The 40,921-nt window shown below is 69.4% G+C and carries 41 protein-coding genes (1 of these 41 running past the window's edge); 33 read left to right on the top strand and 8 right to left on the bottom strand.

Annotated features, from left to right (window positions below; translation table 11 throughout):
- A partial coding sequence (locus ASF65_RS05945) for a dihydroxyacetone kinase subunit L (protein WP_055886553.1) occupies positions 1-433 on the top strand: 433 nt, incomplete at its 5' end.
- Positions 434-889: 456 nt separating this feature from the next.
- Positions 890-1,540, top strand: a complete 651-nt coding sequence (locus tag ASF65_RS05940; protein WP_055886550.1) for a hypothetical protein — start codon at positions 890-892, stop codon at positions 1,538-1,540.
- Here ASF65_RS05940 and ggt read toward each other — a convergent pair.
- Positions 1,534-3,279, bottom strand: a complete 1,746-nt coding sequence (gene ggt / locus ASF65_RS05935; RefSeq protein ID WP_055886547.1) for a gamma-glutamyltransferase — start codon at positions 3,277-3,279, stop codon at positions 1,534-1,536. The genes ASF65_RS05940 and ggt overlap by 7 nt on opposite strands.
- Positions 3,280-3,416: 137 nt before the next feature.
- Between ggt and ASF65_RS20755 the strand changes: the two genes are divergently transcribed.
- Positions 3,417-3,572 carry a DUF1127 domain-containing protein gene (locus ASF65_RS20755; protein ID WP_082505213.1) on the top strand — a complete coding sequence of 52 codons (156 nt, stop codon included), beginning with the start codon at positions 3,417-3,419 and terminating at the stop codon, positions 3,570-3,572.
- A 4-nt stretch (positions 3,573-3,576) separates the two neighbouring features.
- Here the strand turns inward: ASF65_RS20755 and ASF65_RS05930 are convergent, their stop codons facing one another.
- On the bottom strand, positions 3,577-4,581 hold the full coding sequence (locus tag ASF65_RS05930) for a M23 family metallopeptidase (RefSeq protein ID WP_055886545.1): 1,005 nt from the start codon (positions 4,579-4,581) through the stop codon (positions 3,577-3,579).
- A gap of 180 nt (positions 4,582-4,761) precedes the next feature.
- On the opposite strand from ASF65_RS05930, the gene pncB reads away from it, so the two are divergent.
- The 8 genes from pncB to ASF65_RS05890 all read left to right on the top strand — a co-directional run bounded on the left by pncB (position 4,762) and on the right by ASF65_RS05890 (position 11,011).
- Positions 4,762-6,066, top strand: coding sequence for a nicotinate phosphoribosyltransferase (gene pncB, locus ASF65_RS05925; RefSeq protein ID WP_055886542.1), 1,305 nt, complete (start codon positions 4,762-4,764; stop codon positions 6,064-6,066).
- A 132-nt stretch (positions 6,067-6,198) separates the two neighbouring features.
- Positions 6,199-7,026 carry a ferredoxin--NADP reductase gene (locus ASF65_RS05920; RefSeq protein WP_055886587.1) on the top strand — a complete coding sequence of 276 codons (828 nt, stop codon included), beginning with the start codon at positions 6,199-6,201 and terminating at the stop codon, positions 7,024-7,026.
- 34 nt (positions 7,027-7,060) lie between these two features.
- Entirely contained in the window at positions 7,061-7,906 is an 846-nt protein-coding gene (locus tag ASF65_RS05915; protein WP_055886539.1) for an alpha/beta hydrolase, read from the top strand.
- Between the two features lie 23 nt (positions 7,907-7,929).
- Positions 7,930-8,178 carry an Lrp/AsnC ligand binding domain-containing protein gene (locus ASF65_RS05910; protein WP_055886538.1) on the top strand — a complete coding sequence of 83 codons (249 nt, stop codon included), beginning with the start codon at positions 7,930-7,932 and terminating at the stop codon, positions 8,176-8,178.
- Positions 8,179-8,181: 3 nt separating this feature from the next.
- Positions 8,182-9,045, top strand: a complete 864-nt coding sequence (locus ASF65_RS05905) for a dihydroneopterin aldolase (RefSeq protein WP_055886535.1) — start codon at positions 8,182-8,184, stop codon at positions 9,043-9,045.
- 127 nt (positions 9,046-9,172) lie between these two features.
- Positions 9,173-9,817, top strand: a complete 645-nt coding sequence (locus ASF65_RS05900) for an amino acid kinase (RefSeq protein WP_055886532.1) — start codon at positions 9,173-9,175, stop codon at positions 9,815-9,817.
- Positions 9,814-10,680, top strand: coding sequence for an urease accessory protein UreD (locus ASF65_RS05895; RefSeq protein WP_244486571.1), 867 nt, complete (start codon positions 9,814-9,816; stop codon positions 10,678-10,680). Before ASF65_RS05900 ends, ASF65_RS05895 begins: the two co-directional genes overlap by 4 nt.
- A 28-nt stretch (positions 10,681-10,708) precedes the next feature.
- Complete coding sequence (locus ASF65_RS05890; protein WP_055886529.1) at positions 10,709-11,011, top strand: urease subunit gamma; 303 nt, start codon at positions 10,709-10,711, stop codon at positions 11,009-11,011.
- Here the strand turns inward: ASF65_RS05890 and ASF65_RS05885 are convergent.
- The gene (locus tag ASF65_RS05885) at positions 10,986-11,231 is read right to left on the bottom strand and encodes a hypothetical protein (protein WP_055886527.1); all 246 of its coding nucleotides are present in this window, start codon (positions 11,229-11,231) and stop codon (positions 10,986-10,988) included. The two genes, ASF65_RS05890 and ASF65_RS05885, sit on opposite strands and share 26 nt — an antisense overlap.
- Positions 11,232-11,452: 221 nt before the next feature.
- On the opposite strand from ASF65_RS05885, the gene ASF65_RS05880 reads away from it, so the two are divergent.
- The gene (locus ASF65_RS05880; RefSeq protein ID WP_055886582.1) at positions 11,453-11,764 is read left to right on the top strand and encodes an urease subunit beta; all 312 of its coding nucleotides are present in this window, start codon (positions 11,453-11,455) and stop codon (positions 11,762-11,764) included.
- Between the two features lie 14 nt (positions 11,765-11,778).
- Here the strand turns inward: ASF65_RS05880 and ASF65_RS05875 are convergent, their stop codons facing one another.
- Positions 11,779-12,285, bottom strand: a complete 507-nt coding sequence (locus ASF65_RS05875) for a hypothetical protein (protein WP_055886524.1) — start codon at positions 12,283-12,285, stop codon at positions 11,779-11,781.
- A 127-nt stretch (positions 12,286-12,412) separates the two neighbouring features.
- Positions 12,413-12,829, bottom strand: coding sequence for a hypothetical protein (locus tag ASF65_RS05870; RefSeq protein ID WP_055886522.1), 417 nt, complete (start codon positions 12,827-12,829; stop codon positions 12,413-12,415).
- A gap of 132 nt (positions 12,830-12,961) precedes the next feature.
- Between ASF65_RS05870 and ureC the strand changes: the two genes are divergently transcribed.
- The 8 genes from ureC to ASF65_RS05835 are packed head-to-tail and all read left to right on the top strand — an operon-like array spanning position 12,962 to position 18,973.
- Positions 12,962-14,674, top strand: a complete 1,713-nt coding sequence (gene ureC / locus ASF65_RS05865; protein WP_082505212.1) for an urease subunit alpha — start codon at positions 12,962-12,964, stop codon at positions 14,672-14,674.
- A gap of 9 nt (positions 14,675-14,683) precedes the next feature.
- Positions 14,684-15,142, top strand: coding sequence for a DUF29 domain-containing protein (locus ASF65_RS05860; protein WP_055886516.1), 459 nt, complete (start codon positions 14,684-14,686; stop codon positions 15,140-15,142).
- A complete protein-coding gene (locus ASF65_RS05855) occupies positions 15,139-15,498 on the top strand; it encodes an MliC family protein (protein WP_055886515.1) in 360 nt (119 codons plus the stop codon). Before ASF65_RS05860 ends, ASF65_RS05855 begins: the two co-directional genes overlap by 4 nt.
- Positions 15,495-15,962: an urease accessory protein UreE gene (locus ASF65_RS05850; RefSeq protein WP_055886512.1), complete on the top strand. Its 468-nt coding sequence runs from the start codon at positions 15,495-15,497 to the stop codon at positions 15,960-15,962. Before ASF65_RS05855 ends, ASF65_RS05850 begins: the two co-directional genes overlap by 4 nt.
- Positions 15,955-16,626: an urease accessory protein UreF gene (locus ASF65_RS05845; RefSeq protein ID WP_055886579.1), complete on the top strand. Its 672-nt coding sequence runs from the start codon at positions 15,955-15,957 to the stop codon at positions 16,624-16,626. Before ASF65_RS05850 ends, ASF65_RS05845 begins: the two co-directional genes overlap by 8 nt.
- A complete protein-coding gene (locus tag ASF65_RS21250) occupies positions 16,623-17,003 on the top strand; it encodes a hypothetical protein (RefSeq protein WP_156369183.1) in 381 nt (126 codons plus the stop codon). The genes ASF65_RS05845 and ASF65_RS21250 overlap by 4 nt, the downstream gene beginning before the upstream one ends.
- Positions 17,000-17,632 (top strand): urease accessory protein UreG, encoded by a 633-nt coding sequence (gene ureG, locus ASF65_RS05840; protein ID WP_055886577.1) that lies wholly within the window; start codon positions 17,000-17,002, stop codon positions 17,630-17,632. The genes ASF65_RS21250 and ureG overlap by 4 nt, the downstream gene beginning before the upstream one ends.
- Positions 17,633-17,635: 3 nt before the next feature.
- On the top strand, positions 17,636-18,973 hold the full coding sequence (locus tag ASF65_RS05835) for an 8-oxoguanine deaminase (protein ID WP_055886510.1): 1,338 nt from the start codon (positions 17,636-17,638) through the stop codon (positions 18,971-18,973).
- 7 nt (positions 18,974-18,980) lie between these two features.
- Here the strand turns inward: ASF65_RS05835 and ASF65_RS05830 are convergent, their stop codons facing one another.
- The 3 genes from ASF65_RS05830 to puuE form a co-directional block, all read right to left on the bottom strand.
- Positions 18,981-21,587, bottom strand: a complete 2,607-nt coding sequence (locus ASF65_RS05830; RefSeq protein ID WP_055886508.1) for a membrane-bound PQQ-dependent dehydrogenase, glucose/quinate/shikimate family — start codon at positions 21,585-21,587, stop codon at positions 18,981-18,983.
- 107 nt (positions 21,588-21,694) lie between these two features.
- The gene (locus ASF65_RS05825) at positions 21,695-22,192 is read right to left on the bottom strand and encodes an ureidoglycolate lyase (protein WP_055886505.1); all 498 of its coding nucleotides are present in this window, start codon (positions 22,190-22,192) and stop codon (positions 21,695-21,697) included.
- Positions 22,189-23,628, bottom strand: a complete 1,440-nt coding sequence (gene puuE / locus ASF65_RS05820; RefSeq protein WP_055886501.1) for an allantoinase PuuE — start codon at positions 23,626-23,628, stop codon at positions 22,189-22,191. Before puuE ends, ASF65_RS05825 begins: the two co-directional genes overlap by 4 nt.
- A 170-nt stretch (positions 23,629-23,798) precedes the next feature.
- Here puuE and uraH point away from each other — a divergent pair, with 170 nt between their 5' ends.
- The 13 genes from uraH to ASF65_RS05755 form a co-directional block, all read left to right on the top strand.
- Positions 23,799-24,170 carry a hydroxyisourate hydrolase gene (gene uraH / locus ASF65_RS05815; RefSeq protein WP_055886496.1) on the top strand — a complete coding sequence of 124 codons (372 nt, stop codon included), beginning with the start codon at positions 23,799-23,801 and terminating at the stop codon, positions 24,168-24,170.
- Entirely contained in the window at positions 24,170-25,612 is a 1,443-nt protein-coding gene (gene xdhA / locus ASF65_RS05810; RefSeq protein ID WP_055886494.1) for a xanthine dehydrogenase small subunit, read from the top strand. The genes uraH and xdhA overlap by 1 nt, the downstream gene beginning before the upstream one ends.
- Positions 25,612-28,014 (top strand): xanthine dehydrogenase molybdopterin binding subunit, encoded by a 2,403-nt coding sequence (gene xdhB / locus ASF65_RS05805; protein WP_082505209.1) that lies wholly within the window; start codon positions 25,612-25,614, stop codon positions 28,012-28,014. The genes xdhA and xdhB overlap by 1 nt, the downstream gene beginning before the upstream one ends.
- 5 nt (positions 28,015-28,019) lie before the next feature.
- Positions 28,020-28,847 (top strand): xanthine dehydrogenase accessory protein XdhC, encoded by an 828-nt coding sequence (gene xdhC, locus ASF65_RS05800; protein ID WP_055886571.1) that lies wholly within the window; start codon positions 28,020-28,022, stop codon positions 28,845-28,847.
- Between the two features lie 45 nt (positions 28,848-28,892).
- Entirely contained in the window at positions 28,893-30,422 is a 1,530-nt protein-coding gene (locus ASF65_RS05795; protein WP_055886492.1) for an ABC transporter ATP-binding protein, read from the top strand.
- Complete coding sequence (locus ASF65_RS05790; protein ID WP_055886489.1) at positions 30,422-31,561, top strand: ABC transporter permease; 1,140 nt, start codon at positions 30,422-30,424, stop codon at positions 31,559-31,561. The genes ASF65_RS05795 and ASF65_RS05790 overlap by 1 nt, the downstream gene beginning before the upstream one ends.
- Positions 31,558-32,481, top strand: a complete 924-nt coding sequence (locus tag ASF65_RS05785) for an ABC transporter permease (RefSeq protein ID WP_055886486.1) — start codon at positions 31,558-31,560, stop codon at positions 32,479-32,481. The genes ASF65_RS05790 and ASF65_RS05785 overlap by 4 nt, the downstream gene beginning before the upstream one ends.
- Positions 32,482-32,512: 31 nt before the next feature.
- Positions 32,513-33,598 (top strand): BMP family ABC transporter substrate-binding protein, encoded by a 1,086-nt coding sequence (locus ASF65_RS05780; protein WP_055886484.1) that lies wholly within the window; start codon positions 32,513-32,515, stop codon positions 33,596-33,598.
- Positions 33,599-33,899: 301 nt separating this feature from the next.
- Positions 33,900-35,159, top strand: a complete 1,260-nt coding sequence (locus ASF65_RS05775) for a urate hydroxylase PuuD (RefSeq protein ID WP_055886481.1) — start codon at positions 33,900-33,902, stop codon at positions 35,157-35,159.
- Between the two features lie 11 nt (positions 35,160-35,170).
- Entirely contained in the window at positions 35,171-36,580 is a 1,410-nt protein-coding gene (gene guaD / locus ASF65_RS05770) for a guanine deaminase (RefSeq protein WP_082505208.1), read from the top strand.
- 127 nt (positions 36,581-36,707) lie between these two features.
- Positions 36,708-37,553 (top strand): fumarylacetoacetate hydrolase family protein, encoded by an 846-nt coding sequence (locus ASF65_RS05765; RefSeq protein WP_055886478.1) that lies wholly within the window; start codon positions 36,708-36,710, stop codon positions 37,551-37,553.
- 145 nt (positions 37,554-37,698) lie between these two features.
- Positions 37,699-39,750 carry an alpha-1,4-glucan--maltose-1-phosphate maltosyltransferase gene (locus ASF65_RS05760; RefSeq protein WP_082505207.1) on the top strand — a complete coding sequence of 684 codons (2,052 nt, stop codon included), beginning with the start codon at positions 37,699-37,701 and terminating at the stop codon, positions 39,748-39,750.
- 48 nt (positions 39,751-39,798) lie between these two features.
- Positions 39,799-40,921: the 5' portion of a phosphotransferase gene (locus ASF65_RS05755; protein WP_055886475.1), read on the top strand. The gene runs 365 nt beyond the window's last position; the window shows 1,123 of its 1,488 coding nt (coding positions 1-1,123); the start codon lies at positions 39,799-39,801; its stop codon lies beyond the right edge, outside the window.

The following is a 40,921-nucleotide window of genomic DNA, read 5'->3' as shown; positions in this document are numbered from 1 at the left end:
GGTGCTGATGGGCGAGATCGGCGGCTCGATGGGCCCGCTCTACGGCATGACCTTCACCGAGTTCGCGGAAGCCATCGAGGGCCGGGAGGCGATCGACGCCGCCCTGTTCTCGACCATGCTCCACAAGGGTCTCGAGGGCGTGCAGTCGATCGGCTCGGCCAAGGTCGGCGACAAGACCCTCCTCGACACGTTCGTGCCGGCGGTCGAGGCGTTCGATGCGGCGACGGCCAAGGGCAAGTCGTTTGCCGAGGCGCTGGATGCGCTTACAAGCGCGGCCGACACGGGGCGCGACTCCACGATCGACCTCATGGCGAAGATCGGCCGGGCGAGCCGCCTCGGCGAGCGCTCGCGCGGCGTGCTCGACGCGGGCGCGACGTCCTGCGCGATGATCCTCGGCACCCTGGCGGACGGCGCGAAGGCCCGGCTCGGCTGACACGGGCTTCGCGCAACGCGGACGAGTTGCCTGAGGGGGAGGGGCTGCGGCGCCTCCCCTTTTTCGTGTCCGGTTTTCGCGTGCCAGCGTGTCCCCAACGAAAAAACGCCCTGCCGGGGGAGGACCGGCAGGGCGTCATGGGTAAAGCCAGCGTGGGAGGAACGCGGGCTTCGATCCGCTTCGGTCGTTGGGAGGAGGATGACCGATGCGAAACTCTCGAGCGGTGCAGCCAGGTCCCGAAGGATTGTCCGTGCCGCTCTGTTGAGCTGAATATAAGAGCCCCTCGCGGAATGCTGTAGTGCAAAAAGCGCATAGCTGCATTGCGGCATAAGTCTGCGGATTTCCGATCTGGGGCGAAGTTGCCACAGGAGTGTAGGCGGCTCTTCATCATTCCGTCATACGGGATGACAGGCACCCTTATGGATTCTAGCGTGTCGCCCAGACTAAGGGGACACGATGCCACATCTGGAATTTCGAGACGGCTTCGCCAGGCTTCTGGCGGGCGCGGTGGGACTCACGCTGGCGGGCGCGCTCGTCGCGGCCTGGCTTCTCGGCTTGCCGCTGGCGGGACATGAGAACGGCCCGCTGGAATGGACGCAGGAGGCCGCGCTCCTTGCCGCCGCCGTTTTCTCGGGCGCGGCGGCGCTGGGCCTGCGGGGCGCCGAGCGTCTGGCCGCCTATCTCGCGACGCTCCTCTATCTCGTGTTCCTGTTACGCGAACTGGAGCTGCCGCCGACCGGGCCGGTGACGACCTATCTCGCGTCCGACGCCTTCCGCTGGCACGAGGCGCTGGCGCTGGCGGTCCTCGTGCTCCCCTGCCTCGTCGTCGGATGGCGTCACTGGCGCACCGTCCGTGCCTACGGGCTCAGCTTGCAGGGCTGGCCTTTCGCGGTGGCGGCCGGTCTTGTCGGCCTCGGTGCCGTGTTCGACGGTGCGCCGCATTTTGGCGGCGTCGCCTGGCTCGGCACGTTCCTGGAGGAAACGGCCGAGCTTCTCGGCTATGTCGTGCTGGCGACCGCGGCCGGCTGGGTTCTCGCCGGCATCCGCAGCGAGGCGACGACGGGTGCCGTCGCCCTGCGAGCCGGCGAGCCGGTCGTCTCTCAGTAGCCGATCGCGGCGCCCGCGGTCGCACGGCTGTCGATCGCGCCGAAGAAGCGCTCCTTCGACGACGGGTCGCGCGCGGCAAGGCTCGGGCCGCCGATCAGGATGCCCGCCGCCTCGCCCCAGACCGGCCAGTCCGGGTCCTCGGCGACCTCGTGGCCCTTGGCGGCCAGAAGCGCGATCGTGTCGGGCGACAGGGCGTGCGGCTCGATCGTGATGCGGTCCGGCTGCCACTGGTGGTGGATGCGCGGTGCGTCGATCGCCTCCTGGATGTCCATCCCGTGCTCGATGACGTTGAGGATCGCTTCCAGCGTGATCGTGATGATGCGCGAGCCGCCGGGGCTGCCGATTACCATCAGCGGCTCGCCGTCCTTCGAGACGACCGTCGGGCTCATCGAGGAGAGCGGCGACTTGCCCGGCTCGATCGCGTTGGCCTCGCCCTGCACGAGACCGTAGAGGTTGGGTACGCCGGGCTTCTGGGTGAAGTCGTCCATCTCGTTGTTGAGGAGGACGCCCGTACCGGGTGCCACGACCCGCGCGCCGAACGAGCCGTTCAGCGTGTAGGTGACGGCCACCGCGTTGCCGTCCTTGTCGACGATCGAATAGTGCGTCGTCTCGTGGCTTTCGCCCATGCCGGCCGGCTTGAGGTCGGCGGAGACGCCCGCGCGGTTCGGGTCGATCTTGGCGCGGATCTCGGCCGCGTGCTCCTCGGACAGGAGCTTGTCGACCGGGTTCTTGACGAAGTCCGGGTCGCCGAGCGCCGAGTTCCGGTCGACATAGGCGTGGCGCATCGCCTCGGCCATCAGGTGGACGGTCTCGGCCGAGCCGAAGCCGGTATAGGCGATCGGGTAGGCCTTCAGGATGTTGAGGATCTCGCAGATGATGACGCCGCCCGAGCTCGGCGGCGGCGAGGAGACGATCTCGTAGCCCTTGTAGTCGCAGCGGATGGGCGCAAGTTCGCGAACCTTGTAGCCCTCGAAGTCCGCGGTCTCGAGAATGCCGCCGTGGGCCCGCGAGGCATCGACGATCGCCTGCGCGGCCGGCCCGCGGTAGAAGCCGTCGGGTCCGCGTTCCGAGATCGTCCGCAGGACGCCGGCGAGATCGCCCTGCACCAGCCGCTCGCCGACCGCATAGGGCGTCCCGCCGCTCTTGAGAAAGATCGCGGCGGCCGCCGGGTCCTTGGCAAGGTCCGCGTTGCCCTCCCGGAAGCTCGCGACGTCGCCGGGCGAGAGCGCGAAGCCGTCGCTCGCGAGCCGGATCGCCGGGGCGAGGAGGTCGGGGCGCTCGCGCGTGCCGTAGCGCTCGCGCGCATACTCGAAGCCCGCGACCGAGCCGGGCACGCCGACCGCCAGATACCCGTCGGTGGACAGGCCCTCGACCGGGTTGCCGTCCCGGTCGAGATACATGTCGCGCGTCGCCCGGCCGGGCGCGCGCTCGCGGAAATCGATGAAGGTCGAGCGCCCGTCCTTCAGGCGGATCGTCATGAAGCCGCCGCCGCCGAGATTGCCGGCGGTCGGATAGGTGACGGCGAGCGCGTAGCCGACGGCGACCGCGGCATCCACCGCGTTGCCGCCCGCCTTCAGGACCTCGACGCCGACCTCGCTCGCCAGCCGCTGGGCGGTGACGACCATGCCGTTCTCGCCGGCGACCGGCGCGGGCGAGGCGGCAAAGGCGGCAGCGGTCTGCAGGAGGCAGAGCGTCAGGACGCCGGCTCGGCCGGCGCGCGCAAGGCGATGGATGGACATCAGAGGCTCCCCGATCTCTTCGACCCGAAGGAGGATGACCCAAGTCGGCGGCGCTGTCGAAACGAAAGCGACACGGGAGCTGTCGTTCGCATGAAACCGATTGTGGGCAGAGCGAGGCCGATCCGAAGGAGGACGCCATGCTCGCCCGCTTCAGCCGCTTCGTCACCGCCCGCCGTCGCCGCCGCAGGGCGCTCGACGCCATCCGTCACCTCGACGCGCGGCTGCTCGCCGATGTCGGTCTCCGCCGTGCGGGTGCCGACGGGCCGGTCGAGCACCTTCCGGCCGCCGGCTGACCCGTCAGCCCTTCACGTCGATCCGGCGGCTCTCGGACACCACGGTCTCGCCGCTCCGCACCACATCGACCGACACGGTCCAGACGCCGGGGGCGAGGGGGCGCTTGCGCCCGGCAAAGGCGGAATAGGCGGCCTTGCTGCTGTCGACCGGCGGGCTCGATCCCTCGTAGAACGGCGTGCCGTCCGGAGCCGTCATGCGGAAGGCGAGCGTGTCGCCCTTCGACAGGTTGTTGACCCAGGCCCAGACGATCGCCGCATTGCCGCCGGCCGGCGGGGTCGGCGGCCCGCCCTCGACCACGAGGCGCGCGTAGTCGACGGGCGCGGCCGCAAGGCCGAGGCCGAGAACCGCGGTCGAGCCCTTCGAGAGAGCCGCGACGGCCGCCGGATCGAACAGCGTGCCGGCGAAGGCCGGGCCGGACGAGCAGCCGGCGCCCACCGTTCGCCCGCTCGCCGGATCGATCTTCTCGCCGTCGCGGCGCACCGACAGGTGGACATGCGGAAACTCGGCGGCGCCCGACGCGCCGATCTGCCCGAGCACCGCGCCCGCCTCGACCCGGTCGCCGGTCTTCACCCGGATGCTGCCGCGTCGAAGGTGACAGACCTGCGTTTCCCAGCCGTCGCCGTTGTCGATCACGACGCCGTTGCCGCACTCGACGCCCTTCACGCTGTCGCGCGATTGGCGCGTCGGCCCGATCAGCCGGTCGGGCATCGCGTCGCGAAAGCCCTTCACCGTGCCGGCCGCGGGCGCGACCACGGCGACGCCCTGCGCCACGTCGGCCATGGAGCGCACGCGAATGTCGAGCCCGTCGTGCCCGTCATAGGCGGCCATGCCGCAGAAAGGGTCGCTGGCGCCGGGGCCGGCGTCCATGTCGGGCCACTGCTGGACGAAGCACTCTTCCCCGATCGCGCAGGCGACGGGCAGACCGAGCCGGAATTCGGCGCGGGCCGCCGGGATGCCGGTCCCGAGCGCCGTGGCGGCAAGGGCGGCGATGATCGCGTGGCGTGTCATGGGTGGGGTCCGCTCCCGTCAGGTGTCCCGTCACCGAGGCGTCGGCTGCAAATCGGGCACAGGCATGGCGGGAACCGCTCGGGCAGGGGCCATCCGGGGCCTCGGAGGGTTTGTCAGGGGCTTGCGCGTTCGGCTAAGGGTCGGACGCCCCACGAGCGCCAGCGCACGCCAGGACGAATCATGGTCGCCATCGACATCGCCACCCGGGTCTGGAACCACACGTTCAAGCTCGACCCCATCGTCCGCTCGCTGCTCGATACGGACTTCTACAAGCTCCTGATGCTGCAGATGGTGTGGGGGCTGCACGGCGACACCGACGTCACCTTCCGCCTGATCAACCGCACGAAAACCGTGCGCGTCGCCGACGAGATCGACGAGGGCGAGTTGCGGGCCCAGCTCGACCACGCGCGCTCGGTCCGGTTCTCGAAGCGCGAGATGATCTGGCTCGCCGGCAACACCTTCTATGGCGAGCGCCAGATCTTCCGGCCCGCCTTTCTCGAGTGGCTGAAGGACTTCCAGCTTCCGCCTTACGAATTGTCCAAGCGCGACGGCCAGTACGAGCTGATGTTCTTCGGCCGCTGGACCGACACGATGATGTGGGAGATCCCCGCGCTCGCCATCATCAACGAATTGCGCTCGCGCGCGGCGATGAAGACCTACCGCCGCTTCGAGCTCGACGTGCTCTACGCCCGCGCCAAGGCCAAGATGTGGGAGAAGGTCGAGCGGCTCGACAAGCTGCCGGCGATCCGCATCTCCGACTTCGGCACGCGCCGTCGCCACTCGTTCCTCTGGCAGCGCTGGTGCGTCGAGGCGCTGAAGGAAAAGCTCGGGCCCCGCTTCATCGGCTCGTCCAACGTGCTGTTGGCGATGGAGGCCGATCTGGAAGCCATCGGCACCAACGCGCACGAACTGCCGATGGTCGCCGCCGCGCTCGCCGACACCGAGGCCGAGCTGCGCGAGGCGCCCTATCAGGTGCTGGAAGAATGGCAGAGCTGGTATGGCGGCAATCTCCTCGTGGTGCTGCCCGACGCCTTCGGCACGGCCTCGTTCCTCGAGCGCGCGCCCGACTGGGTCGGCGACTGGACGGGTTTTCGCCCCGATTCCGCCCCGCCGATCGAGGGCGGCGAGGCGATCATGGCGTGGTGGCGCTCCAAGGGCATCGATCCCCGCGAGAAGCTTCTCGTCTTTTCCGACGGGATGGACATCGGCACGATCGAGGAGACCTATCGCCACTTCGATGGGCGCGTGCGCATGAGCTTCGGCTGGGGCACCAACCTCACCAACGACTTCCGCGGTGTCGCGCCGGAAGAGAACTTCGGCCTTCACCCGATCTCGCTGGTCTGCAAGGTGATGGAGGCGAACGGCCGCCCGGCGGTGAAGCTGTCCGACAATCCGGCCAAGGCGACGGGCCGGCCGGAGGACATCGAACGCTATCGCCGGGTGTTCGGCACGGCGGCGAAAATTCCGCGCGAGGTCGTGGTTTGAGAATATCCTCCCTTCAAGCCCGAGGCATCTTCGTGCAAACGGTTGGGCGATAACCTCAGCGGGGCTTCTGTTGCACCGCATCCGGCTCTATCTCCGGGGCCGATACACGATCTCTTGCCCGAAGGTTCGATCATGACCGCCACCGCCGAGACCGCGGCCCAGGCTTCCGGCGCGCCCGGCTTCCCGATCCCCGCCAACGTCTTCGCCGAGACGGTGACCGAGGTGAAGCACTACACGGACTCCCTGTTCAAGTTCCGGATGACGCGTCCGCCAAGCTTCCGCTTCCGCACCGGCGAGTTCGCGATGATCGGCCTGCCCAACGCCGAGAAGCCGGTGTTCCGCGCCTATTCGATCGCCAGCCCCTCTTGGGACGAGGAGCTCGAGTTCTTCTCGATCAAGGTGCCGGATGGCCCGCTCACCGAGCACCTGCAGAAGATCCGGCCGGGCGACACGGTGCTGATGCGCAAGAAGCCGACGGGCACGCTGGTGCTCGACGCGCTCCTGTCGGGCAAGCGGCTCTATCTCTTCTCGACCGGCACCGGCATCGCGCCCTTCGCCGGCACGATCCGCGATCCGGAGACCTACGAGAAGTTCGATCAGGTCATCCTGACCCACACGACGCGCACCCTCGCCGAACTTCACTACGGCGAAGAGCTGGTCGAGGCGTTGAAGACCGACGAGATCCTCGCCGAGATCAGCCAGGGCAAGCTCCTCTACCACGGCTCGGCCACCCGCGAGGGCGAGCATAAGGGCGAGCGCATCACGACGCTGATGGAGACCGGCAAGCTCTTCACCGATCTCGGCGTGCCGCCGATCGATCCGGCCGAGGACCGCGCGATGATCTGCGGCTCGATGGCGATGCTGAAGGACACGGCTGCCATGTGCGAGCGCTTCGGGCTCGTCGAGGGTTCCAACGCCAATCCGGGCACCTATGTCGTGGAGCGCGCCTTCGTCGACTGATAGAACGGGGCTCGTTTCCCGCCGGAGAGCCCCGATGACAGCCTGGACGCCCGTCGCCGACTTCGACGCCGCCTACGACAATTCGGCGGCGGTGCAGGGCTCGGCCGTGATCATCGCCGAGCTTCCGCGCCTCGCCGCCGCCTATCGGGAAGCGGCGCGCGCGCGGGGCTTTGCCGAGTTCGACATTCCCTACGGCCCGCACGAGCGGCATCGGCTTGACCTCTTCCGGCCCGACCGCGACACCCCGGCCGGCCTCGTCGTCTATGTCCACGGCGGCTACTGGAAGGCGCTCGACAAGTCGGTCTGGTCGCATCTGGCAAGGGGCGCGCGCGACAACGGGTTCGCGGTCGCCGTCCCAAGCTATCGCCTGGCGCCGGAAGCGCGCGTCGCCGAGATCGGCGAGGACGTCGCACGCGCGATCGTCTATGCCGCGGGCGTCGTCCAGGGTCCGATCCGCCTCGTCGGGCACTCCGCCGGCGGACATCTCGTGGCGCGTCAGATCGCCAGCGATTCGCCGCTGCCCGCTCCCGTCATGTCCCGCATCGATCTGGTGGTGCCGATCAGCGGCCTGTCGGATCTGCGACCCATCCGTCGCACGCGCATGAACGACATCCTGCGCATCGACGAGCGGGAAGCGCGCGCCGAAAGCCCGGCGCTGCTCGAACCCGTGGTCGACTGCCGGATCGAGGCCGTGGTCGGCGCGGACGAGCTTCCCGAGCTGCGACGCCAGACGGACGCGCTCGCCTCGGCCTGGGCGGGGCTCGGCGCGCGCATCACCGCGACCGAACTTCCCGGCACCCATCACTTCGACGTCGTCGAGAGCCTCGGGCAGGCCTCCGGCCGGCTGTCGCGGCTTTTGACGGGCGGCGCGCCGCTCTGATAGGCGAAGGCCGGAGGTCCCCCATGCAAGCCATCTTCGTTCAGTTCAAATGCCGCCCGGGCAAGGCCTATGCCGTGGCCTCGGCCCTCGTCGAGACGGTCGAGGAAATCTCCGAGGTCTATTCGACGTCGGGCCAATACGACCTCATCGCCAAGTTCTATCTGGAGGCCGGCCGCGACATCGGCCATTTCGTCACCGAGCGCCTGCAGGTGCTCGACGGGGTGTCGGATACGTTCACGACGGTCGCCTTCAAGGCGTTCGGACGCGCCTGACCGATGGCGTATAAGTCCTGCCGTCTGGCCGCGCTGGTCTCCTCGCCGGACGAGGCCCGCCGGGCCTTGGAGGCGGGGGCCTACTACGTGCTCGCCCCGACGCGCCGCGATCGCTCCGGCCTCGGCGTGCCCGACCGATTGAAGGGCGACGGTGAGCAGACGCTGTATGCGATCGCGGCCGACGAGTCCCTCCCGTCCGAGCCGCGGCGGGTGCGCAGCGTCGAGACGCCGGCCGATCCGGCCGCCCTGCGGGGCGACGCGGGCGGTATCGTCCTGCTCGATCCCGGCCGGCCGATCCTGCGCGCCTTTTCCGCCGAGACCATCGCCCACCACATCGCGGCGTGCCGGGCGGCCGGCGCCGAATGCTGGCTCGCCGGCGCGCTAGAACTGCCCGACATCCCGCGGCTGATGGCCCTCCTGCCGGACGTTCTGGTCGTCGAGGGCTTCGACGAGGCGGCGCTGGCTCAGGCCGGCCGGATGCTGCGCTCGGCCGAGGCACCGCTCGCCGATGCGCCGACCGATCTCATCCGCGTCACCAACTTCACGCTGCAGGCGCGGGTCGGGGCCTACGGCTTCGAGCGCGAGCGAAACCAACGCGTCCGCTTCAGCGTCGAGGCGTCCGTCCGGCGTTCGATCGCGGGCGTGCCGAGGGCGATGGGCGACGTCTATTCCTATGACATCGTCATGGACGCCGCGCGACGGCTATGCGAGCGCGGGCACACCGACCTCGTGGAGACGCTGGCCGAGGAACTCGCGGCCGAGCTTCTGACGGACCGCCGGGTCGCCGAGGTGATGGTGCGCGTGGAAAAACTCGACCTCGGGCCTGAGGCGGTCGGCATCGAGATCCGGCGGAAAGCGGCCGGATAGGGCGAGCTTGCCTCGGGCTCACGCATGCGTGAGAAGGAACCTTCCAACCCGCAGGAAACTTGTTCAAAATACGGCGCGGGGCAGGATCGCCGCGTGCGTGTTTCGGTTGAGTCGGGAGTTGCCTGAAATGAAGGACGTCCTCGTCGTCAAGTTCGGCGGAAGCTCGATCGCGTCGACGGACCTGCGCAAGTGGGTCGAGGCGATCGAGAAGTCCAAGCGCCGCCTCGTGGTCGTGCCCGGCGGCGGCCCGTTCGCCAAGCTCGTGCGCCAGTACCAGACCCGCATCGGCTACGACGACGACGCGGCCCATCGCATGGCGATCCTCGGCATGGAGCAGTTCGGCCACGCGCTGGCGAGCCTGGGTACGCGCCTGCGCCCGGCCGCGACGCTGGACGCGATCGCCGCCGCGCACGGCGAGGGCCTGATCCCCGTTTGGATGCCGGCCAAGCTCGTCATCCGCGCCGACGAGATCGAGCACACCTGGAGCACCACGTCGGACAGTCTCGCCGCCTGGCTCGCCGGCCAGTTCGAGGGCGCCTCGCTCTGCCTCATCAAGCAAATCGACCTGCCGGCGGGCTCCACGATCGAAGCCGTATCGGCCGCCGGCGTCGTCGACACCGGCTTTGCCAGCCTTCTCCATCCGGCGACGCGCGTCTTCGTCGCCGGCCCGTCCGATCTTGCCATTGCCGGCCGGCGGCTGGCGGAGGGGGCCGTGCCCGGTCGCGAGGTGACGCACGAGAAGCAGAACGGCTTCGTCGAAGCCGCGCAGTGACGCTTCTGGACGACGCGCCCACCAGCCCGCAGACGCCGTTTTCCGCCGTCGAGCCGCCGCGCCTCCAGCGCGCGAGAGGCGAGGCGCGCGCGAGCGTCGGGCCGGTCCCACGGGGGCCGCGCACCCGCACCGCCATCCGCCGCCTCCATCAGGCCGGCTGCCTCAAGCTCCGCTTTCCGCGTCTTGCGAGCGAAGAGTGCCAGGCCGTCATCATCAACACGTCGGGCGGTCTCACCGGCGGCGACCGGCTGACGCTCGGCTTCGAGGTCGAGCCGCGCGGGGCGCTGACCGTCACCACCCAAGCCTGCGAGCGCGTCTACCGCTCCACCGGCGGCGCGGCCGACGTCGACCTGTCGATGCGCCTCGGGGCGGGCGCGTCGCTCGCCTACCTGCCGCAGGAGACGATCCTCTTCGAGGGCGGGCGCTTGTCGCGCCGTCTCACGCTCGATGCCGCCGCCGACAGCCGGTTCCTGCTTCTGGAAAGCGTGATCCTCGGCCGCGCGGCGATGGGGGAGACGGTCGTCGACGGCCTCATCGCCGATCGCTGGCGCATCCGGCGCGAGGGGCGGCTGGTTCTGGCCGAAGACCTCCGCCTCGGCGGCGACATCTCGGCGCTCGGGCGGGAGGGCGCGACGCTCAACGGCGCTCGCGCCTTTTCGACGCTGGTCTGGCAGGGGCCGGACGCCGCCGGGATGCTGGCGGGCGTGCGCGCCGGGCTGGGCCCGACCGAGGGCGCGAGTCTCGTCGATGGCCTTCTCGTGGTGCGCATCGTGGCGGCGGACGGCTACGTCTTGAGAAAACGCCTCATGCCGCTGGTCGCCCGTCTGGCGCACGCCCCTCTGCCGCTAGTATGGTCGATGTGAATCCTGCGACCGATCGGAATCGAGCCTGATGAACCTGACCCCGCGCGAGAAGGACAAACTCCTGGTGGCCATGGCGGCGATCGTGGCGCGCAAGCGCCTCGAGCGGGGCGTGAAGCTCAATCACCCGGAGGCCATCGCCCTGATCACCGATTTCGTGGTCGAGGGCGCGCGCGACGGGCGCTCGGTGGCCGATCTGATGGAGGCGGGCGCCCATGTCGTCACCCGCGATCAGGTGATGGAGGGCATCGCCGAGATGATCCACGACATTCAGGTCGAGGCGACGTTTCCGGACGGCACCAAGCTCGTCACGGTGCACGAGCCGATTCGCTGACCGCCTCGCCCGGCATCATCGCGACGACCTCTTCGCGCGGTGCCGAGACGATGAAGCGATAGCTGCGCGTCGCGTGCGAATAGTAGGCCGGTCCGCTCGATCCGTTCATCGTCACGTTGCGGACCTGGAACGGTTCGGGCGCGCCCGCCGGGATCGCCGTGCCCGCCGTTCCCAGGATGGCCGCCGCCAGCGCGAAGGCGCCTGTCAGCTTGCGTTTCATGGTCGCTCATTCCCTGTGCCGCCGGTTCTATCGTCGTTCGGCGCTTGCCCGCCGCCGCTGACCGGCTTGTCTGGATCTGAAAACTAGCAGCGCGAGGTTTCGATCCGGTGTCGCCCGATCGGGTGCGCCAGCGCGGTCTCTTCGGACCTGCGGCTTTGACAGGGGCAGCCCGCGACGCCATGATCGCGGGACACAAGGCGACCGGCAGGCAGGCGAGAACGATGATCCCAGGCGAGATCCTGACGCGCGAGGGCGAGATCGTTCTCAACGAGGGGCGCGAGGCGCTGAGCTTGAAGGTCGCCAACACCGGCGATCGCCCGATCCAGGTCGGGTCGCACTACCACTTCGCCGAGACCAACCCGGCGCTCGACTTCGACCGGGCGGCCGCGCGCGGGATGCGCCTCGACATCGCGGCGGGAACGGCCGTGCGGTTCGAGCCCGGCCAGTCGCGCGACGTGCGCCTGATCGCCCTGTCGGGCGACCGGCAGGTTCATGGCTTCAACGGCCGGGTCGGCGGCGCGCTGGACGGCTGACCGCCCGCCGCCGCTCAGTTGCCGCGCGAATCGGGCGTCGCGTTGGGGCCCATGCGAAGCGCCGAGCGGATGGCGCCGAGGTCGACGTTCACGCGCGGGCGCGGGATATTGTAGAGCGAGGCCGGACCGGCACCGGCCTGGCCGTATCCCGTGCCGTTCGAGCCGCTGGAGCCGAGCGTTCCGTCGCTGCCGATGGTCGATGCCGCGCCGACATTGCCGGTGCGCGCGGCCGCATCCGCGTTGATCGGGTTGAGCGTGGTCGAGCCGGCCGTCGCGCGCTGCTGCGTCGAGGTCGCGCTGGAACCGACGCCGCCCGACGAGCCGACCGCATTGGCCGCGCCGCCGAGGCTCGGCGTCACGCCGCCGCCCGTCGTGCCGCTGCCACCGATGCTGGATCCGCCGGTGCCCGACGATCCGACCGAGTTCGACGCGCCGCCGAGCGACTGCGCGCCGGCCGGAATCGCGATCGACACGGCGGCGAAGGTGGCAAGAGCGAGAAGCGACGACGGAGCGCGGCGCATGGGACAGGCCTTTCGGGGTTGGGGCGCTCGCTGCGAATTGGCTGCGCGCAGCCCTGAAACAGGGACGGACTTCGTATCCGCTATATCCGCAAAAGTCTGAGCGCTTGTTTAAGTTGCATCCGCCCCGCTAGCGCACGATCCGGGCGCGGCGCGGCGGCGAGATCGGCCGCGTCACGCCGCTGTTGTTGATCACCGAACCGTCCGAGCGCGCAAAGTCGCCCGCCGTGTCCGGCCCGATCGTCGAGCGCCCTTTTGCCGCGCGCAGGCGCGTCGAGGTTCCGTCGGCGTCGGGCCGCACGACGCGCGGCCGAAGATACGAATTGTCGTAGTCCCGCCCATAGGTCCGCTCTTCCACCGTGTCGCCGAACACCGGGGCGTTCGGAATGGAGAGGGGGCGAGAGGGCGCGCGGTAGCCGCCGATCGGGGCGCCCGACATCGACTGGCCGACCACCGTGCCCTGCGGGCCGGGATCGAAGGGCTGGGCGGCCGCGGGGGCGGCGAACGACGAAGCGGCAGCGAGGGCGAGGAGTGCTCGGACGATCATGTGAGGTTCCGTGTTCTCCAAGTGCAACGCGCGAGGCGGGAAAAAAGCTCGGGGCTCGGCCGCGGTGGGAAGACAAGCCGGCTTCGGGCGCTTAAGTCTTTTGCGGTGCAAACGCCCGACGCCGGAGGAGCCGTGTCCACTTCGATCTCCCGCCCCGCCTATGCCGCCATGTACGGGCCGACGACCGGCGACCGCGTCAGGCTGGCCGACACCGATCTCCTGATCGAGGTGGAGAAGGATCTGACCACCTACGGCGAGGAGGTCAAGTTCGGCGGCGGCAAGGTGATCCGCGACGGCATGGGCCAGTCGCAGCGAAGCCGAGCCGAGGGGGCGGTCGACACCGTCATCACCAACGCGCTGATTCTCGACCACTCCGGCATCTACAAGGCCGATATCGGCCTTCGCGGCGGACGCATCGCGGCCATCGGCAAGGCCGGCAACCCGGACACGCAGCCGGGCGTCACCATCGTCGTCGGCCCCGGCACCGAGGCGATCGCGGGCGAGGGCAAGATCGTCACCGCCGGCGGCATCGACAGCCACATCCACTTCATCTGCCCGCAGCAGATCGACGAGGCGCTGTATTCGGGCGTCACCACCATGATCGGCGGCGGGACGGGGCCGGCCCACGGCACGCTCGCCACGACCTGCACGCCCGGCCCCTGGCACCTCGCGCGCATGCTCCAGTCGCTCGACGCCTTCCCGATGAACTTCGCATTGTCGGGCAAGGGCAACGCCTCGCAGCCGCAGGCGCTGGTCGAGATGGTGAAGGCGGGCGCGGCGGCCCTCAAGCTGCACGAGGACTGGGGCACGACGCCGGCCGCGATCGACTGCTGCCTCTCGGTCGCCGACGACTACGACGTGCAGGTGATGATCCACACCGATACGCTGAACGAATCGGGCTTCGTCGAGAACACGGTGGACGCCTTCAAGGGGCGCACGATCCATGCCTTCCACACCGAAGGGGCGGGTGGCGGCCACGCGCCCGACATCATCAAGGTCTGCGGCCTGCCCAACGTCCTGCCGGGTTCGACCAACCCGACGCGCCCCTACACGGTGAACACCCTGGAAGAGCATCTCGACATGCTCATGGTGTGCCACCATCTCGACGCCTCGATTCCGGAAGACATCGCCTTTGCCGAGTCGCGCATCCGCAAGGAGACGATCGCGGCCGAGGACATCCTCCACGACATCGGCGCCTTCTCGATCGTCTCGTCGGACTCCCAAGCCATGGGCCGCGTCGGCGAGGTGGTGATCCGCACCTGGCAGACCGCCGACAAGATGAAGAAGCAGCGCGGCGCCCTCAAGGGCGAGACCGGCGACAACGACAACCTGCGCGCCCGGCGCTATGTCGCGAAATACACGATCAACCCGGCGATCGCGCACGGCCTCTCGCGCGAGATCGGCTCCGTCGAGGTCGGCAAGCGCGCCGATCTCGTGATCTGGGATCCCGCCTTCTTCGGTGTGAAGCCGGCCATGGTGCTCCTCGGCGGCACGATCGCCGCCGCCCCGATGGGCGACCCCAACGCCTCGATCCCGACGCCGCAGCCGATGCACTACCGCCCGATGTTCGGCGCCTTCGGCAAGGCGGTGGGCGCGAGCGGCGTCACCTTCGTCTCCGGCGCCGCGATGGCCGATGGCCTGCGGGAGAAGCTCGGCTGCGAGAAGACGTTCCTCGCGGTCGAGAACACGCGGTCCGGCATCTCGAAGGCTTCGATGATCCTCAACGACGCGACGCCGCACATCGAGGTGAACCCCGAGACCTACGAGGTGCGCGCCGACGGCGAGCTCCTCACCTGCGAGCCCGCCAAGGTGCTGCCGATGGCGCAGCGGTACTTCCTGTTCTAGGCTTCCCGCATGGCCAAGCCGCAGCCCGCCGACCTGCCGCTCTACGAGCGCGACTTCTATGCCTGGACCCAGGACCAGGCGGCGAAGCTGCGCGCGCGGGCGCACAACTCGATCGACTGGGACAACGCGGCGGAGGAACTTGAAAGTTTGGGTGACTCGCAGCGGAACGAGATCGAAAGCCGGATGAATGTGCTGTTGGTTCATCTCCTGAAATGGCGATACCAGCCCGATCGCCGATCCGGCAGCTGGAAGGGCTCGATCGTCGAGCAGCGCAACCGTCTGCAACGCCGGATCGCCAAGAGCCCAAGCCTGAAGGCTTACCCTGCCGAGGTGCTCGGCGACGAATACGCGCTCGCCCGGACTCTTGCCGCAGCCGAAACCGAGTTGCCTGAGGACGTCTTCCCGCACGAATGCCCTTTCACGCTCGAGGACATCCTCGACCCCGCCTTCTACCCGGACGGCGAATGAAGAGGGTCCGAAAAGCGCTGGCGGTCCTTCTGGCGTCTGTCGGCGGCGCGCAGGCCGATCCCCTGACGCTCGACCTGCCGGGAACGCCGGAGCGCATGCGCTTCACCTACGAATGCTCCGACGGCGTGGCCCGCGTGGTCGAATACGTCAATCTGCCCGACAACGACCTCGCGCTGGTCGAGGCGGGCTCGAGCCGGCGGCTCTTCGTCGGCGTCATCGCCGCGTCCGGCGCGAAATACGCGGCCGGCGCGCAGGTCTGGTGGTCGAAGGGCAGCGAAGCCAGCCTCCTTGACGTTACAAAGGGCGACGCGCCGATCGCCGAATGCCAACAATCCAGGAAAGGGTCACGCGGTTGATCGAGGCGGGAGAGATCCGGGAACGCGGGCAGTGGCAAGGGCCGGCCGACGACACGATCACGCTCGACGAGGCGCAGCGCCATCGCCGGCGGATGGCGATGGTGTCGGACGGCGGCATCGCCTTCCTGCTCGACCTGCCGGAAGCGCGCCTCCTCGTCGAGGGCGACGCGATCGCCCTGTCCGACGGGCGTCTCGTCGAGGTGAAGGCAAAGCCCGAGCCGCTCCTGTCCGTAGAGGGACGCGACGCCGACCATCTTCTCCAGATCGCCTGGCAGATCGGCAACCGCCATCTGCCCTGCCAGATCCGCGATGGGCGCATCCTCCTGCGGCGCGACCATGTCATAGCGGACATGCTCAAGGGGCTCGGTGCCCATGTCCACGAGGTCGAGGCGGCCTTCGATCCCGTCGGCGGGGCCTATGCCGGCGGCCACCATCAGGGAAGCCATCACCACGGCCATGACTGACGAGGCGGCCTCCGGCGAATCCAGCGGTCTCGACACGCTCCTGAAGCTCCAGACCTGGCTGTCGCCCGCCTTTCCCATCGGCGCCTTCGGCTATTCCCACGGTCTGGAAGCCGCGATCGCGGACGGCCTCCTCCAGACGGGCGTGGAGTGCGAAGGGTGGATCGCGACGCTTCTCCAGCATGGAAGCGGTTGGAACGACCTCGTGCTGCTAGCGGCTGCCTACCGGGCCGATGCGAGCGAGCTTGCCGAGATTACCGAACTCGGGCTTGCGATGTCCGGCTCGGCCGAGCGGCGGCGCGAGGCGATGGATCTCGGGATCGCGTTCGCGGAAGCTTCAGTGCCTTGGGGCGGCGGACCCAGCCATGCTGCGACCTACCCGGTCGCGGTCGGCGTGCTGGCGTGCCGCGAGGGGCTGCCGCTCGCCGCCGTCTGCGCCGCCTTCGCCCATGCCTTTGCCGCCAATCTCCTCAGCGTCTGCGTCCGGCTCGTGCCGCTCGGCCAGCGCGAGGCGGTCGCGATCCTGCGCAGGCTGGAGCCCGTGCTGGAAGCCGTCGCTCGCCGCGCGGCGGCTTCCACGCTCGACGATCTCGGCTCGGCCGCGATCCTGTCCGAAATCCAGGCGATGCGTCACGAAACTCTGGAAACGAGGCTGTTCCGCTCATGACCACGATCCGAGCGAAGCAAGCCCGTGGGTCTTGGATCGCAAAGCTGGAGAACGGTTGGGAGCGGTTGGGCCTCGCTTCGGATAACCCATGGGTTCCCGTCATCATTGAGGACTGCAGCAATAGGATCGATGGACGCACGATGATCTACCGATCAACAAAAGATCGCAGTGGCCTGGAAGATTGGTGGAATAAGCCCGCAGCCGCTGACTGGCGACGTCTTATGATGGCCGGACATCCAATCCTCCTTCGCAAGGGAATGGACCAAGCGTCCCGAACGGCCGGGAAGAAAATTGCGTTCTTTCGGGTGTCGGAATTCTCGTTCAACGACAGTGAACTCATGTTCAAAGTGGTGGAAAGGCTTGCGGAATGCGCCTGAAAAATAGGAACGGTCCCCTGCGGGTCGGCATCGGCGGTCCCGTGGGCTCAGGCAAGACGACGCTGTGCGAGAAGATCTGCCTTGCCGCTCGCGACCACTGGTCGATCGGCGTCGTCACCAACGACATCTACACCGTGGAGGACGCCGAGGCGCTGGTGCGGCGGCAGGCGCTGCCGGCGGACCGGATCATCGGCGTCGAGACCGGCGGCTGCCCGCACACGGCGATCCGCGAGGATGCCTCGCTCAACCTGCGCGCCATCGCCGACCTGCGGGCGCGCCATCCCGACCTCGACCTCGTGTTGGTGGAGTCGGGCGGCGACAACCTCGCCGCGACCTTCTCGCCCGATCTCGTGGATCTCTCGATCTACGTCATCTCGGTTTGCCAGGGCGACGACATCCCGCGAAAAGGCGGGCCGGCGATCACGCGATCCGATCTCCTCGTCGTCAACAAGACGGACCTTGCCCCTTACGTCGGGGCTGACCTTGAGCGGATGGAGGCGGACGCGGCGCGCGGGCGCAAGGGGCTGCCGACCGTTTTCGCCGACCTGTCGCGCCGCGTCGGGCTGGACGATATCCTGGACTTCCTCGCCGCCACCGGAGGGCTTCCCGCCCGCGCCAGGGCCGCCTGACCCGTGGCGCGCCTGTTCCTGAAGACGCCTCTCGCCATCCTTGCAACGGGCGCCGAGGGCGGCCTTGTGGCGGAGGACGGGCGGATCACCGAACTCGTGCCCGCCGGCGGCCAGCCCTCGGCGCCGGTCGACGAGACGTTCGACGCCTCGGCCCATGTCGTGCTGCCGGGCCTCGTCAACACCCACCATCATTTCTACCAGACGCTGACGCGCGCCCATCCGCAGGCGGTCGACAAGGAGCTGTTTCCCTGGCTGCAGGCGCTCTACCCGATCTGGGCGCGGCTCGATCCGGACTCGTTCCGCCTGTCGGTGCGCCTCGCCCTGACCGAGCTTCTCCTGTCGGGCTGCACCACGGCGGCCGACCACCACTACCTCTTCCCGCAGGGGCTCGGCGACGCGATCGACGTCGAGGCGGAAGAGGCGCGGGCGCTCGGCATCCGCGTGACCTTGACCCGCGGCTCGATGAACCTCAGCCAGAAGGACGGCGGTCTGCCGCCCGACTCGGTGGTGCAGGACGAGGACGAGATCCTCGCCGATTCCGAGCGTCTCCTTTCCACCCTGCATGAGCCGGGCGAGGGAGCAATGGTGCAGGTGGCGCTGGCGCCCTGCTCGCCCTTTTCCGTCACCAAGAGCCTGATGGAGAAGAGCGCGGGCCTTGCCGAGCGCCATGGCGCGCGCCTTCACACCCATCTCGGCGAGACGGAGGATGAGAACCGCTTCTGCCTGGAGCGATTCCAGTGCCGGCCGGTGGACTACCTCGAGGAGGTCGGCTGGCTCGGACCCCGCACCTGGCTTGCCCACGGCATCCATTTCACCAGCGAGGAGTGCCGGCGGCTCGGAGCGCACAAGGTCGGCGTCTGCCATTGCCCGACCTCGAACGCCGTGCTCGCCTCCGGCTTCTGCCCGACGGCCGAGCTCGAAGTGGCCGGCAGCCCCGTTGGTCTCGGCGTCGACGGCTCGGCCTCGAACGACTCGTCCAACATGATGGAGGCGGTGCGCCACGCGCTGATGGTCAACCGCCTCGCGCGCAATTCGGCCTCGGCCGTCACCGCGCGCGACGCCATTCGCTGGGGCACGGAGGGTTCGGCGGCCTGCCTCGGGCGGACCGACATCGGCCGCATCGCCGTCGGGATGCAGGCCGACCTCGCGCTGTTCACGCTGGATGAGTTGCGCTTTTCCGGCGCCCACGACCCGATCGCCGCGCTCGTCCTCTGCGGGGCGACGCGGGCGGACCGGGTGATGGTGGCCGGTCGCTGGCGCGTCGTGGACGGCCAGCCGGTCGGCGTCGACCTCGCCCGGCTGCGGTGCGAGCATGGGGCTGCCGCGCGCCGCTTTGCCTAAAAGCGGATCAGCCGCCCTGCGGCAGGGCGTAGGCGATGACGGAATCGCCGCGCTGGGTGCCGAGCGAGCCGTGTCCGCCGGCGACGACGAGGAGATACTGCCGCCCGTCGGCGCCGCGATAGGTCATCGGCGTGGCCTGACCGCCGGCCGGAAGGCGCGCCTTCCAGAGTTCCTCGCCCGTCGTCACGTCGTAGCCGCGCACGTAGTAGTCGATCGTGCCCGACAGGAAGGCCACGCCGCCCGCCGTCATCATCGGCCCGCCGAGGTTGGGCACGCCCATGCGGAAGGGCAGGGGAACCGGCGCGGCGTCGCGCGTCGTGCCGTTCTTGTGCATCCAGGCCGTCTCGCCGGTGGTGAGGTCGACGCCCGCGACGTAACCCCAGGGCGGCTGCTGGCAGGGAAGGCCGAGAACGGACGTGAAGGGCCCAAGCTCGATCGCGTAAGGCGCGCCGAAGTTCTCGTTCAAGGCCGGCAGCGCACCTTCGGGCTGGCTCTGGTTGACCACCAGCGTCCGGTCGTTCGGCCGCGGCACGAGGCGCGAGGTGAAGGCGAGATAGGTGGGCGTCGCAAACATCACGCCGCGCGCCGGGTCCACCGCCACGGAGCCCCAGTTGAAGACGCCGAAATTGCCGGGATAGATCAGCGAGCCGTCGAGCGAGGGCGGCGTGAAGCGGCCGCCGTAGTTCAACCCATGGAAGGCGATGCGGCAGGCGAGCTGGTCGAACATCGTGGCGCCCCACATGTCGCGCTCGCGCAGAGGGGGCGGGTCGAAGGAGATCGCGGATTTCGGCTGCGTCGGCGCGGCCCGGTCGGGAAGAACGGCGCCGCCTGGTGCCGGCTTCTCGACGACGGGCATCACCGGCTCGCCGGTGCGCCGGTCGAGCACGAAGATTTCGCCCTGCTTCGTCGGCTGCACCAGCGCGGGCACGATCTCGCCGCCGATCGGCAGGTCGACGAGGCTCGGCTGCGCCGGCACGTCGTAGTCCCACAGGTCGTGGTGCACGGTCTGGAAGTGCCAGCGCGGCTGACCAGTTCGGATGTCGAGCGCGACGATCGAGGACGAGTATTCCTCGACCTGCGGCGAGCGGTTGGCGCCCCACTGATCCGGCGGCTGGTTGCCGAGCGGCACGTAGACGAGCCCGAGGTTCTCGTCGGCGCTCATGATCGACCAGGAGTTCGGGCTGTTGGGCGTGTAGGTCTGCCCTTCCGCGATCGGCTGGGTTTCGTTCGGCTTGCCCGAATCCCAGTTCCACAGGAGGTCGCCCGTCGTGATGTCGAAGGCGCGGATGACGCCGGACGCCTCGGCCGTCGACACGTTGTCGAGCACCGTGCCGCCGACGATCACGCTGTTGCCGGCGACGATCACCGGCGAGGTCGAGTAATAGGAGCCGGGATTGACGTTGGGCATGCGGTCCCAGAGGTCGATCTGCCCGTCGCCGCCCCCGGCGTTGGAGCAGACCGCGCCGGTCTCGGGATCGAGGATCACGATCCGCCCGTCCGCGGTCGGCATGAAGAGCTTGTCGTCGCAGATCGTGGTGCGCGCGTTGGCGACGGCGACCGGCAGGCCGGGGTCCGTGTTTCCGCCGGTCTGGTCGACCGGGGCGCCGCCGGTGCCGGCGGGCGTGCCGGCGGTCTCCTGGGGTGCCGTCAGGCCGCCCTCCACTGAAAGCCCGGTGGCGGTGCCTTCCGGCGCGCCCGTGCTGGCCGGAGCGGCCGGCGTCGTCGCGGCGCCGGTCTGTGTGCCGGCGGCCCCGGCGGCGGCAGCGCTCTGGTAGGACAGGCCGCGGCACGTGAGGTGCTGGAGCGCGAGTTCGCCCTGGATCACCGGATCGTAGCGCCAGATCTCGGCGCCGGTCGTGGCATCGAGCGCGATGACGTTCTGGTGCGGGGAGCAGAGATAGAGCCGCTCGCCGATCTTGAGCGGCGTGACCTCGAAGGTCGTCTCCTTGGGGTCGCCCGGCTGCGGCTTGTCGCCGGTCTCGAACTGCCAGGCGACCTGCAGCGAGGCGACGTTGGCGGGCGTGATGTCGCCGAGCGGCGAATAGCGCTGGCCCATCTGGCTGCGCCCGTAGGCAAGCCATTCACCCTCCGGAATGCCGTTGTCGGCGGCCCCGAGACGCGTGCCGGGAAGCTCGCCCTCCTTGGCGTGGAGATCGGTGAACCAGGAGGTGCCGGCAACCGCGACGGCCACCAGCAGCGAGGCGGTCAGGAAGGCGCCGTGCCCTTTCAGCGGCGAGACGCTGCGGTCGCGCCCGTTCAGCGCATCGGCGACGCTTCGCCGCGAGAGGGGCCGGGTGATCCACGGAAGGAGCAGCAGTGCGCCGAGCACGAAGACGACGTCGCCGCGCGCGGCCAGCGGCCACCAGTCGAAGCCGACCTCGTAGAGCGCCCAGATCAGGGTGCCGATCACGAGAACCGCGAAGACGCCGAGCGCCTCCGGGCGGGCGCGGTGGAGGAGATAGGCGGTGCCGAGGAAGAGCAGCGAGGCGACGACGTAGTAGGCCGAGCCGCCGATGGCGAGGAGCCAGCCGCCACCGAGGAGCAGGGCGATGCCGCACAGCCCGATCACCCAAGTCATGAGGCGAAGAAACGCGGGCGTGGTTCGCTGCGGCATCGGGCATCCTTTCGCCCGGACGCGACACGGCTCCCTCGCGAAGCCGTGAACCCTGCCGGACTGACGCGACATGTCGCGACATTGCGCCGCGTCAAGCGCGAGGTGGTTCAGCGGTCCACGAGAACCGGCGCGTCCAGCACGTACTCGGCCAGATTGACGCCCGAGCCGCCGCGATCGACGACGAGGAAGTCGGACCGCTCGCCCAGCGCGACCAGCGGGTGGTGCCAGGTGCCCCGTGCGTAGGAGACCCCTTGCGCACCGCTCGCCATGAAGGCGACGGGCTCGCCGGGCCGCCCGTCCGCATCGCTTGCCACGACCACGAGGTAGGGGCGGCCCTCCAGCGGCATGAAGGCCTGGCTGCCGAGCGGGTGCCGCTCCAGCATCTCGACGCGAAAGGGAAGATCGAACGGCTTGCCGCGGAAGATCGAGATCAGCGCATGACCGCCGCCCGACGACACGTCCACCGGCGCGATGTCGTGGAAGCGCGTCGTGGTGCCGTTGTTGATGAGCCGGATCTCGGTGCAGTTGTCGGGCTCGATCACCTCGCCGAACGGGCGGAAGGCTTCCGCCGTCAGCGGCACGGCCCGGAGCGTGCGAAGGCTCATGCGGCGCTTCCGAGCATCGCGTCGAGGCGCAGGCGGGCGATCCGCTCGACCTCTCCGCAGGCCGTGCGGAACTCGGTTTCCTCGTCGTTCGAGACGCGGCTCTCGAAGGCGGCGAGGATGTCCTCCTTCGAACGACCGCGCACCGCGATGATGAAGGGAAAGCCGAAGCGCGACTGATAGCGGGCGTTGAGGTCGGTGAAGCGGGCGAGCTCGTCGGGCGTCAGGCGGTCGAGGCCGGCGGACGCCTGCTCGGCCGAGGAGTCGGCCGTAAGGTCGCCGGCGAGCGCGAGGCGCCCGGCGAGATCGGGGTGCGCGCGCAGGACGCCGAGCCGCTCCTCCCGGCTGGCGCGGCGAAACTGGACGGCGAGCGCGGCGGCCAGTCCCTCCGCGGTGTCGTTGGCAGGCCCGAGGCCGCGGTCGAGGGCGCGCTCGGCGATGAAGCGCGAATGCTCGTAGATGCCGCCGAACATTTCGAGGAACACGGCCCGCTCCAGGCGATGCGGGCTGATCGTCTCGCGGTGGGGGAAGCGGGCGCGCCAGTGACGGGCGATGTCGGCGCGCGTGGCGACCCAGACGTCGGGCTTGGAGCGGACGTAGTCGAGGAAGCGTGCGAGCGCGGCCGAGCGGCCGGGACGGCCGACGAGGCGGCAGTGGAGGCCGATGTTCAGCATCTTGGCCGCGCCCGCCTCGCCCTCGGCATAGAGCGCGTCGAAGGCGTCCTTGAGGTAGGTGTAGAACTGCTCGCCCGTGTTGAAGCCCTGCGGCGTCGCAAAGCGCATGTCGTTGGTGTCGAGCGTGTAGGGCAGGACGAGGATCGGCCTGGTGCGCGTTTCCTGCCAGTAGGGCAGGTCGTCGGCATAGGAGTCGGAGACGTAGAGGAAGTCGCGCTCGGCGGCAAGTTCCAGCGTGTGCTCGGAGGAGCGGCCGGTGTACCAGCCGAGCGGCGGCTCGCCCGTCACCGCCTCGTGCAGGGCCAGCGCCTCGTCCATGTCGGCGCGCTCGGCATCGGCGGCGTGGTCGCGGTAGTCGATCCATTTCAGCCCGTGCGAGGCGATCTCCCAGCCGGCCTCGCGCATCGCGGCCACCTGTTCTGGGCTGCGCTCCAGCGCGGTGGCGACGCCGTAGACCGTGACCGGCATCTGGCGTTCGGTGAACAGCCGCCAGAGCCGCCAGAAGCCGGCGCGCGCGCCGTACTCGTAGATCGATTCCATGTTCATGTGGCGCTGTCCCGGCCAGGGCGCGGCGCCGACAATCTCCGACAGGAACGCCTCGGACGCCTTGTCGCCGTGGATCACGGCATTCTCGCCGCCTTCCTCGCAGTTCACCACGAACTGGACGCAGATCTTCGCCGCGCCGGTGCCGTTCGGGTTCGGCCAATGCGGGTCCGGCGCGTTGCGGCCGTAGCCGCTGAGGTCGCGTGGGTAGGAACTGGTCATCGGGCTCGCCTCGGCTGTGTCGCGTGCGTGGCCTTTGGATACGCGCTTCGGGCCGCCGTTGCCAAGGCGGGCGCGGCGCCCGGGCGCTTCAACCTTTCTGCTGGACGAGGCGTCGCGAACGGGTGCAGACTGGCGCACCGGACGATCGAGACGGAACGGATCCTCGCACGATGCCATCACTGCCCCCCGGCTCCGGCCGGCTGACGACGCATGTTCTGGACACGGCCCGCGGCACCCCTGCGCGCGGGCTGGAACTCGTGCTCCACCGGCTGGACGGCGAGCGGCGGGACCTCGTCGGCGAAGGGCGCACCAACGAGGACGGGCGCTGCGACGCCCCGCTGATGCAGGGCGAGGGCTTCCGGCACGGGACCTACGAGATCACCTTCTTCTGCGGCCCTTATTTCGACGCGCAGGGCGTCGTGCTCGACCAGCCGAAGTTCCTCGACGACGTCGTGATCCGCTTCGGCATCTCGGAGGACCGCCACTACCACGTGCCGCTGCTCCTATCGCCCTTCGGCTACTCGACCTATCGGGGGAGCTGATGGCGCCGATCCGCTTCATCCTGAACGGTGAGGAGCGCAGCGTGGAGGGGCTGGCACCCACCACCACGGTTCTCCAGTACCTGCGCGGACCCGCCGAGCGCCTGACCGGCACGAAGGAAGGCTGCGCGGAAGGGGACTGCGGCGCCTGCACCGTCATGGTCGAGGAGCCGGACGGGCAGGGCGGCCTGAAGCGGCGGGCCCTGAACGCCTGCATCCTGTTCCTGCCGGCGCTGCACGGGCGCTCGGTCGAGACCGTGGAGCATCTGGCCTCGGCCGGCGGGCTGCACCCCGTGCAGGAGGCCATGGTCGAGCGCCACGCCAGCCAATGCGGCTTCTGCACGCCGGGTTTCGTGATGCAGCTCTACGCCGGCTGGCGCACGGGGGCGCTCACCGACCGGCAGTCGGTCAAGGACGTCGTCTCGGGCAATCTCTGCCGCTGCACCGGCTACGGGCCGATCGTGGACGCGGGGCTCGCCGTGGCGTCCGTCCCGATGCCCGACACCGGACCCGAGGACGCGCTGCGCTCCGAGGCGCTCCAGTCGCTCCGCGGCGACGACCTCTTCCGCTACGAGGCGGCCGGCGCGACCTGGCTCTCGCCCGCCGACGTCGATCAGCTGGCCGACACCTATGCCGCCCACCCCAAGGCGACGCTGGTGGCCGGCGCCACCGATGTCGGCCTCTGGGTGACGAAGCAGCACCGCAGCTTCGAGACCCTGATCGACGTGTCGCGCGTCCATGATCTCCGCCATGTGGAGGAAGGGCCGGAAAGCCTGTTCTTCGGCGCCGCCGTGACCCATGCCGACGCCCGCGCGCGGCTGGCCGAGCTGCATCCCGACCTCGGCGAGGTGATGCGCCGCTTCGCCGGCTATCAGGTGCGCAATGCCGGGACGGTCGGCGGCAACATCGCCAACGGCTCGCCGATCGGCGACTTGGCCCCGGTGCTGATCGCGCTCGGCGCGACCCTTTACCTGCGGCAGGGCGAAGCGGTGCGGCGGCTGCCGCTCGAAGACTTCTTCCTCGAATACGGCAAACAGGACCGCCGCGAGGGCGAGTTCGTGGTCGCCGTCGAGGTGCCGTTCCTGAAGGAAGGCGAGCGCTTCTCGGCCTCCAAGATGTCCAAGCGCATGGATTCCGATATCTCGGCCGTCCTCGCCGCCTTCAAGCTCGGCTTCGAGGGCGAGCGCGTCGTGACCGCGCGGCTTGCCTTCGGGGGCATGGCGGGAACGCCGAAGCGCGCGCTCGCCGCCGAAGCGATGCTGGTCGGCCGCCCCTTCGACGAGGCGGCGGTGAGGGACGCCGCAGCGGCGCTGGCAGACGATTTCCAGCCGCTCAGCGACATGCGCGCGAGCGCCGACTATCGCCTGAAGACCGCGGCCGCCTGTCTCGAGCGCTTCCGGCTCGAGCTCTCGGGCGTTCCCACGAGGATTTCGGAGGTCGCGTGATGGACGAGACCCGCATCCAGGACCGCGGCGAGGCCGGCACGGTCGATCCCGCCGCGCTCGACGAGGCGCCGCCCGCGCCCCGCACCCGCCTGAAGGGCGGCGTCGGCCAGCCGATCCGCCACGACAGCGGCGTGAAGCACGTCACCGGCGAGGCGCGCTACACCGACGACGAGCCCGAGCTTCCCGGCACGCTTCAGGTCTTCATCGCCATGAGCCCGCGCGCCAACGCGGCGATCCTGTCGATGGATCTCGATCCCGTGCGCGCGGCACCGGGCGTCGCCTGCGTGCTTGGCGCCGGAGACATTCCCGGCATCAACGACTATTCGCCGGTCTTCGGCGACGACCCGATCTTTGCGGACGGCACGGTCCACTATGTCGGGCAGCCGCTCTTCGCGGTGGCGGCGGCGGACCTGCGCACCGCGCGCATGGCCGCGAAGCTCGCCAGGGTCGAGTATGCCGGCGCCCCGCCGGCGATCACGATCGACGAGGCGCTGACCGTCGCAGACGAGGCCGGCGAGGACCTGCTGCCGCCCCATGAGATGCGGCTCGGTGATGCGGCGGCCGCGATCGCGGGCGCGCCGCACAGAATCGAGGGACGTGTCGAAACCGGCGGCCAGGACCATTTCTACCTTGAAGGCCAGATCGCCGTCGCGATCCCTTTGGAGGACGGCGACGTCCTCGTGCGCTCCTCGACGCAGCATCCGTCCGAAGTGCAGCACAATGTGGCGAAAGCCCTCGGACGGCCGGACAACGCCGTGACGATCGAGGTGCGGCGCATGGGCGGCGGCTTCGGCGGCAAGGAATCGCAGCCCGCGCTGTTTGCGGCCGTCTGCGCGCTGGTCGCGGTGAAGACGGGGCGGCCCGCCAAGTGCCGGCTCGACCGCGACGACGATATGGAGATGACCGGCAAGCGCCACGAGATGCGCGCCGACTACCGCGTCGGCCACGACGGTGAGGGCCGCATCCTCGGCGCCGAGTTCCGCCACGTGGTTCGCTGCGGCTACTCCAAGGACCTCTCGGGGGCGATCGCAGACCGCGCGATGTTCCACGCCGACAACGCCTACGACCTCCAGGCCGCGCACATCCATTCCCGCCGCCTCAAGACCAACACCGTTTCCAACACCGCATTTCGCGGCTTCGGCGGGCCGCAGGGGATGGTGGCGATCGAGCGGGCGATGGACCGCATCGCCTTCGATCTGAAGCTCGATCCGCTGGACGTGCGCCGGCGCAACTTCTACGCCGCGATGGGCGAGGGAGCGCCCGGCCGTACGCCCTACCACATGGCGGTCGAGGATTGCGTGATCGCCGAGATCGTCGCGGAACTCGAGGCGTCGAGCGACTACCGCGCGCGGCGCCGGGCCGTCGAGGCCTTCAACGCATCGAGCCCGATCCTCAAGAAGGGCCTCGCGTTGACACCGGTGAAGTTCGGCATCTCCTTCACGACGACGCATCTCAACCAGGCCGGCGCGCTGGTCCACGTCTACAAGGACGGCTCGGTCCATCTCAACCACGGCGGCACGGAGATGGGGCAGGGCCTCTTCACCAAGGTCGCGCAGGTCGTCGCCGAGGAGTTCCAGATCGACGTTGCGGACGTGAAGATCACCGCGACCACCACCGCCAAGGTGCCCAACACGTCGGCCACCGCCGCCTCGTCGGGCTCCGACCTCAACGGCATGGCCGCGCAGGCCGCCGCGCGCACCATCAAGGAGCGGCTGATCGACTACGCCGTCTCGCGCTACAACGTGGCGCGCGAGGCGGTGGTCTTCGGTCCCGGCAAGGTGCGGATCGGCCAGAAGGAACTGCGCTTCCGCGACCTCGTCGGCGAGGCCTATCTCGCCCGCGTCTCGCTCTCCTCGACCGGCTTCTATGCCACGCCCGGCATCGCCTACGACCGCGAGACGGCAAGCGGCAAGCCGTTCTATTACTTCGCCTACGGCGCCTCGTGCTCCGAGGTCGTGATCGACACGCTGACCGGCGAGAACCGCCTCCTGCGCGCCGACATCCTCCACGACGTCGGCCGCTCGCTGAACCCGGCGCTCGACCTCGGACAGGTCGAGGGCGGCTTCATTCAGGGCATGGGCTGGCTCACGATGGAGGAGCTCTGGTGGGACAAGGCGGGGCGGCTGCGCACCCATGCGCCCTCCACCTACAAGATCCCGACCGCCAACGACCGGCCGGACGACCTCCGCGTGACGCTCTGGGACAAGGGCCGCAACCCGGCCGACACGATCTTCCGCTCCAAGGCCGTCGGCGAGCCGCCCTTCATGCTGGCGCTCTCGGTCTTCTCGGCGCTCGGTGACGCAATCTGCGCGGCGGGCGACCGCCGCCGCTTCCCCGATCTCGACGCGCCGGCGACGCCCGAGCGCATCCTCGCCGCCGTCGAGGCGGTGCGGGGGGCTTGAGCTTGCTGGCCGATCTCAAGGCGGCGCTCTCCGCGCGCGATCCCGCGATCGTCGTCAGGGTCGAGCGCGCCGAGGGCTCGACGCCGCGCGAGGCGGGGGCCGCGATGCTCGTCACGGCGTCCGGCGTCTTCGGCACGGTCGGCGGCGGCGCGCTCGAGATGGAGGGCATCGCGGAGGCGCGGCGCATGCTGGCGGCCTGCGAGCGCGAGGGGCGGCTCGACATCCCGCTTGGCCCCGCCATCGGCCAGTGCTGCGGCGGCCGTGTCGTGCTGGGCCTCCAGCGTGGCACCGCGGCGCTCCTCGAACAGCTGGAGCAGGCCGACGAGACGGCGCGCCTCGGCTGGCCGCACGTCTATATCTTCGGTGCCGGCCACACGGGTCAGGCGACGGCGCGCGCGCTGGCTCCGCTGCCCCTGCGCACGCTGGTGATCGACACGCGGGCGGACCGGCTCGCCGAGCTTCCGCCCGCCATCGAGCGGCGGCGCGCGGCGATGCCCGAGGCCGAGATCGCCGGGGCACCCCGCGGCAGCGCCTTTGTCGTGATGACCCACGATCACGGTCTCGACTTCCTGATCGGGTCCGCCGCGCTCGGGCGGGTGGACGCCGCCTATGTCGGCATGATCGGCTCGGCGACGAAGCGCGAGAAATTCCGGCGATTCCTTAGCCAGCGCGGCGAGGCGGAGCGAATCGGACGGCTCGTTCTGCCGATCGGCGGCTCGGCGGTGCGCGACAAGCGGCCGGCGGTGATCGCCGCGATGGTCGCCGCGGAGCTCGTCGTTCAACTTCTTGGGCAAAACATGGAGCAGGATTGCGCAGGCTTTGCGCCTGCGTAAACTCGGTGCAATATCGGGACCGGGTGTCCCGCCGGTCGGAGTTCCATGGCGCATCGTCTTGAACTGAGGAGCATTTCGAAGCGCTTTCCCGGCGTCGTCGCCAACGACGACATCTCGTTTTCCGTGGAGCCGGGGCGCATCCATGCGCTGCTCGGCGAGAACGGGGCGGGCAAGTCCACCCTCGTCAAGATCATCTACGGCGTGCAGCAGGCGGACGAGGGCACCATGCTCTTCGACGGCCGGCCGGTGCGCGTCGGCTCGCCGCGCGAGGCGCGGGCGCTCGGCATCGGCATGGTGTTCCAGCACTTCTGCCTGTTCGAGGCGATGACGGTTCTGGAAAACGTCGCCCTCGGCATGGACGACCCGCCGCCCCGGCGCGAGCTCGAAGCGCGCGTGCGCGAGGTGATGACGGCCTACGGCCTCGGCCTCGACCCGCATCGCGAGGTGCACACGCTCTCGGTCGGCGAGCGCCAGCGCATCGAGATCGTGCGCGCGCTCCTCGGCAAGCCGAAGCTCCTGATCATGGACGAGCCGACCTCCGTCCTGACGCCGCAGGAGGTGGACGCGCTCTTCGCGGTCCTGCGCCAGCTGGCGAGCGAGGGCTGCTCGATCCTCTACATCTCGCACAAGCTCGGCGAGATCAAAGCGCTGTGCACGTCGGCGACGATCCTGCGCGGCGGCCGCGTCGTCGCCTCCTGCGATCCGCGCGAGGAGACCGCCAAGTCCATGGCCGAGCTGATGATCGGTGGCTCGCTGAAGGCGTTGAAGCCGAAGGCCGAGGGGCAGTTCCGCGAAACCCGCCTCAGCGTCGAGGCGTTGAGCGCGCCCGGCGATCCGCCCTTTGGCACGAGCCTCAAGGACGTGTCCTTCTCGGTCCGCTCCGGCGAGATCCTCGGCATCGCGGGCGTGGCAGGCAACGGGCAGAACGAGCTTCTGGAAGTCCTGTCCGGCGAGAAGCTGAACGGCGTGTCCGGCGCGATCACCATCGGCGGCGCCCGCGTCGAGCGCGAGGGCGTGTCGGCTCGACGCCGTCAGGGGCTGGCGACGGTGCCGGAGGAGCGCAACGGTCATGCGGCGGTGCCGGCGCTGTCGCTCGCCGAGAATGCCATCCTGTCGGCGCGCGCCCGCAAGGGACTGAGCCACGGCGGCCTGATCCGCCTCAAGGCGGCGCGCGACTATGCAAAGAGCGTGATTTCCGCCTTTTCCGTCAAGGCGACGGGCGAGGGGGCGCTGGCCGGCAGTCTGTCGGGCGGTAACCTGCAGAAGTTCATCATGGGCCGCGAGATCGGACAGGAGCCGAGCGTGCTCGTGGTCTCGCAGCCGACCTGGGGCGTCGACGCGGGCGCCGCCGGCTTCATCCGGCAGGCGATGATCGATCTGGCGGCGCGGGGCGCGGCGATCGTCGTCGTCAGCCAGGATCTCGACGAGCTTCTGGAGCTCTGCGACCGCATCGCCGTCCTCAACGAGGGCCGCCTGTCGGAGACGATGAACGTGAAGGGCATCTCGATCGAGCGCGTCGGCCTCCTGATGGGCGGCGTGCACGGCGAGCCCCAGGCCGGCGCCGAGGCCGCCTGATGGCGCTCCGCTTCGTCCCCCGCCGCGAGCCGAGCCGCGTCATGCTGTTCGCGACGCCGGTCCTTGCCGTCGCGCTAACGCTCCTCGTCGGCACGATCGTCTTCACGCTTCTCGGCTACGACGGCCTCGGGGCCGCGCGCGAAATCTTCGTGACGCCGCTCTTCAACCCCTATCGCTGGCAGGACCTTCTGGTGAAGGCGGCGCCGCTCGCCACCATCGCCATCGGCCTGTCGGTCGGCTTCCGCGCCAATGTCTGGAACATCGGGGCCGAGGGGCAGTACGTCATCGGCGGCTTGGCGGGCACCGGCATCGCGCTCCTGACGATGGACATGGAGGGGCACTGGATCCTGCCCGCGATGGTCGCGGCCGGCATCCTCGGGGGCATGGCCTGGGCGGCGATCCCCGCCTTCCTGCGCAACCGGCTCGGCGTCTCCGAAATCCTGTCGTCGCTGATGTTGAACTACGTCGCGATCCAGGTCCTCTATTACCTGATGCGCGGGCCCTGGAAGGACCCGATGGGGTTCAACTTCCCGCAGACCGCGATGTTCTCCTCGTCGCAGACCCTGCCCTTCGTCGTGCCGGGCACGCTGATCCATCTCGGCATTCCCGTGGCCTTGGCGCTGGCGCTCGCCGTCTGGTTCCTGATCGCGCGCACCGTCGCCGGCTTCCAGGTGCGGGTCGTCGGCCTCAGCCCGCAGGCGGCGCGCTACGGCGGCTTTCGCGAGGCGCGCGTCGTCTGGCTCTGCATGGCGCTCGGCGGCGGCATGGCGGGGCTCGCTGGCATCTTCGAGGCGTCCGGACCGTTCGGGCAGATGGTGCCGAGCTTTCCCGTCGGCTACGGCTTCACCGCCATCATCGTCGCCTTTCTCGGCCGGCTCCATCCCGTCGGCATCGTGCTCGCCGCCCTCGTGCTGGCGCTGACCTATGTCGGCGGCGAAAGCGCGCAGACGACGATCGGCCTGCCGGCCGCCGCGATCGGCGTCTTCCAGGCGATGATGCTGTTCTTCCTCCTCGCGGTCGACATTCTCGTCCGCTACCGGCTCACCAGCGGCGCGGGCGGCGTCCCGGCCGCCGCGCCCATCGCGCCGGCGCCGACGCTGACGCCCGAACCGACGTCCGGCCGGGGAGCCGCCGCATGAGCCCCGAACTGATCGTCGCCATCGTCGTCGCCGTCGTCGCCTCCGCGACACCGATCCTGATCGCAGCGCTCGGCGAGCTCGTGGTCGAGAAGTCCGGCGTCCTCAACCTCGGCGTCGAGGGCATGATGCTGATCGGCGCGGTCACGGGCTTTGCCGTGTCCGTCACGGTCGGCTCGCCCTGGCTCGGCGCGCTGGCGGCGCTCGTCGCCGGCGCCGCCTCGTCGCTGATCTTCGCCTGGCTCACCCTGACGCTGACCGCCAACCAGGTCGCGACGGGCCTCGCGCTCACCATCTTCGGCACCGGCGTCTCGGCGCTGGCCGGCGCCGGCTTCGTCGGCATCACGACGCCGGTGCTCGGCTCGTTCTTTCCCGCCGCGCTCGCCGCAGACCCGATCTGGCGCGTCCTCTTCGGCTATTCGCCGATCGTCTACCTGTCGCTGGTCATCACCTTCGCCGTCTGGTGGTTCCTCAAGCACTCGAGAGCGGGGCTGATCCTGCGCGCCGTCGGCGAGAGTGATGCCTCGGCCCATTCCATCGGCTACCCCGTCCTGAAGGTTCGTTATCTCGCGGTGCTCTTCGGCGGCGCAATGGCGGGGCTGGCGGGCGCCTACTACTCGCTGGTGCTGACGCCGATGTGGGCCGAGCGGCTGACCGCCGGTCGCGGCTGGATCGCCATCGCGCTCGTCGTCTTCGCCTCCTGGCGCCCGGGTCGCCTGGTTCTCGGCGCCTATCTCTTCGGCGCCGTGATCACGCTCGAGCTTCAGGCGAAGGCGGCCGGCTGGTCGCTGCTCGCGCCGGAGTTCCTGACCAGCCTTCCCTATCTCGCGACCGTTCTGGTGCTGGCCCTCATCTCGGGCAGCGCGCGGACGCGGAATGCCGCGCCGGCCTGCCTCGGCAAGCCGTTCCGGGCGACCGCCTGACCACTCGAAAAGCCCTCTGCAAGGAGCCCTCATGAGCCTCTTCACCCGCCGCCAAGTCCTCCTCGGGGGTGCCGCGCTCGCCGCCGTCACCGCGTTCGGCCTGCCGGCCTTCGCGCAGGTCTCCGACCGCCCGGTCAAGGCCGCCTTCGTCTATGTCGGCCCGGTCGGCGACTTCGGCTACTCCTTCGCCCACGACCAGGGCCGCAAGTACCTGGCCGAGAAGCTCGGCGACAAGGTGCAGACGAGCTTCGTCGAGAACGTCGCCGAGGGGCCGGACGCCGAGCGCGTCATCCGCCAGCTCGCACAGGACGGCAACGACATCATCTTCGCGACCTCGTTCGGCTTCATGAACCCGACGCTGAAGGTCGCCAAGCAGTTCCCGAACGTGAAGTTCGAGCACGCGACGGGCTACCAGACCGCGCCGAACATGGCGGCCTACAATTCGAAGTTCTACCAGGGCCGCGCGGTGCTCGGCACCATCGCCGGCATGATGTCGAAAAGCGGCAAGGCGGGCTACGTCGCCTCCTTCCCGATTCCCGAGGTCGTGATGGGCATCAACGCCTTCACGCTCGCCGCGCGCAAGGTGAACCCGGCCTTCGAGACGCAGGTCGTCTGGGTGAACTCCTGGTACGACCCGGCCAAGGAAGCGCAGGCCGCAGGCGCGCTGCTCGACCAGGGCGCCGACGTCATCACCCAGCACACCGACAGCCCCGGCCCGCTGCAGGAGGCCGAGAAGCGCGGCGCCATCGCCTTCGGCCAGGCCTGGGACATGAAGAGCTTCGCGCCGAACGCTCACATGACGGCGATCGTCGACCAGTGGGGCCCGTACTACGTCGACCGCGTCAACGCGGTGATCGACGGCTCCTGGAAAACGCAGGACGTCTGGCTCGGCATGAAGGAAGGCGAGGTCGAGATGGCCCCGTTCAACGACAAGATGCCGGCCGACGTGAAGACCGCCGCGCAGAAGGTCGTCGACGAGACCAAGGCCGGCACCTACGAGGTGTTCACCGGCCCGATCAAGGACCAGTCGGGCGCCGAGAAGATCGCCGCCGGCACCCGCATCCCCGACGCCGATCTCCTGAAGATGGACTGGTACGTCGAGGGCGTCCGGAACTAGTTCCGCCCGGCTCGGGCTGGCGGCCATCCAGAGCGGTTCGCTCCGCTTCCGGTGCTCACGGACCGAAAGTCCGCTCCGCTCCGGTTCTCGCGAATCCACTCTGGCTGACTCGCCATCACGACCCTCTTGTCGGCACCCTGCGATGGGTGGATGATTCAAATTCTTCGAAGGGCGCTCGTCGCCCTTCGACCCAACGCCTGTCCCTCCCACCGTCTCCTGAACGGCGAGGGGCCACGCAAGGCACATCGGATCATTGTGGGGAGCGTCCGCGACAAGGGGGCGGCGTTCCGGGGCTCATCCCATGTGGACCTATTTCGCCGAATGGCTGCAATTCGGCGTGCGCTGGCTGCACGTCATCACCGCGATCACCTGGATCGGATCGTCCTTCTATTTCATCGCGCTCGATCTCGGGCTGCGGAAGCCCCACGGGGCGCCGCTCGTCGGCGTCGGCGGCGAGGCCTGGCAGGTCCATGGCGGCGGCTTCTACCACATCCAGAAATACATGGTCGCGCCGCCGCACATGCCGGAGGACCTGACCTGGTTCAAATGGGAGAGCTATGCGACCTGGCTGTCCGGTTTCGCGCTGCTCTTCCTCGTCTACTATCTCGGCGCCGAGCTTTACCTGATCGACCCGACCAAGGCGGACCTGCCGGCCTGGGGGGCGACGCTGATCGGGCTGCTCGGCCTCGGGCTCGGCTGGGTCGTTTACGACGCGATCTGCAAGTCGCGGCTGCGCGCCAACGATTCCGCGCTGCTCGGCGTCCTCTTCGTCTACGTGGTGGCCGCGAGCTTCGTGTTCAGCCAGATCTTCTCGGGGCGCGGCGCCATGCTGCACACGGGCGCGATGATCGCGACGATCATGACCGCCAATGTCGCGATGCTGATCATCCCGAACCAGAAGATCGTGGTGGCCGACCTCAAGGCCGGGCGCACGCCCGATCCGCGCCTCGGAGCGGCGGCCAAGCAGCGCTCGCTCCACAACAACTACCTGACGCTGCCCGTCATCTTCCTGATGCTGTCGAACCATTACCCGCTGGCCTTCGCCACGGAGTGGAACTGGGCGATCGCGGGCCTCGTGCTCCTGATCGGCGCCGTGGTGCGGCACTTCTTCAACACGATGCACAAGACCGGGCAGCAGCTCTGGTGGTGCTGGGCGGTGGCCGGCGTCCTGTTCGCGGCCGTCATCACCCTGTCGGGCGCGCCCGGCTGGCGCGCGGCGGCGGGGTCGGAGCCGACGGCGGCGGAGACCAGCCTCGACTTTCCGGCGGATCCACAGGTGGCGCTCGCCCGCTCCAGTCATTTCGCGGAGGCCGAAAGCATCGTCCAGTCGCGCTGCTCGATGTGCCACGCCCGCCAGCCGCTCTGGCCCGGCATCGGCCACGCGCCGAAGGCGATCCTGCTGGAGACAGGGCGCGACATCGTCCTCAACGCCTCGCTGATCGAGCGGCAAGCCGTGCGCAGCCACGCCATGCCGCCCGGCAACATCACCGGCCTCGAGCCGGCCGAGCGGCTGGCCCTCGCGCGCTGGATCGAATCCGGCGACGGAACCTGGCGCCGCTGAAGGATCGGATCATGAGCGACATTCATTCGGCCGGCGGCACGCTGGCGATCCGCGCGCGCGTCCTCTCCTACCACGCCCATCCGCTGGAGGCGGGCGTCGAGGCCTCGCATCGCTATATCGAGGACGGGCTCGTCTTCGTCCGCGACGGCGTCGTCGAGACGGTGGGGGAGGCGACGGCCGTCCTGCCGGACCTCGACCCCGCGATCCCCGTCGCCGACCACCGGCCACATCTCCTGATGCCCGGCTTCATCGACCCGCATCTCCATATGCCGCAGACGCAGGTAGTCGGCTCCTACGGCACGGAACTGATGGAATGGCTGTCGAAGTACACGTTCCCGGAGGAGTCGCGCTACGGCGACCCCGCCGTGTCGGATGCCGCCGCCCGCTTCCTGATGGCCGAGCTTCTGCGCAACGGCACGACCACCGCCGTCGCCTTCTGCACCTCGCATCCGCAGTCGGCGGAAAGCTTCTTTGCTGAGGCCGATCGCCTCGGCCTGCGCATGGTCGGCGGCAAGGTGATGATGGACCGCAACGCGCCCGACGCGCTCCTCGACACGCCCGAGCGCGGCTACGACGAATCGAAGGACCTCATCCGCCGCTGGCACGGCAATCGCCGCCTGTCCTACGCCATCTCGCCGCGCTTTGCGCCGACCTCGACGGAGGCGCAACTCGAAGCGACGGGGGCGCTGGCAGCCGAATATTCCGGCCTTCATATCCAGACCCATCTGTCGGAAAACCACGGCGAGATCGCCTTCGTGGCCGAGCTTTTCCCCTGGGCCGAGGACTATACGGCCGTCTACGAGCGCTACGGGCTGGTGCGACGCAAGGCGCTGTTCGGCCACTGCATCCATCTGTCGGAGCGCGAACGCGGCGCGCTGGCCGACAAGGGCGCCACAGCCGTCTTCTGCCCGACCTCGAACCTCTTTCTCGGTTCCGGGCTCTTCGACCGCGACGCGGCGCTGGCAGCGGGGCTCAGGACCGGCATCGCCACCGACATCGGCGGCGGCACGTCCTACTCGATGCTGACGACCGCGGCCGAGGGCTACAAGGTGCTGGCCCTGCGCGGCCAGAAGCTGCGCGGTCACGCCGCCTTCTACATGCTGACCGCCGGCAATGCCGACGCGATCGGCCTCAATGACCGGATCGGGCAGGTCGCGCCCGGCTTCGAGGCGGACTTCGTGATTCTCGACACGGCGGCGACGCCGGCCCAGCGGCGCCGGGCCGAGCGGATCGAGACGCTGGAGGAAGAGCTCTTCGTGCTGATGACGACCGGCGACGAGCGTAATGTCGTGGCGACCTACGCGGCGGGCCGGAAGGTCCATTCGCGCGATGGTGATCGCGGGCTGCCCGGCCGGCTCGACCAGCCGCCGCACGGTCCCGGCGCCCTGCCGATCGGGGGCGGCGCGGCACAGGACCGCTGACGCGGCCGCACGACCTCGCCGCCGCACCGGCGCATCCCGCACCAAGCGGCGCTGGCATCCGCCGTCGCCTTCGTCCTATGCCTGAACTGGAAGGGGCCGTTCGGCCCCGCAACGAAGAGGTTGAACCATGCGTCTGGTCCGATTCGGCGAGCCCGGGGCCGAGAAGCCCGGCCTGATCGATGCCGAGAACACGCTGCGCGACCTGTCGGGCGAGATCGCCGACATCGCGGGCGCGGTCCTCTCGCGCGAGGGTCTGGCGAAGCTGCGCGCGCTCGACCCGAAGAGCCTGCCGAAGACCGACCCGAGCCATCGTCTCGGCGCCCCGGTCGCCGGCACGCGCAACTTCGTCGCCGTCGGACGCAACTACGCCGAACACGCCGCCGAAACGGGCTCGGACGTGCCGGAGGAGCCGCTTCTCTTCAACAAGGCCGTGTCATCGATCGCCGGCCCACGCGACGGCGTCGTGATCCCGAACGGGTCGTCCAAGGTCGACTGGGAGGTCGAGGTCGCGATCGTGATCGGCGAGCGCTGCTATCAGGTCTCGAAGGCCGAAGCGATGGATCATGTCGCGGGCTTCTGCCTGTGCAACGACGTGTCGGAGCGCACCTGGCAGAAGGAGCGCGGCGGCCAGTGGCTGAAGGGCAAGAGCGCGCCGGGCTTTGGCCCGCTCGGCCCCTGGCTGGTGACGCGCGACGAGATCGAGGACCCGGCCGCGCTGGAACTCTGGCTCGACGTCAACGGCCAGCGCATGCAGACCGGTACCACGGCCGACATGATCTTCGACTTCGCGACGATCGTCTCCTACGCCTCCGAATTCTTCGCGCTGGAGCCCGGCGACATCGTCACCACCGGGACGCCGCATGGCGTCGGCGCCGGCATGAAGCCGCCGGTCTTCCTGAAGGACGGCGACATCGTCACGCTCGGCAATGCCAAGCTTGGCGAGCAGCGGCAGGTCTTCTCGAAACAGGGCTGATCCCGCACGGCTGACGACAAAAGGGCCGGGCAAAACGGCGGGCCGCACTGGAAGCCTCGCGCCCGGCCCCTATTCCTTCTGCGCGTCGGACGAGCCCTCGAAACGGCGCGTCCGACCCCTCGACAGGCAGCAGGAAGGCCCGCCCATGTCCCAGGTCGAAACCGGATCGAAGCCCAAGAAGCGCGAGACGGCAGCCCGAAAGGCATCCGCCGCCGCATCGCTCGATCGCCTCCAGCGTCTGGCCGCCGACCGTGTCGCGATCGAGGGCGTCCAGCCTGAGATCGACGGCGGGCGTTTCGCGGTGAAGCGCGCCGAGGGCGAGCCGCTCACCGTCACCGCCGACATCTTTTCCGATGGCCACGAGATCATCGCCGCAGCGCTTCTGACGCGCGGCGTCGACGACGCGCACTGGACCGAGACGCCCTTCGTCTTCATCGCCAACGACCGCTGGGGCGCGACGGTCTCCTTCGACAAGCCCGGTCCCTACCGCTTTACGATTCTTGCGTGGCGCGACACGTTCGCGACCTGGGCGAGCGACACGAAGAAGAAGAAGGATGCCGGCGTCGACATCTCGCTGGAACTGCGCGAGGGCGCGATCCTTCTGGAGAAGGCTTCCGGGTCCGGGCGCGGCACCAAGGACCAGCAGAAGGCGCTGAAAGCGCTGCGCGACCGGATCGCCAAGCTCGCCGCCAAGGGTGACGGCGAGGCTCTCTACGCCGCCTTCGAGGAGGCGACGACCGTCGCGCTCCTGCGCGACGTCGGCGTGCGCGAGAACCTCTCGTCCTACGGCCGCGAGGTGCCGGTCTGGGTCGACCGCGAGCGCGCGGCGTTTTCCGCGTGGTACGAGTTGATGCCGCGCTCGCAGTCGGGCGACGTCAACCGGCACGGCACGTTCGACGACGTCATCGCGCGCCTGCCCGACATTCGCGAGATGGGCTTCGACGTCCTCTATTTCCCGCCGATCCACCCGATCGGCAAGTCCAACCGCAAGGGCAAGAACAACTCGGTCACGGCGCAGGACGGCGAGCCGGGGAGCCCCTACGCGATCGGCTCCCACGAGGGTGGCCACAAGGACCTCCACCCGGAGCTCGGCTCCTTCGCCGACTTCCAGCGCCTCGTGACGCGCGCCGCCGACCACGGGCTGGAAATCGCCATCGACTTCGCCATCCAGTGCTCGCCCGACCATCCGTGGATCAAGGAGCACCCGGAATGGTTCGACTGGCGGCCGGACGGCTCCATCAAGTACGCCGAGAACCCGCCGAAGAAGTATCAGGACATCGTCAATGTCGACTTCTACCGTGAGGGCGCGATCCCCTCGCTGTGGCAGGAGCTGCTCGACGTCGTGCTGTTCTGGCTGGACAAGGGCGTGCGCATCTTCCGCGTCGACAACCCGCACACCAAGCCCTTTCCCTTCTGGGAATGGCTGATCGCCGAGGTGCGGCAGGTGGACCCCGGCGCGGTGTTCCTCGCCGAGGCCTTCACCCGGCCGAAGCTCATGAAGCGCCTCGCCAAGGTCGGCTACAACCAGTCCTATTCCTACTTCACGTGGCGAAACCAGAAGTGGGAGCTGCGCGAGTACCTGACCGAGCTGACGAAGGAGGAGTGCGCCGAGTTCATGCGGCCGAACTTCTTCGTCAACACGCCGGACATCAACCCGCTCTTCCTCCACACGAGCGGGCGGCCGGGCTTTCGCATCCGGCTGGCGCTGGCGGCGACGCTGGCCGGCAACTACGGCGTCTATTCCGGATTCGAGCTTTGCGAATACGAGCCGCTGGTCGCCGGCAAGGAGGAGTACAAGGACTCCGAGAAGTACGAGATCCGCGCCTTCGACTGGAAGCGCGAGGGGAACATCCGCGACGACATCGCCTTCTTCAACCGCATCCGCAATTCGGAACCGGCGCTGCGCGACTTCCGCAATCTCGAGTTCCTGAACTTCTGGAACGACAACGTCCTCTACTACGCCAAGCGCACCGCGGACCGGTCGTCCTACCTCCTCGTGATGGTCAGCCTCGATCCACACAACCCGCAGGGCGGACATTTCGAGGTGCCGCTTTGGGAACTCGGACTGGGCGACGACGCTTCGGTCAAGGTCGAGGACCTCGTCGACGACCGCCAGTTCGTCTGGTCGGGCAAGATCCAGCATTGGTGGTTCCGCCCGGACGAGCGGCCCTACGCCGTGTTCCGGATCTCGGTTTGAGCGCCGCCCCGGCGGCCGGTTGAGCGGAAGCGAAGCGAGAGTGCGAGCATGACCACATCCCATTCCCGGCCGGACGGCGCCCCGAGCGCCGAGTTCGACGCCGCCTCGGTGCCCTCGTCGGCGCTGGTCGAGTTCGCCGGGCGCCAGCGCTGGTACGCGGGTCGCTCCGAACGGGTCTCGAACGCCCGCTTCGAGCCGATCGAGGCCTCGATCGGGGCGGCGGAGCTCGGCGAACTCGTCGTCCATGTCGAGGACGGCGAGACGCAGCGCTATTTCCTGCCGCTCGTGCGCGCTGCGGAGGGCGCGGCGGCGACGAGCCTCGATGCGGGACCGGCCGGCGGGCTCCTGGCGGACGGCGCGCGCGACCCCGCCTTTGCCGCGGCGGTCGTCGCGCTTCTGGTGAACGGCGAGGGGGAGGGCGGCGCGCTGGTCGCCCACCACAGCCGCGCCAGGGCGGATCGGCTGGCGGCCGTCGCGGGCGTGCCGGCGTCGGAGATCAAGGTCCTGTCGGGCGAGCAGTCCAACACCTCGGTCGGGGTCGGTCGCCTCGGCATCCTGAAATTCTACCGCCGTCTGCGGGACGGCGAGCAGCCCGAGCTCGAGGTCACGGCCTTCCTGACGGAGAAGAGCGGCTTCACCAATGCGCCGGCGCTCTTCGGCTGGTTGGAACTGCGGCGGCCGGACGGCAGTCACGCCGCCGTCGCGGCCCTCTTCGAGCGCGTCGACAATCGCGGTGACGCCTGGGGCGTCGTGACCGACGACCTCGTCGCCGAACTGTCGGGCCACAACGCGGAGCGTGAGCGCTTCGACGCCGGGGCGACGCTCGGCCGGCGCACCGGCGAGATGCATGCCGCGCTCGCACAGAAAACCGGCGAGCCGGCCTTCGATCCCGAACCGCTCGACGCCACCTCGCTCAGCCGGATCATTGCCGAGGCGAGAGCCGAGGCGGGCGAGGCGCTGGACGTGCTCGCGCGCGAGGCAGAGCGCAGCCCAAAGTTAAAGGGCGAAATCGATCGCCTGCTCGCGGCGCGCGGCGAGATCGACACGTGGTTCGCCGGTTTCTCGGCGGACGAGGCCGGCGGCTGGCGCACGCGTATCCACGGCGACTACCATCTCGGGCAGGTTCTGGTGTCGGGTGCGGATGCGGTGATCCTCGACTTCGAGGGCGAGC

Source organism: Aureimonas sp. Leaf324, assembly GCF_001423245.1.
Lineage (GTDB): Bacteria > Pseudomonadota > Alphaproteobacteria > Rhizobiales > Rhizobiaceae > Aureimonas.
This window is presented reverse-complemented; position numbering and strand designations above follow the sequence as displayed.

Excerpts from the sequence above, each read along its gene's own strand:
- ASF65_RS05905 (WP_055886535.1), top strand. The coding sequence starts at position 8,182 with ATGGCGTATAAGTCCTGCCGTCTGGCCGCGCTGGTCTCCTCGCCGGAC.
- ASF65_RS05795 (WP_055886492.1), top strand. The coding sequence starts at position 28,893 with ATGGCGCATCGTCTTGAACTGAGGAGCATTTCGAAGCGCTTTCCCGGC.
- ASF65_RS05870 (WP_055886522.1), bottom strand. The coding sequence starts at position 12,829 with ATGATCGTCCGAGCACTCCTCGCCCTCGCTGCCGCTTCGTCGTTCGCC.
- ASF65_RS05785 (WP_055886486.1), top strand. The coding sequence starts at position 31,558 with ATGAGCCCCGAACTGATCGTCGCCATCGTCGTCGCCGTCGTCGCCTCC.
- pncB (WP_055886542.1), top strand. The coding sequence starts at position 4,762 with ATGGTCGCCATCGACATCGCCACCCGGGTCTGGAACCACACGTTCAAG.
- puuE (WP_055886501.1), bottom strand. The coding sequence starts at position 23,628 with ATGACCAGTTCCTACCCACGCGACCTCAGCGGCTACGGCCGCAACGCG.
- xdhB (WP_082505209.1), top strand. The coding sequence starts at position 25,612 with ATGGACGAGACCCGCATCCAGGACCGCGGCGAGGCCGGCACGGTCGAT.
- ASF65_RS05930 (WP_055886545.1), bottom strand. The coding sequence starts at position 4,581 with ATGACACGCCACGCGATCATCGCCGCCCTTGCCGCCACGGCGCTCGGG.
- ASF65_RS05920 (WP_055886587.1), top strand. The coding sequence starts at position 6,199 with ATGACCGCCACCGCCGAGACCGCGGCCCAGGCTTCCGGCGCGCCCGGC.
- ASF65_RS05880 (WP_055886582.1), top strand. The coding sequence starts at position 11,453 with ATGATCCCAGGCGAGATCCTGACGCGCGAGGGCGAGATCGTTCTCAAC.
- ASF65_RS05845 (WP_055886579.1), top strand. The coding sequence starts at position 15,955 with ATGACTGACGAGGCGGCCTCCGGCGAATCCAGCGGTCTCGACACGCTC.
- ASF65_RS21250 (WP_156369183.1), top strand. The coding sequence starts at position 16,623 with ATGACCACGATCCGAGCGAAGCAAGCCCGTGGGTCTTGGATCGCAAAG.
- ASF65_RS05875 (WP_055886524.1), bottom strand. The coding sequence starts at position 12,285 with ATGCGCCGCGCTCCGTCGTCGCTTCTCGCTCTTGCCACCTTCGCCGCC.
- ASF65_RS05915 (WP_055886539.1), top strand. The coding sequence starts at position 7,061 with ATGACAGCCTGGACGCCCGTCGCCGACTTCGACGCCGCCTACGACAAT.
- ASF65_RS05855 (WP_055886515.1), top strand. The coding sequence starts at position 15,139 with ATGAAGAGGGTCCGAAAAGCGCTGGCGGTCCTTCTGGCGTCTGTCGGC.
- ASF65_RS05890 (WP_055886529.1), top strand. The coding sequence starts at position 10,709 with ATGAACCTGACCCCGCGCGAGAAGGACAAACTCCTGGTGGCCATGGCG.
- ASF65_RS05910 (WP_055886538.1), top strand. The coding sequence starts at position 7,930 with ATGCAAGCCATCTTCGTTCAGTTCAAATGCCGCCCGGGCAAGGCCTAT.
- ASF65_RS05900 (WP_055886532.1), top strand. The coding sequence starts at position 9,173 with ATGAAGGACGTCCTCGTCGTCAAGTTCGGCGGAAGCTCGATCGCGTCG.
- ASF65_RS20755 (WP_082505213.1), top strand. The coding sequence starts at position 3,417 with ATGCTCGCCCGCTTCAGCCGCTTCGTCACCGCCCGCCGTCGCCGCCGC.
- ASF65_RS05940 (WP_055886550.1), top strand. The coding sequence starts at position 890 with ATGCCACATCTGGAATTTCGAGACGGCTTCGCCAGGCTTCTGGCGGGC.
- ASF65_RS05830 (WP_055886508.1), bottom strand. The coding sequence starts at position 21,587 with ATGCCGCAGCGAACCACGCCCGCGTTTCTTCGCCTCATGACTTGGGTG.
- ASF65_RS05760 (WP_082505207.1), top strand. The coding sequence starts at position 37,699 with ATGTCCCAGGTCGAAACCGGATCGAAGCCCAAGAAGCGCGAGACGGCA.
- uraH (WP_055886496.1), top strand. The coding sequence starts at position 23,799 with ATGCCATCACTGCCCCCCGGCTCCGGCCGGCTGACGACGCATGTTCTG.
- guaD (WP_082505208.1), top strand. The coding sequence starts at position 35,171 with ATGAGCGACATTCATTCGGCCGGCGGCACGCTGGCGATCCGCGCGCGC.
- ASF65_RS05885 (WP_055886527.1), bottom strand. The coding sequence starts at position 11,231 with ATGAAACGCAAGCTGACAGGCGCCTTCGCGCTGGCGGCGGCCATCCTG.
- ASF65_RS05775 (WP_055886481.1), top strand. The coding sequence starts at position 33,900 with ATGTGGACCTATTTCGCCGAATGGCTGCAATTCGGCGTGCGCTGGCTG.
- xdhA (WP_055886494.1), top strand. The coding sequence starts at position 24,170 with ATGGCGCCGATCCGCTTCATCCTGAACGGTGAGGAGCGCAGCGTGGAG.
- ASF65_RS05825 (WP_055886505.1), bottom strand. The coding sequence starts at position 22,192 with ATGAGCCTTCGCACGCTCCGGGCCGTGCCGCTGACGGCGGAAGCCTTC.
- ASF65_RS05765 (WP_055886478.1), top strand. The coding sequence starts at position 36,708 with ATGCGTCTGGTCCGATTCGGCGAGCCCGGGGCCGAGAAGCCCGGCCTG.
- ASF65_RS05860 (WP_055886516.1), top strand. The coding sequence starts at position 14,684 with ATGGCCAAGCCGCAGCCCGCCGACCTGCCGCTCTACGAGCGCGACTTC.
- ASF65_RS05780 (WP_055886484.1), top strand. The coding sequence starts at position 32,513 with ATGAGCCTCTTCACCCGCCGCCAAGTCCTCCTCGGGGGTGCCGCGCTC.
- ggt (WP_055886547.1), bottom strand. The coding sequence starts at position 3,279 with ATGTCCATCCATCGCCTTGCGCGCGCCGGCCGAGCCGGCGTCCTGACG.
- ASF65_RS05790 (WP_055886489.1), top strand. The coding sequence starts at position 30,422 with ATGGCGCTCCGCTTCGTCCCCCGCCGCGAGCCGAGCCGCGTCATGCTG.